Raw genomic sequence first — 41,911 nt, forward strand, 5'->3', positions numbered from 1 at the left:
CGCTGGCATCCGAACCCGGACTTTTATTACCAGCCCGGAGGCGGACCACTGCTGGATATGGGACCCTACTACGTATCAGCCCTCGTGACCCTGCTGGGGCCGGTGGTTTCGGTGGTGGGCGCAGCGAGCCACACCCGGAATGAACGGACCATCGGTTCCGGCCCCCGCGAGGGCCAAAAAGTTCCGGTGGACATCGACTCCCACGTCACCGGCGTGCTGGTGCATGCCTCGGGTGCGCTGTCCACGCTGTTCATGAGCTTCGATGCGGTCCAGACCAAGAGCCCCAACATCGAAATCCATGGTGAGAAGGGCTCACTGGTGGTGCCGGATCCCAACCACTTCGACGGGAACGTGCAGCTGTTTGCCCTGGGAGCAGCCGATTGGGAGACACTGCCCGTCTCAGCCGGCTACGTGGATTCAGGCCGTGGATTCGGAATTGCCGACCTTGCCGCCACACCCCCAGGGCAGGAGCCGAGGGCCGGTGGGGAACTTGCCTTCCACGCCTTGGAGGTCATGGAATCCGTTCTGGAAAGCGCCAAGACCGGACAGGCCGTGGCCATCACGAGCACCGCCCCGCGCCCTGCCGCGGTTCCTCTCACGGAACTTGCGGCGCCCGTGCGCGCCTAGCACCCCAAAAACCCCGCCGAGATGGCATTTGATGACAATGTTTGCTCAAAGCATTGGCATCAAATGCCATCTCGCGGGTGGTTAACGGGCGCGGCGGAGGACTGACTGGGCGTGCTTGAGAATGGGGCCGTCGATCATTTTCCCCTTGTACTGGAAGACTCCGGTGCCGGCAGTTGATGCGGCCTCCAACAACTCCGTCGCCGCGGTAACGGCCTGTGGGGTGGGTGCGTAGGCTTCCCGTACGGCAGCCACCTGCGAAGGATGGATGCAGGCCTTTGCTCCGAATCCGCTGGCCACGGCGTCCCGGGACTCTGCACCGAGCCCCTCAAGATCCGGGATGTTTACGTACACTGCGTCAATGGCTTCCTTGCCTGCGGCCTTCGCGGCAAGCAGCACAGCGGACCGCGAGTGGAGCGCCACGGCACGGTAGCCGCCGTCGTCGTTCCTGCTGGAAAGGCCGCCCAAGGACGCGAGCAAGTCCTCCGCTCCCCACATCAACGCCACGACGTTCGGCTCGGCGGCGATGGACACCGCGTTGACGACGCCGACGGCCGTTTCGCAGAGAGCGATCACGCGATAGCCATCCAGGGCCTTCAGCTGCGCAGCACCCTCCGCCTTGGCCAGCATGACGGTCCGGTAGGGAGTTTCCGCCAGGCACTCAAGGTCCAGCCGGAAATCCTCCGTGCCCACCGGGTTCACGCGGACGATGGTGGTGTCCGGATCCAAGTGGGCGCCGGCATCCGCCAGTTGCTCAACGATCGCCCGGCGTGCCAGCTCCTTCCCAGCCGGGGCCACGGCGTCTTCGAGATCCAGGATGACGGCGTCGGCACGGTCAGCGGCCTTGCCGAAGCGCTCGGGACGGTCTGCCGGGCAAAACAGGAGGGCAGGGCCCATGGTGAAGGGAAAGACGTCGGGAGAGGGCATGGACTTCCTTGCTGCTGCGCGTTCTACTGTGCGGTATCGGACGATTGGGCGTTGTGCGCTTCCTTGGTCCACATCAGGCAGGTCCTGGTGGCCAGTGCCACCACCTCGCCGTTCTGGTTGCGTCCCGTGTGCTGCATGGTCACCAGCCCCTGCCCGGGACGCGAGGACGATAGCCGCTTGCCGGTGATCACCGTTTCCGTGTACAGCGTATCGCCGTGAAAGAGCGGATGCGGGAACGTGACATCCGTGAGCCCCAACTGAGCCACGATGGTGCCCTGGGTCAGCTGGGTCACTGACTGGCCCACCATGGTGGAGAGAGTGAACATCGAGTTCATGAGCCGCTGGCCAAAAGGCTGCCCCGCGCTCCAGGCCGCATCCAGATGCAGCGCCTGCGAATTCATGGTGAGGGTGGTGAACAGGACGTTGTCAGTCTCAGTCACCGTCCTGCCCGGCTTGTGGGCGTACACCACGCCTTCTTCCAGTTCGTCGTAATACAGCCCCCGTTGCTCCACAACCCGGCTCATACAGTCAGTTCCTGGTCTTCTTCGAACAACTCAGCACCCGTGGCAGCCAAGACATCCTCCAGGGTCACGTTCGGCGCCAACTCACGGAGCACCAACCGCGGTTCGCCCTGGTCCTTGACGACGTCGATCACCGCGAGGTCCGTAATGATGCGGTCCACGCATCCCTTCCCGGTCAAGGGCAGTGAACACTCCCTGACAATCTTGGGCCGTCCGTTGCGGTCCACGTGCTCCATCATGACGATCACCTTCTTGGCACCGAACACCAGATCCATGGCCCCGCCCATACCCTTGACCATCTTGCCCGGGACCATCCAGTTGGCCAGGTCTCCATTGGCCGCTACTTCCATGGCGCCCAAGACAGCGACATCCACATGGCCGCCGCGGATCATTCCGAAAGATGTCGCGGAGTCGAAAAAAGCAGCACCGGCGTTGGTGGTGACAGTCTCCTTCCCGGCGTTAATGAGGTCAGGATCCACCTTGTCCTCGGCCGGATATGGGCCGACACCCAGGATCCCGTTCTCCGAGTGCAGGATCACCTCCACACCGTCCGGGATGTAATTGGGGATGAGCGTGGGCATTCCGATACCGAGGTTCACATACTGGCCGTTGACCAGTTCCCTGGCTACGCGGGCGGCCAGTTCGTTGCGGGTCCAGCCCTTGGCTTCGTGATGTTCGACGTCGGCACGCCGGTATTCGTGCCGCACGGCTTCCGGACGGGGCGGCACGTCATGATAGGTGTTCGATTCCATGGCTAGGCTCCTCCCGCCTGTTGCTCCCCCGCACCCGGGAGTGACACCGTCCGTTTCTCGATCCGTTTCTCCGCGGACGGCGCCAGCACCACCCGGTGGACGAAGATGCCCGGCGTATGGATGTGCTCCGGGTCAAGCTCACCCGGTTCCACCAGCTCCTCGACTTCGGCGATGGTGGTTCTGGCTGCAGCGGCGCACAACGGGTTGAAATTCATGGCCGCCGCATGGAAAACGAGGTTCCCATGCCGGTCCCCCTTCCAGGCGTGGACCAGGCCAAAGTCGGGAGTGAGCGCCTCCTCAAGCACATAGTCCGCCTCATTGAACGTGCGTACCTCCTTCGGCGCAGAGGCCAGCGCAACGTTCCCGTCGGCGTCGTACTTTTGCGGAAGTCCGCCTTCGGAGACCTGGGTCCCCACGCCGGCTTTGGTGTAAAAGGCGGGAATTCCAGCGCCGCCGGCGCGCAGCTTTTCGGCAAGTGTTCCTTGCGGGGTGAGGACCACTTCAAGTTCCCCGGCGAGGTACTGACGGGCGAATTCCTTGTTCTCGCCCACGTAGGAGCTGATGGTGCGGCGGATGCGGCCATCCTTGAGGAGAATCCCGAGGCCCCAGTCGTCCACGCCGCAGTTGTTGCTCACGGTTTCCAGGTCCGTGGTGCCTTGGCTGTGAAGGGCATTTATCAGGGAGACCGGTATGCCGCATAAGCCGAACCCACCCACGGCGAGCGAGGCACCGTCCGGGATGTCCTTCACCGCTTCCGCGGCGCTGGCAACAACCTTGTCAATCATCGGTGATCCTTCCCCTGCGGTTACAGACCCAACTCGCGGGCGATGAGCATCAGCTGGACCTCCGTGGTGCCCTCCCCGACCTCAAGGATCTTGGAGTCCCGGTAATGCCGGGCCACGGTGAATTCGTTGATGAAGCCATAGCCGCCAAATACCTGGGTGGCATCCCGCGCGTTGTCCATGGCTGCCTCGCCTGCGACCATCTTAGCGATGGCCGCTTCGGTCTTGAACGGCTTGCCCGCCAGCATCCGGGCGGCAGCGTCGTAGTAGGCAAGGCGTGCGGTGTGGGCCCGGGCCTGCATGCGCGCGATCTTGAACTGGATGGCCTGGTACTTGGCGATGTTCTGCCCGAACGCGCTGCGTTCCTTGGCATACTTCACCGAGAGGTCCACGCAGCCCTGGGCTGCCCCGGTAGCAAGCGCGGCAATGGCGATGCGGCCCTCGTCCAAAATGGAGAGGAAGTTGGCGTAGCCGCGGCCGCGCTCACCCAGCAGGTTGGCTTCCGGGACGCGGACGTTGTCCAGTGTCAGCGGATGGGTGTCGGAGGCGTTCCAGCCCACCTTGTTGTACGGCTTCTCCGCCTTGAAACCGGCGGTGTCCGTGGGAACCAGGATGGTGGAGATCTCCTTCTTAACGGTCCCGTCCGGGCGTTCTTCCTTTCCGGTGACCGCCGTGACCGTTACCAGCCTGGTGATGTCCGTGCCGGAGTTGGTGATGAACTCCTTGTTGCCGTTGATGACCCATTCGCCATCTTCCACATGGGCGTGGGTCTTGGTACCACCGGCGTCCGAGCCTGCTTCCCTCTCGGTCAGTCCGAAGCCTGCGAGCGCCTGGCCTGACGCCAACTGCGGAAGCCACTGTTGTTTCTGCTCGTCAGTGCCGAAGCGGTAGACAGGCATGGCCCCCAGCGATACACCGGCTTCGAGGGTGATGGCGACGGACTGGTCCACCCGGCCCAGTTGTTCCAGGGCCAGGGCGAGGGCGAAGTAGTCCCCGCCCATGCCTCCGTACTCCTCGGGGAAGGGCAATCCGAACAGGCCCATCTCCCCCATCTGCTTCACTACCTCGTACGGGAAGCTGTGCTCTTCGTCGTGCTTGGCTGATACGGGAGCCACAACGTCGTCCGCGAATTCGCGGACGGAGTCGCTAAGGTCCTGGTATTCATCCGAAAGGTCGAACGTGCTCATGGCTGGACTTCCTTGTCTGTGGTGGCGTCTGCAACGTGAATGGTGGCCAGGACCTGGTCGGCTTTGACGAGGTCGCCGGTTTTGATGGTCAGGCGAACGGTTCCCGCAACGGTCGCCGCCAACTGGTGTTCCATCTTCATGGCTTCGACGGCCAGCAGTACCTGGCCCTCTTCCACGGGGTCCCCGTCCGCCACGGAGACGGAGACCACCGTTCCCGGCATCGGCGAGCGCACTTCGGGATCGGCTGCGCCTTCCTGGCGTGCGATCCCGGCCAGTATCCGCTTGAGGCGTTCGGCGCGATCCAGGATCCCGAGGCGGCAGGACCACCCGTCGTTGCCCAGGTGCAGGACGCCGGTTTCCTGGCCCACGGCAAAGGTGGCGGGAACGCCGTCGATCTCCAGGACCAGCCGCCCTCCGTCCACGGAGGTCACCGCAACGGGTGCGGCCTCCTGCCTGACGTCCGGTCCGCCGTCGACGACTACCCTCAAACCGTCCTGCTGGTCAGTCACCGCGACGGTCGCCATGCTGCCGTCGGGAAGGCCAAACGTCGTTGTCCATGCAGCCGGCGCCCCTACGCGCCAAGAGTCGGGCGCAGCCCACGCGTCTCCGGCATGCCTGAAACCTTGCCGCTGCAACCACAGGAATACCGCCGCCGCCGTCAGTTCGTTAGCTCCGACGTGCCTGAACGCCATGCCCTGCAGCTTGCGCTCGATCAGCCCCGTGTCCAGATGACCGGCCCGGACGTCGGGGTCGTTGACCAGCAGGCGCAGGTACTCCACGTTGGTATCGAGCCCGAGCAGGGTGTAGTCCGCCAGGGCGGCATCCAGTGTGTCCAGGGCCGTTCGCCGGTCCGGGCCCCAGGCGATGACCTTGGCGAGCATGGGGTCGTAGTCCCCGGTAACCTGCAGGCCTGGCAGAAGCGCTGAATCGATCCGGACGTTGTCGCCGCCGCCGCCTGCTTCGTCGAGGGCGACAACCCGTCCCATGGAGGGCATGAAATTCCGTTCGGGCACCTCCGCGTAAACGCGCGCCTCCACCGCGTGGCCATTAAGCACGACGTCGGACTGCGCCAGCGTGAGCACCTCACCGGCCGCGATGCGCACCTGCCATTCCACGAGGTCGACGCCTGTCACCATTTCGGTGACAGGGTGTTCCACTTGCAGGCGGGTGTTCATCTCCATGAAGAAGAACTCGTCGGGGTGTTCATCGGAGACCAGGAATTCCACAGTTCCGGCGCCACTGTAGTTCACCGATCGTGCGGCGTTGCAGGCCGCCTGCCCAATTTCGGCCCGCCGTGCTTCTCCGTCAGGAAGCGAGGCGAAGAGCGCTGATGGTGCTTCCTCGATGACTTTTTGGTGGCGGCGCTGGAGTGAGCACTCACGCTCGCCGAGATGGATGACGTTTCCATGGTTGTCGGCCAGGATCTGGACCTCGATGTGCCGGGGTGAGCGCACCAGCCGTTCCAGGAAGAGCGTGTCATCGCCGAAAGCGGCGGCGGCAACGCGACGGGCCGTTTTCACCGTGGCGGGGAGGTCTTCCGGGTTCTCCACGACGTGCATGCCCTTGCCCCCGCCTCCTGCTGAGGGCTTGATGAGGAGCGGGAATCCGACGCCCGGGGCTGCTTCGATCAGGTCCTCGTCAGTCAGGCCGGGCTTCGCGATTCCGGGGGTACAGGGCACGCCGTAGCCCATCACGTGGTTCTTGGAGCGGATCTTGTCGCCCATGATGTCCAGCGCTTCAATACCCGGACCGATGAACGTGATCCCTGCCTTGTCCAGGGCCCTGGCGAAGTCAGCGTTTTCGGACAGGAAACCATATCCGGGATGGACGGCCTCGGCACCTGTCCGGCGGCAGGCGTCGATGATCGCCTCGATTTTGAGGTAGCTGTCGCCGGGCGCTGTTCCGCCGATCGCTACTGCGGTGTCCGCGAGCGCCACGTGCTTGGCGTGCTTGTCCGCGTCTGAATAGACGGCGACGGAACGGATGCCGAGGTCTTTCAGCGTAGCGATGACCCTGCAGGCTATCTCACCGCGGTTGGCCACGAGGACAGTCGCGAAAGGCCGCCTGGTGGATTGCTGCAAAGGGATTGTTGTGGTTGCCGGCACGGTCATGGTCACATCCTGAAGAGGCCGAAGGAGGTCGCGGGCAGTTGCCGGCGGGAAACGACATCGAGGGCCATGCCCAGGACGCGGCGGGTGTCCGCGGGATCGATGATTCCGTCGTCCCACAACCGTGCTGTTGAGTAGTAGGGGCTCCCCTGGTCCTCGTATTGCTGCCGGATCGGTGCTTTGAAGGCTTCCTCGTCTTCGGCGGACCAGTCCTCCCCTGCCGCGGCCAGCTGGTCCCGTTTCACAGTTGCCAGGACACTCGATGCCTGGTTGCCGCCCATGACCGAGATGCGGGCCGCCGGCCACATCCACAGGAACCGCGGCGAGTAGGCGCGGCCGCACATGGAGTAGTTCCCCGCACCAAAACTGCCGCCAATGACCACCGTGAGTTTGGGGACCCGCGCGGTCGCCACGGCAGTGACCATCTTGGCGCCGTTCTTGGCGATGCCGCCCTGTTCATAGTCCTTGCCGACCATGAAGCCGGACAGGTTCTGCAGGAAGACCAGCGGGATGCCGCGCTGGTCGCAGAGCTCGATGAAGTGGGCCCCTTTGAGGGAGGATTCGCTGAAGAGCACGCCGTTGTTGGCCACGATGCCCACCGGGTGTCCATGCAGGTGCGCGAAGCCGGTGACCAGTGTGGTGCCGTATTCCTTCTTGAACTCGTGGAACTGCGATCCGTCAACGATCCGTGCGATGACCTCCCGGACGTCGTACTGGGCATTGACGTCCGTGGGAACCACACCGTACATGCCCGCGGGATCGACGACGGGCGGCAGGACGACGTCGAGCACGTCCCAGGCCGGCGGGGCCGGCTTGGGTAACGTCGCCACAATGTCGCGGACGATCTCCAGCGCATGCTGGTCGTTCTCCGCAAGGTGGTCCGCCACGCCGGAGATCTTCGCGTGGACATCGCCGCCACCCAGCTCCTCTGCCGTGACAATCTCGCCAATGGCGGCTTTCACCAGGGGCGGTCCACCCAGGAAGATGGTGCCCTGGTTGCGGACGATCACGGTCTCATCACTCATGGCAGGGACGTATGCACCGCCCGCCGTGCAGGAGCCCATGACGGAGGCAATCTGGGGGATCTTCGCCGCAGACATCCTGGCCTGGTTGTAGAAGATGCGGCCGAAGTGCTCCTTGTCCGGAAACACCTCGTCCTGCTTCGGCAGGAACGCTCCACCGGAGTCCACAAGGTAGATGCACGGAAGATTGTTCTCCAAGGCGATTTCCTGGGCCCGGAGGTGCTTTTTGACGGTCATGGGATAGTAGGTCCCGCCCTTGACCGTGGCATCGTTCGATATGACCAGGACGTGACGGCCGTGGACGAGCCCGATGCCGGCAATTACCCCAGCGCCGGGCGAGTCATCGTTGTACATTCCGTAGGCTGCCAGGGGTGCGATCTCCAGGAAGGGGCTGCCTTCGTCCAGCAGGTAATCGATGCGTTCACGGGGTAGAAGCTTGCCGCGGGCGATGTGCCGCTCCCTCGATTTTTCCGGACCGCCCAGCGCCGCCTTGCCGAGCCGCTCCTTCAATTCCTGGACGAGCGCAAGCTGCTTTTCCATGGTGGCCTCAAAGGAACCGGTGTTGGCTCCTGCCACGCTGGCGATTGTCTCCATCGACCACTGATCCATTCCCGGCCCTGCCGATACCCGCCAAACCATTTCGGTTAGTGCCCCATAACTGAAATTTAGGTTAGTCTGGATTAACTGTGATGTCCAGCACAGTGCGGGTGTGCCAAGGAGGAAGAATGACCGGAGCTCCCCCCACAGATGTGAACGGAACCCGCGCCGATATCCAGGGCGGTCGCAGTGCCACGACCCAGCGCAGCCAGGCCAAGGAGGAACGGCGTGCCGCGCTGTTGTCCGCGGCGGCCGGTCTTTTTGCCGAATACGGCTACAGCCAGGTCTCCCTGGAGGACCTTGGCGCTGCCGCAGGAGTCAGCGGCCCTGCCGTGTACCGGCATTTTTCCGGCAAGCGGGCAGTGTTGGGCGAGCTCCTGTTGAGCGTCAGCCGCGATTTGCTTAGCGGCGGGCGGACCGTCGCAGCTGAGGCGGGAGATTCGTCAAAGGCACTGCGGGACCTCGTTTCCTTCCACGTGGACTTCGCGCTGAGGAATCCTGAGGTCATTCGCGTCCAGGACCGCGACTTTGGGAGCCTCAGCGACCAGGACCAGGCGGAGGTCAGGTCCCTTCAGCGCGCCTATGTGGAAGTGTGGGTGGAGGTCCTGGGCCACATCCATGCCGGGACGGAGGCTGCCGACCTCCGCGTCCGCGCCCACGCAGCTTTTGGCCTGATCAATTCCACTCCGCATTCCGTCCGGCAGCACGGCCGCAGAATCGCTGCAAGCTCCGCCCGCCCGATCCTGGAACACATGGCCGTGGCAGCGTTGCTGGCCAAGCACCCCGGGGGGACTGACATGCCTGGGACTCACAGGGCCAGGTTCAAGGGCTGAAACCCGGTACCGGCGCCCATAGGCTGGATCACACTGCAGTTTTGCAACGGAAAAGCCATGGGTCAGAGCCACATCAAGGAGCGCATCATGAAGATTGCCGTGACGGGCGGAAGCGGGAAACTGGGCAGGAGCGTGGTCCGGCGGTTGACGCAGGATGGCCATCACGTTTTCAACTTGGACCGGGACGGCCGGCGGGGCGCGGGCTTTGTCACCGTAGACCTTCGCGACTATGGGCAGGCAGCAGATGTGATCCTCGGCCTGGACGACCGGCACAGCGGCCTCGACGCGGTGGTCCACTTGGCGGCAATACCCGCACCGGGCCTTGCGCCGGACGCCGCGATCTTCCACAACAACATGCTCTCCACCTACAACGTGTTCCAGGCGGCCCGCCGGGCCGGGATCAAGAAGGTGGTATACGCCTCCAGCGAGACGGTGCTCGGGCTTCCTTTCGACATCGATCCGCCGTACATTCCGGTCGATGAGGAGTATGCCGCCCGGCCGGAAAGCACATATTCCCTGGTCAAGCACCTTGAAGAGCAGATGGCTGTCCAGCTCACCCGCTGGGACCCGGACCTCAGTATCACGGCGTTGCGGTTCTCCAACGTCATGGATCCCGAGGACTACGATGCGTTCCCCTCTTTCGACGCCGACCCGGCCCTCCGCAAGTGGAACCTGTGGGGCTACATCGATGCCAGGGACGGCGCCCAGGCCGTTGCCTTGGCCCTCCAGCACGGCCTGCCAGGGTTCGAGGCCTTCATCATCGCGGCCGCCGACACCGTCATGACCCGAAGCAGCGCCGGGCTGGCGGCGGAAGTGTTTCCCGGCGTCGAGGTTTCGAAGGAACTGGGCCGGCACGAAACCATGCTGTCCATCGACAAGGCCCGAAGGCTCCTGGGTTTCGAGCCGGAACATACGTGGCGGACAGTGCACAGCAACAGGACGACCCCCACCGAGGACTAAAGCCGGGCCTGGGCTGCCACCGCGGTGGGCAGCCCAGGCCCAACCGCTCAGACCATGGTCATGACCATGCCGGGATCGGAGAGAATGGCGCCCACATCGGCGAGGAAGCGGGACCCTTGCTCGCCATCCACCAGGCGGTGGTCAAAGGACAGGCTCAGGGACATGACCTGCCGGACCGCCAGTTCGTCATCCACCACCCAGGGGGCTTTCCTGACCGAACCGAGGGCCAGGATCGCGGCCTCGCCCGGGTTCAGGATCGGTGTCCCGGCATCGATGCCAAAAACACCGATGTTGGTGATGGAGATGGTGCCACCGGAAAGCTCCGCCGGCGTTGTCTTTCCGGCGCGGGCAGTGTCGGTCAGTTCAGCAATGGCCGAGGCCAGTTCCCGCAGCGGCAACTGTTCGGCGTCCTTGATGTTCGGCACCGTCAGTCCCCGCGGCGTGGCCGCCGCAATGCCGAGGTTGACGTAGTTGAATTGAACGATCTCCTGCCGTTCCCCGTCCCAGCGGGAGTTCAGGGTGGGGTTGTTCCGCAGCGCGATCAGGACAGCCTTCGCGGCAAGGGTCAGCGGCGTGAGCTTTAAGCCCTCGAAGGTCTTGCTTCCCTTGAGCCGGGCCAGCAAGTCCATGCCGGCGGTGACGTCGATCGTGAGGAACTCCGTGACGTGTGGTGCCGTGAAGGCACTCTCCACCATGGCGGCCGCGGTGAATTTCCGAACCCCCTTGATGGGGATGCGGGTTTCCCGTCCTTCTGACAGAGCCGGCCCTGCACCAGCGGTTTCCGGCGCGTCGGCGGTGAAACTCCTGACGTCTTCCCTCGTGATGAGGCCTCCGGGCCCGGTGCCGGGTACCGAGGCAAGGTCGATGCCCAGGTCCCGGGCAAGTTTGCGTACCGGCGGGGTGGAGCGCGGCCGTTCGGCCGGCGTTCCGGCCACCCCGGCCTCCTGCGCTTCGGGGCCGGGAAGCGTTGCCCCGGCCTTTCCCAGGACGCGCGCCCGGCGGGTCGGCCGCCCGCCCTGTTCGATCACTGCGCCATAGCCCACCAGGTTCGGCTCGCGCTGCGCGGGGGCACCCACGGGCCGGGTTACCGGGGCCGGGGCTGCTTCAGCTTCCTGGTCCACGACGGCGGATTGGTCGCCGGTGTCTGCCGCCCCGCTGACCGCTGCTGGTGCTGCTCCGCCGGCAGGGCTGCCGCCGTTGGAGGACCCGGCGTCGTCCACTTCAAAAGAGACGATGGGCTTGCCGACTTCCACCACTGTCCCCGGCTGTTCGTGCAACGCCGCGACCTTGCCCGCAAAAGGAGACGGCAGTTCCACCACTGCCTTGGCCGTTTCCACCTCGGCGATCACCTGGTTCAGGGTCACGGTATCCCCCACCGCCACCTTCCAACTCAGGATCTCCGACTCGGTCAGGCCTTCACCAAGGTCCGGCAGCCTGAATTCCTTGATCATGGCGGCGGTCATCCTTCCAGTCCACTCAGCGAGTTGGGGCGGCCAAGGGTGCGGTCCACACCATCCAGGATCCTGTCCAGGTCAGGAAGATGGTGCATTTCCAGCTTGGAGTACGGGTAGGGCACGTCGAAGCCCGTGATCCTGACGGGTGCAGCTTCCAGATAGTTGAAGCAGCGCTCGGTGATGCTGGCGGCGATTTCAGCGCCCAACCCGCCGGACTGGCCGGCTTCATGGGTGATCACCAAACGGCCCGTCTTGCGGACTGATGCCTCCACCGCGGGGTAGTCCACGGGGGCCAGCGAGCGGAGGTCGATGACCTCCACCGACACACCTTCGTCGGCCGCCGCCTGGGCCGCGTCCCGGGCGGTCTTGACCAACGGACCGTATGCCACCAGCGTGACATCGGTCCCCTGGTTCACCACCGCCGCCTTGTCCATCGGCAGGGCAGCGGACAACTCCAGGGACTCGTCCACATCTCCCTTGTCGTGGTAGCGGCGCTTGGGTTCGAAATACAGCACCGGGTCGTCACTGGCGATGGCCTGCTGGATCATGGTGTAGGCATCCTGGGGATTGGAGACCGCCACAACGCGGAGCCCCGAGGTGTGCGTGAAGTACGCCTCCGGGGACTCGGAGTGGTGTTCGGGTGAGCCGATGCCGCCGCCGAACGGGATGCGGATGGTTATGGGCATCTTTACCCGCCCCTGGGTCCTGTAGTGCATCTTGGCGACCTGGCTGACGATCTGGTCGAAAGCGGGATACACGAACCCGTCGAACTGGATCTCGCAGACCGGCCGGTAGCCGCGATAGGCAAGACCCACGGCAGTTCCGACAATTCCCGATTCTGCCAGCGGGGAATCAATGACCCGGTGCTTGCCGAAATCCTTCTGCAGACCGTCGGTGATGCGGAAGACACCGCCCAAAGCGCCGATGTCCTCACCGATCAGGACCACTTTGGGATCGTTCTCCAGCGACTTGCGGAGGCCTGCATTGATGGCCCGGGCAAACGTGAGCTTGGACATCAGCGTGCACCTTCCTCGGCGGTTTCATTGAAGCTGTTCAGGTAACGCGCGTAGTGGTCCTTTTGGCGTTCGATCCAGGAATTGGGCGTGCTGTACACGTGGTTGAAGACGTCCAGGGGCTCCGGGTCCGGCATGTTGATGCAGCCTGACCGCAACTGGGCTGCCACGGCATCGGCGGAAGCCTTGACCTTTGCTTCCAGGTCTTCGGTCAGCAACCCCTTGGCTTCCAGGAGCTTGCGGATCCTGAGAATCGGATCCTTCGCAGCCCAGTCTTCGAGTTCGTTCGCATCCCGGTACCGGGTGGGATCGTCTGCCGTGGTGTGCGGCCCCATCCTGTACGTGACGGCTTCTATGAAGGTCGGGCCGCCGCCGTTGCGTGCCCGGTCAAGCGCCAGGCGGGTCGCGGCCATGACGGCCAGGACGTCGTTGCCGTCAACGCGCATGCTGGGGATGCCGAACCCGTTGGGCCGGTCGGCCAGCTGGACCTGGGACTGCACCCGCACGGGTTCCGAGATGGCCCAATGGTTGTTCTGGCAAAAGAAGACCACGGGTGCCTGGAAGCTGGCGGCGAAGACCATGGCCTCGTTCACGTCACCTTCGCTGGTGGCGCCGTCGCCAAAGTACGCCAGGACAGCGGTGTTTGCACCGTCCAACTGGATGCCCATGCCGTAGCCCGTGGCGTGGAGGCTCTGGGATCCGATGATGATCTGGGGCGTGGCCATGTTGATGCGCTGGGGGTCCCAACTGTAGGACGCGTTGCCGCGCCATACTTTGACAATTTCCTCGACCCGGGCACCCCGGATGTAGGCAACCCCGCTCTCCCGGTAGCTGGGGAACACGAAGTCGTCGTCCCGCAGGGAGCGGCTGGAGCCGATCTGTGCGGCTTCCTGGCCCAGGAGCGGCGGCCACAAAGCCAGTTCTCCTTGCCGCTGCAGGGCGGTGGCCTCCGTGTCAATGCGACGGATAACCACCATGTCCTCGAACAGGGAGGCAAGGTGCTCATCGCCGATGTCTTTGACCCAGAGATCGAATTCGGGGTGGCTGATCCGTTCCCCTTCCGGTGAAACCAGCTGGAGCAGATCGCCTCCAGTCCTGAGTGGACTGTGTGCACTTTGCCCAGGGCCCCGGGCGGCGCTTTGCGCTCCCTTGCCCGCCTTATCCGTCAACACAGGTGATCGCACCCTTCCGGCTCGTTTGTGTCGGCTTCGCTGCACTTGTGGTGCAGCCGCAGACCGACGCCCCGGCTCCTTCGCCGGGGTTATTTGTGACCCTACTCACAAGATGCAGGCGGTACAACTGTCAGGGCTGGAATTGAGCATCGTGCCATGTCACGGACGGCTAGGCCGTGCTAATCTTGCGCATTATGCAACCCTTGGATGGCACTGATACCCGGCTGCTCTCCGCCATGGCCAAGGACCCCCGGGGTACTGTGGTGGCCCTCGCGCAGAAGCTGGGCCTGTCCCGGAACACCGTTCAGGCCCGCATGGCGCAACTGGAAAAGAAGCACGCCTTCCTGTCCTTTGAACGGCGGATCAACCCTGTTGCCCTCGGCTACCCGTTGACAGCGTTCATTACAGTGCATGTGCAACAGCAGAAGCTTGCCTCGCTGGCCCGGGAACTGGCCGACATCCCCGAGATCCTGGAGGGCTTCGGACTGACGGGATCTGCCGACCTGCTCCTCCGCGTCGTCGCGCTGGACGCCGAGGATCTCTTCCGGATCAACGGAAAGATCCTGGCCTGTGACGGCGTGGACCGGACGGATACTGCCCTGGCCATGCGGGAAATGATTCCCTACCGGGTCCAGCCCTTGCTGGGCCGGCACTCAGAGGCCTGAAGAGCGGTGGGTCGTGTTGCCTCCGTGACTCTCCATGCGATTTGATTCAAGGGACGCATCGGGGGCCGGCCAGAGGACCCCGGCTAGGGTGGCGCTGCCGCAGGCCGCCGAAAGGGGCACACAGTGAGCAACCCGCAGGAACCCAACGCGCACCAGGGGCAGCCCGGCCAGAACCCGCCACCCGTTCCACCGGCGCCTGGGTACCCGCCGCACAACGCAGGGGCCCCGCAGTGGCAACAGCCGCCGTCGTCCGCTGCTCCCGGGCAAGGCCCTGCCTACGGCGAGCCGAACGCCGCGCCCTACGCCCAGGGCCAATACCAGCCCGGCCAGTACGGGCAAGCTGGCCAGTACCAGCCCGGGCAGTACGGGCAGCCGCATTATGCGCAGCAACCCCCGTCCGGAAAGAGCCGGAAAGTGCTCTGGATCGTGCTGGGGATCGTGGCCGGCGTTATTGTGCTGGCGGTCGTGGGCGTGCTCCTGCTGGTCAACGTGGTAGGCAACTCGACATCCAAGGCCCGCTCCCTGGCCGATGAGTTCACCACGCTCGTGGTCTCCGGCCAGACCGAAGAAGCCTACGATACCTACCTCCACCAGGCCTTGAAGGACGAGTTGGACAAGCAGTCCTTCATCGACGGCATTGCCAGCCTTGAACTTGATGACTCCTGCAAACCCAATTACAACTCGGTCAGCGTGAACTCCGAGAACGGCAGCAACAAGGCAGACATTGCCGGAACCCTGCAGTGCACGGGCAAGACGATCGATTTGAGGTACGTCTTCGAAGGCACCGACGACCTCAAGATGAGCAGCATCCGCCTGCGCCCGTAGCGTCGTCGCACCACACGACCGGCTAGTGCCGGAAAATAATGAGTAAACTGACCCATCCACGGCAACGCATGATCCGAACCACTGGCTGAGAGCCCCGCCCGGGGCTTTGTTCAAAGGCCGGTCAGACCCCGGCCAGCACCGAAAGGTTCGGACCATGCGCACTTCGCCCAATCGCTTGATCGCCACCATCTTCGGAGCCGTGTACCTCCTGGTAGGCGTGCTCGGATTCTTCGTTACGTCGGGAACCGGGTTCTTCGCCACCGAGGGGGCAACCCTGATCATCTTCGCGGTCAACCCGCTGCACAACATCATCCACCTGGCCATCGGCGCAGCGCTCCTGTACGCCGGACTGAACAGTGTCACGCTGGCCAAGGGAGTCAACACCACGGTTGGCGGTGTCTACCTGCTGGTTGGCGTCCTGGGCCTCTTCCTGGTGGGAAGCCCGCTGAACATCATCGCCCTCAACGGAGCGGACAACGTCCTGCACCTCGCCAGCGCCGTGGTTCTCCTGGGTGTTGCCCTGTCCCAGGACAAGGCCGTCGTCGCTTCTGCCCGCGCCTAGGCAGGACGCAGGTCTGGTGACAGTCGACTCGGGGACCACCACGCGGGAGGACAGGCAGATGACGGAACCACACCATCCAACATTGAAGGCATCGGCGCTGTTGTTCGCCTGTTTCGCTGCCATGGCTGCAGGGATGGTGGAGCTGTCGCTCGCTGCCGGCTACCTGGCCGGCAGCGGCACGTTCCCAGGTGGCGCAGCCAGGCCGGCAGCAGGCGTAGCCACCTTGGCTGCCGGCCTGGGCCTGATGGCCTGGGCCTTGATGGCGCTCCATCGAAACTCCCTCGTTCTTCCCAGGGTGGTCAAGCCCGCCCTGGCAGTGGCCGCGGCAGGACACCTTCTGGTGCTGGCCGTCGGGCCGGAAGCGGGCAGTTCGACAGGAATCAGCCACCTCACCGCGCTCTGCCTGGTTCTCATGGCACTCGCCGGAGCCGGCTGGCTGGACCGGCAGAAAAAGACCAACGACGGCGGCGCCCACGGCCAGCCGAGGACCGGGCGGCTTTTGGCGGCCGCTTTCGGAGCCGCCGTCGTTGTTGCCTCGGTTGCCACCCCGGGCCTGGCCGCGTCGATGGCGGGCCAGTACGCCGTTCCCCACGGGGAACACGGCCAGGCACCGCAACCGGGCAACCAGATACAAATCCCCAGCCACCACCACTAGGTGGTCCGGCCAGGACCGGCGCGCCGTCGGCATTGCCCACTGTTTGATGGCGCGCCGCGTTCGTGGATCATGGAGCCATGGATCCCGTAGAGGCGCTCGATGAGATTTCCTTTTGGCTCGAACGCAGTCTGGCCCCCACGTTCAAAGTCCAGGCTTTTCGAAAAGCGGCCGACGCCGTGCGGCAGCTTTCGCCCGGACAGCTGGCTTCGCTGGTGGCTTCGGGACGGATCACGAGCGTCAAGGGAGTCGGCAACCGCAGCGCAGAGGTCATCACCCAGGCTATGGAAGACCGGGTCCCCGATTACCTTGCCGATCTTCGCCAGCGCGGAGCCGAGCCGTTGGCATCGGGTGGACATGGCCTCCGGGAAAAGCTCCGCGGCGACCTCCACAGCCACAGCAACTGGTCTGACGGCGGATCGCCGATCGAAACCATGGTGGCCGCGGCCAAGACCTTGGGCCGCGAGTACCTGGCCCTCACCGACCACTCCCCCAACCTGACGATCGCCAATGGCCTGAGCGTCGAACGGCTCGAATCCCAGCTTGCCGTGGTGGAAGAGATCAACCAGCAGCATGAGGGTTTCCGTCTGCTCAAAGGCATAGAAGTGGACATCCTGGAAGACGGCACGCTGGACCAGACACCGGAAATGCTGGACCAGCTCGACGTCGTGGTGGCCAGCGTCCATTCGAAGCTCCGCTCGGACCGGAAGACCATGACCGGGCGGATGCTGGGCGGCATCCGGGATCCCCACACCAACGTCCTCGGCCACTGCACCGGCCGCCTCGTGCAGGGCTCCCGCGGGACCCGGCCTGAATCCGAGTTCGACGCCGCCAAGGTGTTTAAGGAATGTGCCGAGTGGGGCGTCGCCGTCGAAATCAACTCACGGCCCGAGCGGCAGGATCCGCCCGATCATCTGATCGCCATGGCCCTTGATGCGGGCTGCCTCTTCAGCATCGACAGTGATGCGCACGCCCCGGGACAGCTCGACTTCCTCCAATACGGGGCCGAACGCGCTGAGGCAGCGGGCGTTCCCCGGGAGAGGATTGTCACCACGTGGCCGCTGGCGCAACTGCGGGAATGGCTCAGCTTGAAGAAGTAGCCGGTCCATGCAGAGGGGCTCCTCCTGCCGTGCGGCAGGAGGAGCCCCTCTGGTGCAGGCTAGTGGTCCACCGCCTTTTCGGCTCCCACACCTGTCAGCGAGCGCACTTCCATCTCGGCCTGTTTGGCCTGGTCCTCGCGCCGCTTGTCCAGGACGGTGCCCAGCCAGCCAAGGAAGAAGGCCAACGGGATGGACACGATGCCGGGGTTGCTGAGCGGGAAGAAGGCGAAGTTGGCGCCCTGGATCATGGACGTCTTGGCGCCGGACACCACGGGCGAGAACGTGATCAGCAGGATCGCCGAGGCCAGGCCGCCGTACATGCTCCAGACCGCTCCCTGCGTGGTGAACTTCCGCCAGAACAGCGAGTAGACGATCGTGGGCAGGTTGGCCGAGGCTGCTACAGCGAAGGCGAGCGCCACCAGGAATGCCACATTTTGTCCGTTGGCGAAAATGCCGCCCAGGATGGCCAGGACGCCGATGACTACCACCGTGCGCCGGGCGACCTTCACTTCCGTGGTGGCGTCGGCCTTGTCCTTGGCGATGACGTTCGCGTAGATGTCGTGGGCAAATGATGCAGCGGCGGTGATGGTCAAGCCGGCTACCACTGCGAGGATGGTGGCAAAGGCTACTGCGGAGATGAAGCCGAGCAGGAGCGGTCCGCCGAGGTGGAAGGCCAGCAGCGGTGCTGCGGAGTTCACACCGCCCGGGGCCGTCCGGATGGTTTCGGCACCAACCAGGGCCGCGGCGCCGTAGCCAAGCACCAGGGTGAACAGGTAGAACAAGCCGATGAGCCAGATGGACCACACCACGGATTTGCGGGCTTCCTTGGCGGTAGGCACGGTGTAGAAGCGCATCAGTACGTGTGGGAGGGCTGCCGTTCCAAGGACCAACGCAAGTCCCAGGGACATGAAGTCCAGCTTGGAAGTCTCGGTCTTTCCGTACTGGAGTCCGGGGTTCAGGACTGCAGGGTTGTTTGCTGCCTCGGCCGCCGACCCCAGGAGACTCGAGAGGTTGAAGCCGTAGATGGCCAGGACCCACGCGGTCATCACCGCAGCGCCAGCGATCAGCAGGATGGCTTTGATGATCTGCACCCAGGTGGTGCCTTTCATGCCGCCGATAAGGACGTACATGATCATGAGGGCGCCGACGACGATGATCACCAGGGCCTGTCCGCCCCAGTCGCTGATGCCCAGCAGGAGTGAAATAAGGCTGCCGGCACCGGCCATCTGGGCGAGAAGGTAGAAGAAGCACACGGCCAGGGTGGACAGTGCGGCCGCGATCCGGACGGGACGCTGGCGAAGGCGGAAGGACAAAACGTCGGCCATGGTGAACTTGCCGGTGTTCCGCAGGAGCTCGGCTACCAGGAGCAGGGCCACCAGCCAGGCCACCAGGAAGCCGATCGAGTAGAGGAAGCCGTCATATCCATTGATGGCGATCGCGCCCGTGATGCCCAGGAATGAGGCTGCTGAAAGGTAGTCGCCGGCGATCGCGGTGCCGTTCTGGGACCCTGTGAAGGAACGGCCTGCTGCGTAGTAGTCCGCCGCCGTCTTGTTGTTCCGGCTGGCCCTGAACACAATAACCATCGTGACCAGGACAAACAGGGCGAAGATGCCCATGTTGAGCAGGGTGGTGTCCTGCATTGCCGCAACGTTCACGGCAGGGACGAGTGTCTTCATTTCCTGGCTCCCTTGATGGCGTTGCCGTCCTTGTCGAATTCGTGGCCCTCGATCTCGTGCCGGATCTCGGCCGCGATCGGATCAAGCTTCCTGTTGGAGTAGCTCACGTACCATGCCGTGATGCCGAACGTGCTGACGAACTGCAGCAGGCCCAAAATCAGCCCGATGTTGATGTTGCCCCACACTTTGATGGACATGAACTCCACCGCATAGTCGGCCAACAGGACGTAGGCGAAGTACCACAGCAGGAATGCCGCTGCCATGGGGAAGACGAAACTCCGATGCCTCTTGCGCAGTGTCTTGAACCGCTCCGTTTGCTGGACTTCCTGAAAGTCCACCGACGCCGTGGCGTCCTGGGGTTGGGCCTCATTACCCATGGTTCCTCCTGGTTGTGATCTCTCCACATCGGCTCACGCGCCTTGCCAATGTGACTGCAATCACTATCGAACGTGCCCTGCGGAGTGTTCCAGCATCCGGGGCACCACGGTCGCTCAACGGTCGCGATGCTGCGGCAAACGGCAGGGCCGGCGCCCGTTCGCTTGTTGTCCGCGGCTTTTGGCTACTCTGTGTCTATGCCTGACTCCCCGCTTTTCACCGCCGCCGCCATCTCGGTCATCGTGCTGGCCGTGGCCGTCGTCGTCGGGGTCGGCCTCAAGGTGATCCGTTCCTTCCGGGACCTGGGCACCGACGCCGAGCGGGCCACGTACAACACCCTCCATGCCGCCTCGCGCGCAGGCCAGCACCTTCGGAGCGGACTGCAGCCTGCCGGTGCGGCCAAGGCCAGCAAACAGTTGCGGTCGCTCCTGGCATGCGATGCCCTGGCCATAACGGACACCACTTCGGTCCTGGCATGGGATGGAGCGGCGGAAGAACTGCGGCCGGACCTGATGCGCCTGGCCGCAGACGTCCTGGCGACCGGGCGGACCGCAGTCGTCCCCCACGCCGGGGCGCCGGCGGCACCGGGAAGCGGCCATCACGATTTCAGCGCTGTCATTGCACCGATCCGGGCCGGATCCCGGGTGGTGGGCTCGGTCGCCGCCTTGGCCCCTTCCGCGGGCGCCGGGCTCGTCCGGGCCACCAGCGAGGTGGCCGACTGGATCGCTGCCCAGGTGGAACTCGCCGAGCTCGAAGCGTCCCGGACCCTGCTGATGGAGGCGGAAGTCAGGGCACTCCGGGCGCAGATCAGCCCGCACTTCATCTACAACTCATTGAACGCGATCGCCTCCTTCATCAACACCGATCCCGCACGGGCCCGGGAACTTGTGGTGGAGTTCGCTGACTTCACCCGCTATTCGTTCCGCAGGCACGGGGACTTCACCACGCTGGCTGAGGAACTGCGCTGCATTGACCGCTACCTGCTCCTGGAACGGGCACGCTTCGGCGAACGCGTCCAGGTCAGCCTCCGGATCGCCCCGGAAGTCCTGAGTACCGTCATTCCGTTCCTCAGCCTGCAGCCACTGGTGGAGAACGCCGTCCGGCACGGCCTTGAAGCCAAGGAAGGCCCCGGCCATATCACCATTTGCGCCAACGATTCCGGGGCGTTCGCTGAAGTCACCATCGAGGACGACGGCGTGGGCATGGACCCGGAGCATCTGCGCTCGGTGCTCGCCGGACATATGGACGGCGACCATGTTGGCCTGCGCAACGTCGACGCACGCCTCCGCCAGGTGTACGGCGACGACCACGGCCTCGTGATAGAAACCGCACCGGACGAAGGAACGCTGATCACCATGCGGGTCCCCAAGTCCCAGCCCGGCCATGACGCCTGAAGCGCGGGGCTAATCTATAACCATGATCAACGTGCTCGTTGCCGACGACGAACTTCCAGCCGTGGAGGAGCTTGCCTTCCTGCTGGGCAGGGATGAGCGCATCGGCGCCATCCACCGTGCGTCTTCAGGTGCCGAGGCCCTGCGAACGCTGGAATCGGAAACAGTGGACGCCGTGTTCCTGGACATCCACATGCCGGCACTGTCCGGGCTGGACATCGCCCGGGCCATTGCGCGCAGCAGCAACCCGCCCGCCGTCGTGTTCGTCACCGCAGACGAAGACTGTGCCCTGGAAGCTTTCGACCTCGCGGCCATTGACTACCTGCTCAAACCGCTGCGGGCGGAGCGGCTTGCCCGCTCGGTGGACCGGATCAGCGACCTCATCAAGGATGGTACGCCCGCCCCTGAGATGATCACCGTGGATCTGGGAGGAACAACCAGGATGATCCGGCGGGACGATGTCCTTTACGTCCAGGCACAGGGAGACTACGCACGGCTCCATACAGCCGAAGCCAGCTACCTGATCCGAGTTCCCCTCAGCGACCTCGAACAGAAATGGGCCGGGGCGGGCTTCCTCCGCATCCACCGCAGCTACCTCGTGGCGCTGGGCCACGTGGGCCACCTCAAGCTGGCGGCATCGGGCCCGAGCGTGACCGTGGCAGGAGCCGAGCTTCCCATCAGCCGGCGCCACCTGCCATTGGTCCGGGACAAGTTGCAATCCACCCGGATCCGGCCCCAAGGATGACCCGGGTCAGGGTTACTGCCCCGCGGCAGGCGGCCCCGGCGGTTCCCGTCCGTCTCCCGCACGGGAGCGACGTCAGCGAAGATTCGGACGCCGGCCAGGTGTTCATCCGTTCCCTGATCAGGTCGCAGTTGCGGCTCGCCTTGGTGGTCGGGTGCGGCTTCCTGGTCATCCTGGGGGCCTTTGCCCTCATGCTCGTCTACGGTCCGGGCGTCGCGGAGACACGCATCCTGGGCGTACCGCTGGACTGGCTTTTGCTGGGTGCCGGGGTCTATCCCGTGATCGGGATCAGTGCGTGGTTCTTCAACCGCGCCGCCGCGCGGAATGAAGCACGCTACCGCGACCTGGTGGAGGACAAGTGAATCCGGCGGTCGGGTTGACAGCGTTCCTCGCCGTGTCCATCACGACGGCGGTCATCGGCTTTTACGGTCTGCGCATCTCCCGGACAACGGGCGATTTCTATGTTGCCTCGCGGACCGTGCCGCCCTGGTGGAACGCCTCGGCCATCGGCGGTGAGTACTTGTCGGCTGCCAGCTTCCTGGGTGTTGCCGGACTGATCCTGCTGTCCGGGACAGACGCTCTGTGGTTCCCTGTCGGGTACACGGCCGGGTACCTGATGCTGCTCCTCTTCGTCGCTGCCCCCTTGAGACGGTCGGGGGCCTACACGATCCCCGACTTCACAGAGGCCCGTCTCGACTCCCGCGCGGTCCGCCGCATCACCAGCCTGGTCGTGGTGGCCGTCGGTTGGTTGTACATCGTCCCGCAACTCCACGGCGCAGCCTTGACCATCCGGATCACCACGGGTCTGCCCTCCTGGGCAGGTTCGACGGCGGTCGTAGCAGTCGTGTGCCTCACGGTGGTGGCAGGTGGCATGCGCTCGATTACCTTTGTCCAGGCCTTCCAGTATTGGCTGAAGCTCACCGCCTTGGCCGTACCGGTGGTGTTCGTGCTCCTGGTCCTCGCAGGAAACGGCGCACTCCCCCAAGCCGGGCTGCCCGTCAATCCCACCGGCCAACCGGCGGCCAGCGCCTACCAGAACATCTCGCTGATGGTGGCCCTGCTCTTCGGAACGCTGGGCCTGCCCCACGTCCTGGTGCGGTTTTACACAAACCCCGATGGCCAGTCCGCACGGCGCACCACGCTGATCGTCCTGGGACTGTTGTCCGTGTTCTACCTCTTTCCCACCGTGTCGGGGGCTGTTGGCAGGATGTTCGCGCCGGACCTGGCGCAGGCGGGCCAGGCGGATGCCCTGGTCCTGCTGCTGCCCGGGAGGATCGTCGGTGGCGTGGCCGGCGACCTGCTCTCCGCCCTCGTCGTAGCCGGGGCATTCGCAGCCTTCCTGTCCACGACGTCCGGACTCGTCGTCTCACTCTCCGGCGTCATCAGCCAGGACCTCTTTGGAGGAAGCGTCAAAGGTTTCCGGCTCGCGGCGGTGCTTGCCGCCGTCGTGCCTCTGGGCTTTGCGTTCATGACCGACTCGCTGGCCCTGGCCGGAAGCGTGGGCCTGGTCTTTGCCTTCACCGCCTCCACCATCTGCCCGGTCCTCCTGCTGGGAATCTGGTGGCGGGGCCTGACCGACGTGGGGGCAATCAGCGGCATGGTCACGGGCGCCTTGCTCTGCGGCGGCGCCATGGTGGTCGGTACCGTGCTGGGTTCGGTGGCCGCGCCTGCCTGGCTGGCCCAGCCCGCCGCCTGGACCGTACCCGCTGCGTTCGCCGTGACCGTAGCTGTTTCCCTCGCGACCAAGGACAGGATCCCGGGTTCCGTCAACAGGGTCATGTCGAGGCTGCACGTACCGGAGCGGCCGGTCGCCACCGAGAGGTAGCGGGTTAACCGCTTGAACGCCGCCGTGCCTGAACATGTTGTCCGGGCCGGTTGTTTGGCCAGTTGTTTAGGCAGTGCGCAGGGTGGACAATGACGCCATGTCCGAGGAACCGGGAACTACCAGTCCCGAACCACCGGCAATCTCCCCCGGCGTGCGGGCGCAATTGCTGGCCACCGAGCACTGGAGCCTGCTCGCCTCGCGAAGTACCACCCAGGGCGAGGTCCTCACCCGGATCAGCATGTTCCTGACGTTCACCTCGGCGAGCCTTCTGAGCGTGGCTTTGGTAGGCAATGCCACCCAGTTTTCCGAGGCATTCCGGGCCTTTGCGCTGACCATCCTCGGCATCGACGTGGCCGTGGGACTCCTGACCCAGATCAGGGTGATCAATGTGGGCATGGAGGACCTCATGTATGTCCTGGCCATGAACAGGCTGCGGGCGGCCTACGTTGAGCTGGACCCTGGAATGGCCCGGTATATGATGGCCGGTTACCACGACGACGAAGCCGGTTCCAACCGAACCTACTACTTCCTGGGAGGACGGACGGCCTTCAGCCAGGTGGCAGGCAGCAGCATGATGTTCATGATGACGGCTAACGCGGCCCTGCTGGCATTGCTGCTCGGTTCGGTACTGACCGTGCTGGGCCTGCCTGCCGCTGCCGCGGTGACCGCCGCGATCCTCGTGGCACTGGGCTTTTTCATGGTGTCGCTGCTGAGAGGCAAGCGCCTGTATGACGGCGTCTGGAAAGCCAACCCGCCAATATCGCCGACTCCGTCCACGCCGACGGAGCGCTCCTAGTCGATCGCGGCCATCAGTTCGACGACCCGGTCCAGGAAGGCGTCCACCTGGGCTTCTTCGTAACCTTCATCGCCCTTGGCCGCACGGAAGACAGCGCGCCTGACGGCGTCGACGCTCAATTGCTGGTCATGCTCAAGGTAGCCGATGAGCTGGCGGCACAGGGCGTCGACCTCTTCAACGTTGTAGCTGCGGGCGCGCTTCCTGGCCGGGCGGCGGAACCGTTCGCCGTCGGGCCGGTGAAGCCGGCCCCGCAGGATGCCCGAAAGCTTGCCGATCTGGCGCAGCCACGCTTCCTCTCCCTGGCTGCTGATGAGGTCGTCCCTCTCACGCCGGGCGAAGGCGTCCTCCAGGCGGTCGAGGGCGGCGTCCACGCTGTGCGCGTCATAGCCGCCTTTGACGGGGTCGAAGGCTACGTCACGGACATCAGTGCTGGCCACAGGGTCCGCCGCACCGGCAGGGTTTTCGAACGATGCCCTGGCACGGCCCAGGAAGGCATCAACCTGCTTGGCGTTGTAGCCGTACTTGCTGCGCTCCACGCGCTCGAACGTTGCCGGAATCTGGCGTCGAATATCCAAAGCCACTACTTATCCTTCATCAGTGTTGTCAGACGCCGCTCAGCAGCGCGAACAGAACATAGGCTACCGGGGCGGCGAACACGATCGAGTCAAGCCGGTCCATGACCCCGCCGTGCCCGGGGAGGATGCTGCTCATGTCCTTCACACCGAGCTCGCGTTTGACCATTGACTCGGCGAGGTCGCCCGCAGTAGCTGCGGCCACCATACCGGTGGCGAGGATCAGGCCCACCCACCACGGTTTGTCCAGGAGGAAGATGCACGCCAGCACCCCGATCACCATGGCCCCGCCCACAGAACCGGCAAACCCTTCCCATGATTTTTTCGGGCTGATTTTCGGTGCCATGGGGTGCTTGCCGAACGACGCACCCACGATGTAGCCGAACGTGTCGTTGGAAACCACCAACAAGAGCATGGCAGCGATCTGCCAGGCACCTTGCGGAATGCCGTCCGGCCAGAAGCCAATCGGTGTAGGACCGGCGCTGGCGTGCAGCGGCAGGGCGGCAAAGCTGATGAGGAACGGCACCCACGCCAAGGTGAATACGCCGGCAAAAACGCTCCGTGGTGCACCGGCGGCGCTCTCGATGGACCGCCACAGCAGGACCGCCACACTGCTGGCCACCATGGTGAACAGCAGTCCTTCCAGCCCGCCGAAGTACGCAGAAACCGGCATCGCCAGGCTGCCGACCATTACAGGAATGATCGGCATCCTGGTGCCCTGGGCCTCGAGTGCGCGGTACACCTCCCAGACGCCGAGAACCGTAAAACACGTGGTGAGCAGGACGAACCCCAGCGGAAGGAACAACAGCCCTCCGAGGACCGCCAGCAGCATGGCCAATCCGACGCCGATTGCTGCGGGAAGATTTCGTCCCGCCCTCGGCGTCGGATTCTCACGGAGTCTTTTGGCGCCCTTGCGGGTTTCCTGCGTCGGTGTGGGTCCCGCAGGCACCGGCTCTGCCTGGCTCATCAGACCTCGAGCAGCTCGGCTTCCTTGCGCTTGAGGAGGTCGTCAATGCTGTCCACGTGCTGCTTGGTGATGGCGTCCAGTTCCTTTTCCGCACGGGCGCCTTCGTCCTCGCCGGCTTCGCCGTCCTTGACGAGCTTGTCCAGCGCATCCTTGGCCTTGCGGCGGATGCTCCTGACGGAAACCTTGGCGTCTTCGCCCTTGCCCTTGACGATCTTCACGTACTCCTTGCGGCGCTCCTTGGTGAGCTCAGGAATCGTGACCCGGATGACGTTGCCGTCGTTGGACGGGTTGGCGCCGACCTCGGAATCGCTCAGGGCCTTTTCAATGTCGCGGAGTGCGCTCTTGTCGTAAGGGGTGATCAGGATCGTGCGGGCATCCGGCACTGCGAAGGAGGCCAGCTGCTGCAGGGGCGTGGGGGTGCCGTAGTATTCCACGATCACCTTGTTGTAGAGCCCGGGGTTGGCACGGCCCGTACGGATCGAGGCGAAGTCCTCCTTGGCTACCTCAACCGCCTTGTCCATCTTCTCGCCGGCTTCGAGCAAGGTCTCTTCGATCACGGGTATCTCCTCAGAAAATAGTCGCTGCCCACGTGCGGGGCCGCACTGCACAGTAAAGATCCGCCCCCAGGGGCGGACGTCCTGCAAATATCCTAGCCGCTGCTACGGCGTGACCAGAGTTCCCAGCGTTTCGCCAAGGATGGCCCGGGTGACGTTGCCCTCGCCCTCCATGCCGAAAACCACCATGGACAGCTTGTTGTCCTTGCACATGGTCATGGCCGTCTGGTCCATGACGCGGATGTCCCGGCGCAGGGCGTCGTCATAGCTGAGGACATCGAGCTTCTCGGCTGCAGCGTCCTTCTTGGGGTCCGCGGTGTAGACACCGTCCACGCCGCTCTTGGCCATCAGTACCACGTCTGCGTGGACTTCGAGGGCGCGTTGGGCAGCCACGGTATCGGTGGAGAAGTACGGCAGGCCGGCACCGGCACCGAAAATGACCACGCGGCCCTTTTCCATGTGGCGGATGGCACGGCGCGGAATGTATGCCTCCGCAACCTGGCCCATGGTGATGGCGCTCTGGACGCGGGTTTCCACGCCGGCCTGCTCCAGGAAGTCCTGCAGGGCCAGGCAGTTCATGACCGTTCCGAGCATGCCCATGTAGTCCGCGCGGGAACGGTCCATGCCGCTCTGGGACAGTTCGGCGCCGCGGAAGAAGTTGCCGCCACCGACCACAATGGCGATTTCGACGTCGGGCACGGCGGCCGCGACCTGCTTGGCGATGGCACGGACGGTCTCAGGATCGACGCCGAGCTTGCCTCCGCCGATGACCTCGCCGGAGAGCTTCAGAAGTACACGGCGGCGGGTCTTCTCGGGCTGGATTGCAGTGTTGTCGGTTTCCATGGTGCCTTCCCATTGATGGACTCTGGCTAGAGTATCGTGCTTGGGTCAGGGCAGGTAACGCCCTGACGAGTGCATGAAAAAGGGGCGGCCACCGAAGTGACCACCCCTCTTCATGAATTGCTAGTTTCCGACGCGGAAACGGGTTACTGCGGTTGCCTTGACGCCGGCTTCCTCAAGGACCTGTGCAACGGTCTTCTTGGAATCCTTGGCAAATGCCTGGTCAACCAGGACCTCACCCTTGTAGAAGCCCGTCACGCGGCCTTCAACGATCTTGGCGAGTGCAGCTTCCGGCTTGCCTTCAGCCTTGGCGGTCTCTTCGGCAATGCGGCGCTCCGACTCAACCAGTTCCGCGGGGACGTCTTCGCGGGTCAGGTAGTTCGGAGCCATGGCTGCAACGTGGACCGCGATGTCGTGCGCGGCGGTGGCAGCGGCTTCGCCTTCACCGTCGACAGCGAACAGAACGCCGACCTGGGCCGGAAGGTCCTTGGACGTCTTGTGCAGGTAAGCGTCGACCGTGGTGCCTTCAACGCGGGAGATACGGCGGACAACAACCTTCTCGCCGAGGACAGCGCCCTCTTCGATGACGACGTCGGCAAGCTTCTTGCCGTCGACCTCGGTGGCCAGCAGGGTGTCGAGGTCGGCAGCGCCGGACTCGACTGCAACGTTGAGGACCTTGTCAGCCAGCTGAATGAACTTGTCAGCCTTGGCAACGAAGTCGGTCTCGCAGTTGACCTCGATCATTACGCCCACGCCGCCGTTGACCTTGGCAGCAACCAGGCCTTCTGCGGTGGAGCGGCCTTCGCGCTTGGTAGCACCCTTGAGGCCCTTGATACGGATGATCTCGATGGCCTTCTCGGCGTCACCGTTGGCCTCGTCGAGAGCCTTCTTGACGTCCATCATGCCGGCGCCCGTGCGCTCGCGCAGGGCCTTGATGTCAGCAGCAGTGTAGTTCGCCATGTGAACCCCTCTGTCTAGAAATTTATGTGTTTACGTAACTGAAGGACGGCAGCCCACCTTGTGAGCCGCCATCCCGTCAGTTGCCCCCGACGGTTTTGGCGTCAGGGAAGGTCCAGATTTACTTGGCTGCTTCGGCTTCTGCAGCTGCAGCTTCCGGTGCGGCTTCTGCGGCCGGAGCTTCTTCAGCCTTGCTGCCTTCGAGGAGCTCGCGCTCCCACTCAGCCAGGGGCTCTTCCGGAGCTTCGGTGGTGCCGGTGGAGCGCTGGTTGCGGGCGATCAGGCCCTCAGCAACGGCGTCGGCAACAACGCGGGTGAGCAGGTTGACGGAGCGGATGGCGTCGTCGTTGCCCGGGATCGGGAAGTCGACTTCGTCGGGGTCGCAGTTGGTGTCCAGGATGGCAACAACCGGGATGTTCAGCTTCTTGGCTTCGTCAACAGCAAGGTGTTCCTTCTTGGTGTCAACAACCCACAGAACGGAGGGTGCCTTGGTCAGGTTGCGGATACCACCGAGGTTGGACTCGAGCTTGGTGAGTTCGCGCTTGAGGAGCAGGAGCTCCTTCTTGGTGTAGCCGGAGCCGGCGACGTCCTCGAAGTTGATTTCTTCGAGTTCCTTCATGCGCTGGATACGCTTGGCAACCGTGGAGAAGTTGGTGAGCATACCGCCCAGCCAACGCTGGTTGACGTAGGGCTGGCCAACACGGGTAGCCTGCTCAGCAATTGCTTCCTGGGCCTGCTTCTTGGTGCCGACGAACAGGACGGTGCCGCCGTGGGCGACAGTGGCCTTGACGAACTCGTAGGCGCGGTCGATGTAGGACAGCGACTGCTGGAGGTCAATGATGTAGATGCCGTTGCGCTCGGTGAAGATGAAGCGCTTCATCTTCGGGTTCCAACGACGGGTCTGGTGTCCAAAGTGGACGCCGCTGTCAAGCAGCTGGCGCATGGTTACGACGGGCATGCCGACGCTCCTTCCGGCAGGTCATTCATGAGAGACCCTTGAGGGCCTCTTACCCTGCCAATAGTTGACGGTTATTCAGCCGCGGCCCGGACGGGCTCGGCTCCTGGCATCCATTGCGCTCCCGCCGGAACCGCAGGGGCTCCGGACCGCAGGAGGCACAATCCTCCGCAGCCATAAGCCACGAGGCCTGGCTGGTGGAGGGCTGGATACGCGTAGTCAGTCTGAGCCCCTCACATATCTGAATGAGACATGCTCCTGAACAAGCTTGAGGGCACAGCAAACTGCTCCATCAAGTGTACTACAGCCAGCCCAGGTGTTTGACCGGCCTTCGGGGTGATTTGTCCACATACCGAACCTTGGGCATGGTTCCCGCGCCCGGCCCCACGGAAGGCTGGAGCCATGGTCTTCGCAAAGCTCATTCCCATTCTCGTTGCCGCGCTGCTGGCCGGCCCTGCCGGCAGCACCGCTCCCCCGCCGGGCCAGGGCCGTTGGTCATGGCCGCTCTCCCCCAAGCCGCACGTCCTCCGGACGTTCGACCCTCCGGACAAACCATGGCTCAGCGGGCATCGCGGGGTGGACTTGGGAGCAGCCCACGACGCCGGCCCGGTCACCGCAGCGCCGGCCGTCGCCTCCCCCGCGGACGGCGTGGTGTCATTTGCCGGCACAGTGGTTGACCGCACCGTCCTGACCATCGACCACGGCGGCGGTTTGCGCAGCAGCTTTGAGCCGGTGGACACCGGACTTAAGCCCGGAGACCACGTCACCAAAGGGCAAGTCATTGGAAACCTTGCGGCGGCCCCGGCGCACTGTCAGGGTACCTGCCTGCACTGGGGCGTCCGCCGCGGGGACGACTACGTCAATCCTCTGGCCTTCGTCCTCGATCTGCGTCCCTCAATCCTGCTGCCCATCCACTGAGAGACCGGGCGCCAAAGGGAACTAGACGATTGCAGACACCCCGGTGATGGCACGGCCGGCCACCAAGGTGTTGATCTCGTACGTTCCTTCGTACGAGTAAATGGCTTCTGCATCGGCGAAGATCTTGGCCATCCCATAGTCCGTCACGATCCCGTTGCCACCCAGGATGTTCCGGCCCAGAGCGACACTTTCGCGCATGCGGGCGGTCGTGAAGGCCTTGGCCAGCGCGGACTGTTCATCTTTGGCCACGCCGGCGTCCTCCAGTTGGGCCAACCGGACCATCATTCCCATGGAGGCCACGGCGTTGCCCAGGATCTGCACCAACTGGTCCTGGACAAGCTGGAAGCGGGCCAAGGGCCGGCCGAACTGCTGACGCTCCACGGCGTAGCTCCGGGCAACATCGAAGGCAGCCAGCTGGAGCCCAACAGCCTGCCACGCAACAGCAAGGCGCGTCACTTTGAGGACTTTGTTGGTATCACGGAAACTGTTCGCGTTGGCAAGCTTGAAGAATTCGGGCACCACCACGTTGTCCAAGGTGATGTCCGCGTTCTGCACCGTACGCAGCGAGATCTTGTTTTCAATCTTCTGCGCCGAGTACCCCGGCAGGGACGTATCCACCAGGAAGGCTTTCACCTGGTTGTCGGCCAGATCCCGGGCATAGATGACCACCCAGTCGGAAAACGTGGCGTTGCCGATCCAGCGCTTGGCGCCGTTAAGGATCCACTTGTCGCCGTCGCGCTGGGCCGTGGTCCGGGTCCCCCCGGCAACATCGGATCCACCCAGCGGCTCAGTCAGCCCAAAGGCGCCGATTTTCTTCAGGGAGTAGATCTCGGGCAGCCAGGCGTCCTTCTGCTCCTGCGAGGCCAGCGCTTCAATGGAGCCTGTGAACAGACCATCGTGCACGCCCATGAAGGTGGCAATGGAGGCATCAGCCCGGGTGACCTCGGCATGCAGGATGCCGGCGAACAAGTTGGAGTAGCCCTGCCTGCGGACAGGGCTCACCAGGTCCAGCTCACCCAGCTTGGGAATGAGCTCCATGGGAAATTCCGCCCGGTTCCACGAGTCCACGGCCACGGGCTTGACTTCGCGGTCCAGGAATTCCCGGACTTCGGCCAGGCGGTCCTGTTCCTTGCCCGTCAGCAGTTGTTCGAAGGCGTAGAAGTCACCGTCTGCATAAGGAAGGCCGGCGGGGTCGAATGCGGCGTTGGACATAGTGTCTCCTTCATGGGTGGTCCTCAACGACCACGGCAGGCAAGTTACCGTCGGGTATGTTACTGGTCAGTAACATACCCGAGGATGGTCCTGCAGCGCAACGCGCGGGATGCCCTCAAGGACGCTGTATGCCGGGCCTACGGCATACCCTTGCTCCGGCTGGCCACGACAGGCAGCGCAGAGTCCGACCGCCTCCGGCGCGCGCTGTCGCTGGCCATGGGCGCCACCGCCTGATCCTGGTAACGACGAAGAGCCGTGGTGGATGCATCCAGCGTCCACCACGGCTCCCATGAAGGTAGGGCTACTCGGACTTGAACCGAGGACCTTAGGATTATGAGTCCCGCGCTCTAACCAGCTGAGCTATAGCCCCGTGAAACCTGCAGGAGCCCTGGTCACAGGACTCCTGCAGGAAAGCACTCTAGCAATACTAATGGTTGCCGGAGGGTGCTCCGGTCACACCACCTTGTCTTCGTAAGCGGCACCCCGGTAAAGGTCTTCGAACGTCTGCAGGGTCCCATTGATGCTGTGGGGTTCCACCATCTCGCGGCTGACTTTACCCATGGCCCGCAGTTGGTCTTCGGGAAGCTGCACGAGCTTGGTGATCTTGGCGGCAAGCTCACCGCTGTCATTGGGCGTGAAGAGGTATCCGTTGTCGCCGTCGCGGACCAGGTGCGGCAGTGCCATGGCGTCGGCCAGCAGCACCGGCGTTGAAGCGGACATGGCTTCCAGCGTGACCAGGGATTGAAGTTCCGCGGTGCCGGGCATGCAGAAGATATCAGCCTTGATGTAGGCCTCGCGGAGCTCCTCATCGGAGGCGAGGCCGAGGAACTTCACGCGGCCACCCAACCCCAGGCGCTCCACCTGGGCTTCCAAAGCTGCGCGGACTTCACCTCCGCCAACAATCTCCAAGTGGATATTCAGTTCCTGCCGCGTCTTGGCGATGGCGTCAATCAGGACGTCAACGTGTTTCTCCTCGGCCAGGCGGCCGGCGAAGAGAACGGTCGGGTGGGCATGGGGCTCAATCGTCTCGCCCGGCTGGAGTTCGTAGGCAGCAGAATCTATGCCGTTGGACAGCGGCAGCACTTTACGCAGGAAGGCGTGCTGGTGCATGGCCTTGGCAGCCAGAGGAGTCGGCGTCGTGACGACGTCGGCCTGGCCCATCACCTTGCCCATGTCCTTCCAGGAGATCTTGCCGATGATGTTCTTGAACCACTGCGGGAAGGGCAGGAACGGGTTCAGGTTCTCAGGCATGAAGTGGTTGGTGGCCACGATCCTGATTCCGCGCTTCACGGCCTCGTACAGGACGTGCTCGCCGATCATGTAGTGGCTTTGGATGTGGACGACATCCGGCTGCACCATGTCGAACAACAGGCTGATTTCCTTCTTGATCTCCCAGGGAAAGCAGATGCGGAAGTAGTCGTGGGTGGGCACGCTGTGCGAACGCAGGCGGTGCACGGTGGCTTCACTGCGGAATTCCGTGAAGCTCTTTCCCTTGTCCTGGCGGCATGCCAAAACGTGGACGTTGTGGCCACGGCCCGTCATCCCCTTGGCCAGGCGGTAGCCGAATTGGGCTGCGCCGTTGACGTGCGGCGGGTAGGTATCCGCAGCAATCAGGATGGTGAGGGGTGTGGTGGTGTCGGGAATGGTCACGTGGAGAACTCCTGATGGTCACGGTGCGGACAGCGTTGGCATGCAATGCTGCGGTGTCGCCGGTTTGCCTGTCCGCTGTGGAGCGGACGGCGCAAGGTGCTGCGTCGACCTAAGCCTTCCGGTGCGGAGCCGCCTTGGCATCCTTCTTGCGTTTGGTGACTTCCGGGTGGTGCCGGCTCAGGGCGATTACTCCCACGATAGCAAGGAGAGCCGCCGCAGCCATGGCGATGGCCGTTACGGCGTGGACATCGGGACGCAGCTCACCAAGAATCACGATGCCGATCGCAATACCAACGATGGGATCGATAACGGTCAGGCCGGCGATGACGAGGTCCGGCGGTCCGCCGGAGTACGCGCTCTGCACGAACCAGGATCCCAGTCCGCCGGCCGCAGCGATGGCGATGATGGTGTACCACTGGACGTTAAGCAGGAACAACCCGTTGGGATCCAGCAGGTGCTTGCCGATGATGCGTGTCAGCACGGCGACGAAGCCGAACAGGACTCCGGCACCCAGAATGTAGATGAACGCGCTCATGCGGTGTTTGAAAAGAACGGCGAGCGTGCCGAACAGTCCCACGGCCAAAGCCAGGAGAAGCACGATCGTGAGCTCGTCCTCCGCGTTCACATGATGGTTTTCCTGGGTGACGTTGACGGCCAGGAGCACGAAGAGTGCCGAGCCGGTGACACACGCGGTGATAGCCACCACGGTGGCACGGTTGATGCTGAGGCCTTGATCCTTTGCGTTGACCACAGTGGTGATGACGAGCGCAATCGCCCCGATGGGTTGGACCACTGTGAGCGGCGCGGAGACCAGGGCGACGGCGTTCATGGCCATGCCTACTGCCAGCAACAGCAAGCCGAACATCCACCGGGGGTTGCGCAGGAGCCGCAGGAAGCCGTTCGAACTGAGTGCGAGCCCACCCGTGTCGGCCTTCACGGCGCTGCCCTGCCGTTGCGCACCAATGGCCAGGCAGAAGGCACCCATGACAGCAAGGAAAACCGCCAACCACACCATCAGCCGCGCCCACCGTCGCCGTCGCGTAGTTCCTGGCCCTTGCGGACGATCGCCCGGAAGTAGTTGACGGCCGCAACCCAGTGGCCCACCAAACCAAGTCCCAGGAAAACCCAGGCGGAAACGAAGTACACATCGGTGAAAGGCACAGGCAGTTTGGACAGCACAAGCAGCGGTGTCCCGGCCAGGAGGAACGCGGTGCGGATTTTTCCAACGACGCTCACGGGCAGGTCCGGGTGGCCGCGGAAATACACCAGGGAAGCAGTTGCCAGGATCGCATCCGGAACCACCAGCGCGGCCAGGTACCACCATTGGACGACGCCGGCGATCGCCAGGGTGAAAGCGACTGCTATCAGGGCGGCCCGGTCGGCCATCGGATCCAGGATGCGGCCGAGTTTGGAGGTTTGGTCGAAGCGCCGGGCTATATATCCGTCCACCCAGTCGGTGCTCCCCATGATGACCAGCACCAGGACCGCAAAGCCGTATTCTTTCTGGGAAAGAACCAGCCAGACGAACAACGGAACGCCCATGAACCTCAGGACAGTGAGGATATTGGGGATGGTGAAGACGAGGTCGTGGTCCACCTGGGGTCGACCGGGGCGCGAACCAGCACCGATCAGCCTCATGGTGTCCCCCTTCCCTGTTTCTTGAGTGCCCGGGCGGTCAACGTTCCGGAACCGCGGCGGCCTGCTATTTTTTCAGCAGTTTCCGCAGCGCCACCACGAAGACGACCGTGGCAGCGGCAAACGCAGCGAGGTCCTTCCACCGTGCAGCGATGCGCCCGGCAAGATCCTCCGGAACCGAGTCCGACAGTCCGGCAACGCGGCTTGCCGCAAAATCCTTGCCATCCTGGAACCGGGCGGTGGCCTCCCCGAGCAGAATCCTGCCCTGCTTTTTGACGTCCAGCTGTTCCCCGAGTTCGTCACGGACTCCGGTGAGGTGTTCACGGCGCTTGTCCAGCCGGCGGCGGAGTTCGGCTTCCGTAGGTGCCTTGACCGCGTCGGCTTCCTTTGCAGCTTCCTTGGCGGCCTTTTCTGCCTTGGCTTTTTCGGCTTCGGCTTCCTTGCGGGCCTTGGCGGCCTTGGCGGCAGGTGAGTTCGGATCGAGGATCGATTCGTCGAAGGCCGAACCTTCCTTGGCGATGCCGATATCGTGCTTGATGCCCCTGATGGTGTCTTCGGGAACCAGCGGCATGGCCTTCTTGAATTTGGCGGTTCCGATCAGCGCGCCGATCGCGACGATCAGGAGGAAGACCGCGGCAACAACCAGCGCCGCGAGCCAGCCGGGCATGACTGTGGCAAGCCCAAGGATCGCTGCCACAACAAGCGCGATGACCAGCAACGACATGAAAACCAGGGCTATGCCAAAGAATGCGCCGGCAACACCCACCTGCTTGGCCTTGCGTTGGACTTCGACCTTGGCAAGGGCGATTTCATCGTTGAGTTGCCGGGGGGCCAAACGGGCAACGAGCTTGAGGGTCTTCGGCAAGGCACGGATGGCCGGTCCCTTGCTTGTCCTGCCGGTATGACGTCCGCTCATGGGTTCCGCCTAACTGCTTCCTCTGGGCTGCGTAGTGGGCTTCCACGGCCGAAAAATGACGTCCGCAGGCGCTTGTCCTCAAAACTATCATTCAGGTTCCCGCCCAACTTCCGCCTGCGCCCACCACGGCGCGCCCGAACACGCTGCATAAATATGATGTGACGGCCATAGGATAGATGATCGTGACCACCCACACTGCTCCGGGCGATTCCCTGAGCCGACGCGAAAAACTTGTCTACATCATCCTTCTGGGTGCCCTGACCGCACTTGGCCCCTTCACAGTGGACCTTTACCTCCCCGCGTTCCCGGCGCTGGAGGAGAGCTTCAACGTGTCCGCTGCAGCCATCCAGCTGACACTGACGGGAACCACGGTGGGCTTCGGTCTGGGGCAACTGGTGGTGGGCCCCTTCAGCGACAAGTTCGGCCGACGGCTGCCGCTGATCCTGGCCACTGCCCTCCATATTGGTTCGTCCCTCGGCGCTGCGCTGTCCACGGACATCGGGTTGTTGTCCCTGTTCCGTGTCCTGATGGGCATCGGCGCAGCAGGCGGTGGTGTGGTGGCGATGGCCATGGTCCGCGACCTTTTCCACGGCTACTCCATGGTCCGGATGTTTTCGCGCATGTCCTTGGTCAACGGCCTGGCCCCCATCCTGGCGCCCATTATCGGCTCCCAGTTGCTGTTGGTCTTTCCATGGCCCGGCATTTTCTACTTCCTGGCCGCCTACGGACTCCTGGTGATCCTCGCGTCCATCTTCTTCATTAAGGAGACGCTTCCGGCGGAGCAGCGCGGCACTTCCGATGTCACTGTCCGGCAGCGATACAAGACCGTGCTGACGGACCGGATCTTCGTGGGCATGCTGATGGTGGGAAGCCTGAACTTCGGTGGACTGTTCGCTTACCTGTCCGCCTCGACCTTCCTCTTCCAGAACGTCTACAATTTCTCCCCGCAGGAGTACGGCATTCTTTTCGGAGTGAACTCCCTGGGCATCGTGGCCGGCGTCCAGATCAGTTCGCGCTTGATCAGGCGGGTGGCGCCACAGTGGATCGTCGCCTGGGCCACGCTCTTCCTGCTGCTGATGGCGGCACTGATCATCGTCATGGATCTCCTCCACGTGGGCCTGTGGGGCATCCTGGTTCCGCTGTGGTTCTACATTTGCGCCACCGGGTTCATGTTCCCCTGCGTCCAGGTCCTGGCCTTGGCCAACCACGGCGCCCAGGCCGGCACGGCGGCGTCCTTGCTGGGCGCTTCCCAGTTCACCATGGCAGGCATCGTTCCCCCGGTGGTTGGCTGGTTGGGCGTCAGCTCCGCTGTCCCCATGGGCATTGTCCAGGTGGTGTGCATCGCCGGTGCCGTGGCGGCCCTGTGGCTGGTGGTACGGCCCCGCACAGTCCCGTCGATCCACTAGCGCACCACCCACCGCGTAGGCTGTGACCATGACCAGGAAACCGCACCGCAACGGCCGGGGACTTTTCCTCGGCGCCGTGCTTGGCGCCGTCGTCGGGGCTTTGCTGGGCAGGGCCGCAGGCAGTGCGCTGTTCGGCGCGATCCTTGGTGCGGTGATCGGCGCCGCTGTCCTGTACCGGGTGAATCCCGGGCCCTGGAACCGCGAATAACGGGTGTCCGGAGAACCCTGCCCCGACCCTACCGCCGCTACGGCCCATAGGCCCTCCCTTTCCAGCGGCCGGCAGGGCAGAATGGTGGCCAGCCGGGACTAACCCGTGCTCCACCGGTGAAGGGGACAGCACATGAGTGCGGCTGTGGGCTTGAGGGGCAAGATCGGCGGGCTGGCGGGCGTGCGACGCCTCCCGGTCACGCTTGGACTACTGGCGGTGGTGTGGATTTCCGGCCTGGCCACCGGAAGCATCCTCAACGGCCCACGCCAGGACCTGCTGGAGCAGGTAGGGCTGGGACTCGCCGTCGAACCTGGACCCTGGTGGTCGGTCCTCAGCTCATCATTCTTCGCCTCGTCCCTGCTCGACTACCTCGCTTGTTCCGCCGCCATACTGGTGGGCGTGGGCATCGCCGAACGCACCATGGGCGCATTGCCGGCGCTTGCGGCCTTCATTGGCGGCGCCGCCCTCAGCGCCCTGGTCCTGGTGGCCCTGGTGACGTTCGGTACCGACGCCAGCGACCAGTGGCTCAGCTTCCTTGGCGGCGAATACGCGGTGGGCGCCTACGGTGGCGCCGCAGCCGCCCTGGGATGCTCGACGGCGACACTTGAGGCACTTTGGCGCCGGCGCCTCAGGACGTGGCTGCTGGCCGCCACGTTGATGTTTGCCCTGTTCGTTGGGGTGGCCCAGACGCTCCAGGCCCTTGCCGGAGCTGTGATCGGCATCCTGGCGGGCTGGGCATTCAGGGTCTGGGTGCTTCGCCGCCGTGCCGCCTCCCTGCATTCCTCCAGCCTGCGGGAAACCCGGTTCCTGGTGGGAACCGTGGTGGGCGTCTTTGCCCTTGGTCCACTGCTTACGCAACTTACGGGGACCCTGGACATCGGTCCGCTGTCCGTGGTCTCGGAGGTCATGCTCCAAGCCAGTCCCGGGGCTGACGAAGTCAGAGAAGCCTGCGACAACGATTCCAGCTGCGTCACGCTGCAAAGCGTGGTGGGCGTCCAGAGCTTTGGCGCTGCCATCCTGACACTGATTCCCGTGCTGTTGCTGCTGGTCTGCGCCGAAGGACTCCGCCGCGGGCGCCGTCTCGCCTACCGGCTGACACTGGTCATTCAGCTTTACCTGGCCGTGGTCACTGTGCTGTCGATCCTGCAATACACCACCGATCCGGGGGTCGAGTTGGGCAGTGACGATCTGGGATACCTGCTGCTGTATGCAGTGCCGGCCCTCCTGGCACCGGTGATTATTGCGGCGCTGCTGGCCGGCAACCGCCACAAGTTTCAGGTCGAGTCCAGCGATGCCGGCTACCGGCTGCTGGGCAGGACGTCCCTGGTCCTGGCCGTCGCAGCGATATTGCTGTATGTCCTCTTCTGGTTCCTGGAGGGGAACCCCGGCCGCTCGTCGCTGTTGGCCCTTGCCGGGCAGCTCACGCACATCCTGGTTCCCTTTCCCGTACCGTTCGTTGTGGAACTGCCGCAGGGCCTGGTGAGTACGGTCATCTACGGCCTGGGCGGGGACGTCATCTGGTTGTGCATCCTGATCCTGGTCCTCAACAACTTCCGCCGGTACCGCTCCAGTGCCACGGATCCCGCCGCCGACCTTGGCCACGCCCGGGAACTGCTCCACGAAGGCGGCGGAACGTTGTCCTGGATGGCCCTCTGGGACAACAACCAGTACTGGTTCACACCGGACCGCTCTGCGGGGGTGGCCTATCAGGTGCACAACGGCGTGGCACTTACGGTGGCCGGCCCATTCGGCGCCCGGGAGCACCACGCAGCCGCGGCCACGGGCTTTCTGGCGCACTGCGCCGCCCTCGGCCTCATTCCCTGCTTCTACTCGGCAACCGCTGACCTGGACGGACCGCTGCTGCCCCGCGGATTCCGCAAACTGGAGGTTGCCGAAGAAACACTGCTGAACGTCCAGTCCATGACCTTCCAGGGCAAGGAATGGCAAAACGTTCGCACGGCCCTGAACCGGGCCGGGAAGTTGTCCATCAGGGACCACTGGTACCGCTACCCCGAGATGCCGCCCGGTACCAGGGCCCAACTGGCGGAAATTTCCGAGGAGTGGGTGGCTGACAAGGCGCTCCCCGAGATGGGATTTACTCTCGGCGGACTCAACGAACTCAAGGACCCGGAAGTACTGTGCTGCGTCGCGGTTGACGACGACGGACTGGTCCACGGGGTCACCAGCTGGCTCCCTGTCTTCACGAACGGCACGGTCACCGGGTGGACTTTGGACTTCATGCGACGGCGCACAACGGGCTTCAAGGGCGTCATGGAGTTTCTGATTGCCTCCGCCGTGAACCGCTTCAAGGAAGAGGTTACCCAAATTTCGCTGTCAGGCTCGCCCTTGGCGGGCTCCGGCCCGGACAGCGGCGACGGTGACCACTCCACCCTGGACAAGGTCCTGGCGCTGCTCGGCAATGCACTGGAGCCCATGTACGGTTTCAAGTCGCTGGCGGCCTTCAAGTCGCGGTTCCAACCCCAGCACCGGACCCTGTTCATGTACTACCAGGACCCGTTGGCGCTTCCCTCCATCGGCCTGGCGGTTGGTTCGGCGTACCTGCCCGGTTTGTCTCCCGCCCAAAGCGCAGGGCTGCTGAGGCAGATGGTGGCCCGGGAGCAGGCCGTGTGAGAACCGGACACTGTGGATTCACCGGCGGGAAACGACCGTGAACGACCTCCTGAAGATCGAGATCAGCGGTCCCGTCGTCATGGGCATCGCCATCGCCGTCGGCGCCGGCCTCTTCCTGGTGTTGTTCCTTAGGCCGTCGGCGCGCTGGGTGGTGACAGGCGTCGTCGGAATTACCGTGGCCGCGCTCGTGGGCTGGCTGACCGTCTGGCTCGTGGAAGACGTCTGGGATGTCTTCCACGTAGGGCTGACGCCGAGGGTCTGGTTCTGGGCGATCACGGGGTTTGCGGCCGTCGGCCTCTGCGTGGTCAGCTTCCGCCACAGCCCGCGTTGGCGAAAGCTTGTTGCCGCCATCTCCATCCCGGTGTTCCTGCTGGTGGCCGCCCTGGGGATCAATACGGAATTCGGGCTCAACAAGACCCTGGGTTCGGCGCTTGGAATTTCCACTGAGGATGCCATCCAGTTGAGCAAGCCGAACCCGGATGCCACGATACCTTCCGGCCCCCTCTGGCAGAACTGGCAGCCGCCGGCCAACATGCCCGCCAAAGGTGAAGCAGGCACGCAAGTCATCCCCGCCACGGAGTCTGGTTTCACGGCACGACCGGCCGGCATCTACCTGCCGCCGGCAGCGCTGACCGCCAATCCCCCGCGGCTGCCGCTGTACGTGCTCCTGATGGGCCAACCTGGCCTGCCTGATCCCCAGTATGTTTCGGCGGCGCTGGACGACTTCGCCGCCAGGAACAACGGCCTGGCGCCCATTGCGATCGTGGCAGACCAGATCGGGCCGGACGAAAACGATACGCTCTGCCTGGACACTGCCAAGTACGGAAACGTGGAGAAGTACATCAACGTGGATGTGGTCAACTGGGCCAAGGCCAACCTGAACATCCTCCCCGACCGGGATCACTGGACCATTGCCGGCTACTCAAACGGCGGCCAGTGCGCCATCTCCTTCGCCGTGAAGTATCCGCAGATGTGGGGCAATGTGGTGGACATCTCAGGCGAAGAGTACCCGGGAGCCGAGGACCCGGCAGGGAACCTCCGTGACATCTTCAACGGAAACCAGGCGGCGTACGACGCCCAAAAGCCAATCAACATCATGAAGGGCCGGCAGTTTCCGGACACCACGGCAGTCTTCACCGTGGGATCGGACGACGTCACCTACGTGGCCGCGGCAAAGGCAGTCTCCGCTGCGGCCAGGGAATCCGGGATGAGCGTGACCTACTACGAGGTACCCAACGGGGGTCATGTGGGCATCGCTTTGAACGCCGGGTTGACCAAGGGATTCGAGGTGCTTTACCCGCGGCTTGGCTTGTCCCGGTAGCGTACTTCCCCTGTCCGGCAACGCCGCCGGGCGATAAAGTTGAGGTGTGCCACATTGGCAAGACCTGCAGCCGCTTCCGGCACCGTGGCAGCGTCGGGATGACCGCATCCTTCCGCTGTGGTGGGACAGGCTGTGCTCGGTGACCAGCCCCCAGTCGGCGGCCCTCTATGCTGCAGGACTCTTCACGGACGACCGGCGCCGGCCCATCGCCCAGTGGTACAACCAGGAGACCGACGCCGCCCTGCTGGTGGCCCCCGAGACGTCACCTGAATGGCCGGTCCAGCGCTTCGGCATTTTCTACGCTCCGCCCGGCGGTGGCTTCACCCGCGTCTATTCGGCGCCCCACGAATGGCATCCCCGGGAACCCCGAACCCCGCCAACCGAACAGGAAGCCTTTGTGGCCGCGGTAGGCGAGGCCGCCAGGTTCCTCCAGGTTGAGATGGATTTCGTCTGAGCCGGCAGCCGTATGCGGGACGGAGGCGTCCACCAAAAAGTGAACCCCGCACCGGGCAGTGCCGGTACGGGGTTCGATGCGCTCCTCCGACTGGACTTGAACCAGTAACCCTTCGATTAACAGTCGAATGCTCTGCCAATTGAGCTACGGAGGA

The 41,911-nt window shown here is 64.1% G+C and carries 43 protein-coding genes and 2 tRNA genes (1 of these 45 running past the window's edge); 20 read left to right on the forward strand and 25 right to left on the reverse strand.

The window, feature by feature from the left end; all coding sequences use genetic code 11:
- Positions 1–627, forward strand: the 3' portion of a protein-coding gene (locus tag ACSVIE_RS13660; RefSeq protein WP_442424185.1) for a Gfo/Idh/MocA family protein. It extends 465 nt beyond the left edge of the window; 627 of the gene's 1,092 nt are visible here — the last part of the coding sequence; the start codon falls outside the window, past its left edge; it ends in the stop codon at positions 625–627.
- 81 nt (positions 628–708) lie between these two features.
- On the opposite strand, the gene ACSVIE_RS13665 is transcribed toward ACSVIE_RS13660, so the two are convergent.
- From ACSVIE_RS13665 to ACSVIE_RS13695, 7 genes are read right to left on the reverse strand one after another with little or no spacing between them, the layout of a single operon-like run.
- Positions 709–1,551, reverse strand: coding sequence for an HpcH/HpaI aldolase/citrate lyase family protein (locus tag ACSVIE_RS13665; protein ID WP_442424186.1), 843 nt, complete (start codon positions 1,549–1,551; stop codon positions 709–711).
- Between the two features lie 23 nt (positions 1,552–1,574).
- Positions 1,575–2,075, reverse strand: coding sequence for a MaoC family dehydratase (locus ACSVIE_RS13670; protein WP_426006771.1), 501 nt, complete (start codon positions 2,073–2,075; stop codon positions 1,575–1,577).
- Positions 2,072–2,824, reverse strand: a complete 753-nt coding sequence (locus ACSVIE_RS13675) for a CoA transferase subunit B (protein ID WP_426006769.1) — start codon at positions 2,822–2,824, stop codon at positions 2,072–2,074. The genes ACSVIE_RS13670 and ACSVIE_RS13675 overlap by 4 nt, the downstream gene beginning before the upstream one ends.
- A gap of 2 nt (positions 2,825–2,826) precedes the next feature.
- A complete protein-coding gene (locus ACSVIE_RS13680) occupies positions 2,827–3,609 on the reverse strand; it encodes a CoA transferase subunit A (protein ID WP_442424187.1) in 783 nt (260 codons plus the stop codon).
- 20 nt (positions 3,610–3,629) lie between these two features.
- Positions 3,630–4,793, reverse strand: coding sequence for an acyl-CoA dehydrogenase family protein (locus ACSVIE_RS13685; RefSeq protein ID WP_442424188.1), 1,164 nt, complete (start codon positions 4,791–4,793; stop codon positions 3,630–3,632).
- Positions 4,790–6,904: an ATP-binding protein gene (locus ACSVIE_RS13690; protein ID WP_426006764.1), complete on the reverse strand. Its 2,115-nt coding sequence runs from the start codon at positions 6,902–6,904 to the stop codon at positions 4,790–4,792. Before ACSVIE_RS13690 ends, ACSVIE_RS13685 begins: the two co-directional genes overlap by 4 nt.
- A gap of 2 nt (positions 6,905–6,906) precedes the next feature.
- A complete protein-coding gene (locus ACSVIE_RS13695) occupies positions 6,907–8,517 on the reverse strand; it encodes a carboxyl transferase domain-containing protein (RefSeq protein WP_442424189.1) in 1,611 nt (536 codons plus the stop codon).
- Between the two features lie 131 nt (positions 8,518–8,648).
- On the opposite strand from ACSVIE_RS13695, the gene ACSVIE_RS13700 reads away from it, so the two are divergent.
- Together ACSVIE_RS13700 and ACSVIE_RS13705 are read left to right on the forward strand one after the other, a co-directional pair.
- Positions 8,649–9,353 carry an SACE_7040 family transcriptional regulator gene (locus ACSVIE_RS13700; protein ID WP_426006760.1) on the forward strand — a complete coding sequence of 235 codons (705 nt, stop codon included), beginning with the start codon at positions 8,649–8,651 and terminating at the stop codon, positions 9,351–9,353.
- An 87-nt stretch (positions 9,354–9,440) separates the two neighbouring features.
- Positions 9,441–10,313: an NAD-dependent epimerase/dehydratase family protein gene (locus tag ACSVIE_RS13705; protein ID WP_426006758.1), complete on the forward strand. Its 873-nt coding sequence runs from the start codon at positions 9,441–9,443 to the stop codon at positions 10,311–10,313.
- Between the two features lie 47 nt (positions 10,314–10,360).
- Here the strand turns inward: ACSVIE_RS13705 and ACSVIE_RS13710 are convergent, their stop codons facing one another.
- The 3 genes from ACSVIE_RS13710 to pdhA are packed head-to-tail and all read right to left on the reverse strand — an operon-like array spanning position 10,361 to position 13,952.
- Complete coding sequence (locus ACSVIE_RS13710) at positions 10,361–11,776, reverse strand: dihydrolipoamide acetyltransferase family protein (protein WP_426006757.1); 1,416 nt, start codon at positions 11,774–11,776, stop codon at positions 10,361–10,363.
- A complete protein-coding gene (locus tag ACSVIE_RS13715) occupies positions 11,773–12,783 on the reverse strand; it encodes an alpha-ketoacid dehydrogenase subunit beta (RefSeq protein WP_426006756.1) in 1,011 nt (336 codons plus the stop codon). Before ACSVIE_RS13715 ends, ACSVIE_RS13710 begins: the two co-directional genes overlap by 4 nt.
- Positions 12,783–13,952, reverse strand: coding sequence for a pyruvate dehydrogenase (acetyl-transferring) E1 component subunit alpha (gene pdhA / locus ACSVIE_RS13720; protein ID WP_426006755.1), 1,170 nt, complete (start codon positions 13,950–13,952; stop codon positions 12,783–12,785). Before pdhA ends, ACSVIE_RS13715 begins: the two co-directional genes overlap by 1 nt.
- Positions 13,953–14,146: 194 nt before the next feature.
- On the opposite strand from pdhA, the gene ACSVIE_RS13725 reads away from it, so the two are divergent.
- The 5 genes from ACSVIE_RS13725 (at position 14,147) to ACSVIE_RS13745 (ending at position 17,756) form a co-directional block, all read left to right on the forward strand.
- A complete protein-coding gene (locus ACSVIE_RS13725) occupies positions 14,147–14,617 on the forward strand; it encodes an Lrp/AsnC family transcriptional regulator (protein WP_426006754.1) in 471 nt (156 codons plus the stop codon).
- A gap of 123 nt (positions 14,618–14,740) precedes the next feature.
- Entirely contained in the window at positions 14,741–15,442 is a 702-nt protein-coding gene (locus tag ACSVIE_RS13730) for a hypothetical protein (protein WP_426006753.1), read from the forward strand.
- A 154-nt stretch (positions 15,443–15,596) separates the two neighbouring features.
- On the forward strand, positions 15,597–16,004 hold the full coding sequence (locus ACSVIE_RS13735) for a DUF4383 domain-containing protein (RefSeq protein WP_426006752.1): 408 nt from the start codon (positions 15,597–15,599) through the stop codon (positions 16,002–16,004).
- Between the two features lie 16 nt (positions 16,005–16,020).
- Positions 16,021–16,659: a hypothetical protein gene (locus ACSVIE_RS13740; RefSeq protein ID WP_442424190.1), complete on the forward strand. Its 639-nt coding sequence runs from the start codon at positions 16,021–16,023 to the stop codon at positions 16,657–16,659.
- A gap of 77 nt (positions 16,660–16,736) precedes the next feature.
- Positions 16,737–17,756 (forward strand): PHP domain-containing protein, encoded by a 1,020-nt coding sequence (locus tag ACSVIE_RS13745; RefSeq protein ID WP_426006750.1) that lies wholly within the window; start codon positions 16,737–16,739, stop codon positions 17,754–17,756.
- A gap of 59 nt (positions 17,757–17,815) precedes the next feature.
- Here the strand turns inward: ACSVIE_RS13745 and ACSVIE_RS13750 are convergent, their stop codons facing one another.
- Together ACSVIE_RS13750 and ACSVIE_RS13755 are read right to left on the reverse strand one after the other, a co-directional pair.
- Positions 17,816–19,432, reverse strand: a complete 1,617-nt coding sequence (locus tag ACSVIE_RS13750) for a solute symporter family protein (protein WP_442424191.1) — start codon at positions 19,430–19,432, stop codon at positions 17,816–17,818.
- Complete coding sequence (locus ACSVIE_RS13755) at positions 19,429–19,809, reverse strand: DUF485 domain-containing protein (protein WP_426006747.1); 381 nt, start codon at positions 19,807–19,809, stop codon at positions 19,429–19,431. Before ACSVIE_RS13755 ends, ACSVIE_RS13750 begins: the two co-directional genes overlap by 4 nt.
- A gap of 195 nt (positions 19,810–20,004) precedes the next feature.
- Between ACSVIE_RS13755 and ACSVIE_RS13760 the strand changes: the two genes are divergently transcribed.
- The 5 genes from ACSVIE_RS13760 to ACSVIE_RS13780 all read left to right on the forward strand — a co-directional run bounded on the left by ACSVIE_RS13760 (position 20,005) and on the right by ACSVIE_RS13780 (position 24,561).
- Positions 20,005–21,201 (forward strand): sensor histidine kinase, encoded by a 1,197-nt coding sequence (locus tag ACSVIE_RS13760; RefSeq protein WP_426006745.1) that lies wholly within the window; start codon positions 20,005–20,007, stop codon positions 21,199–21,201.
- 22 nt (positions 21,202–21,223) lie between these two features.
- Entirely contained in the window at positions 21,224–21,943 is a 720-nt protein-coding gene (locus ACSVIE_RS13765) for a LytR/AlgR family response regulator transcription factor (RefSeq protein WP_442424192.1), read from the forward strand.
- Positions 21,940–22,302 carry a hypothetical protein gene (locus ACSVIE_RS13770; RefSeq protein ID WP_426006743.1) on the forward strand — a complete coding sequence of 121 codons (363 nt, stop codon included), beginning with the start codon at positions 21,940–21,942 and terminating at the stop codon, positions 22,300–22,302. Before ACSVIE_RS13765 ends, ACSVIE_RS13770 begins: the two co-directional genes overlap by 4 nt.
- Entirely contained in the window at positions 22,299–23,765 is a 1,467-nt protein-coding gene (locus ACSVIE_RS13775) for a cation acetate symporter (RefSeq protein WP_426006742.1), read from the forward strand. Before ACSVIE_RS13770 ends, ACSVIE_RS13775 begins: the two co-directional genes overlap by 4 nt.
- Before the next feature lie 97 nt (positions 23,766–23,862).
- Positions 23,863–24,561: a hypothetical protein gene (locus tag ACSVIE_RS13780; RefSeq protein WP_426006740.1), complete on the forward strand. Its 699-nt coding sequence runs from the start codon at positions 23,863–23,865 to the stop codon at positions 24,559–24,561.
- On the opposite strand, the gene ACSVIE_RS13785 is transcribed toward ACSVIE_RS13780, so the two are convergent.
- The 6 genes from ACSVIE_RS13785 to rpsB all read right to left on the reverse strand — a co-directional run bounded on the left by ACSVIE_RS13785 (position 24,558) and on the right by rpsB (position 29,409).
- Entirely contained in the window at positions 24,558–25,142 is a 585-nt protein-coding gene (locus ACSVIE_RS13785; RefSeq protein WP_426006739.1) for a DivIVA domain-containing protein, read from the reverse strand. The genes ACSVIE_RS13780 and ACSVIE_RS13785 overlap by 4 nt on opposite strands.
- A 22-nt stretch (positions 25,143–25,164) precedes the next feature.
- The gene (locus ACSVIE_RS13790) at positions 25,165–26,100 is read right to left on the reverse strand and encodes a phosphatidate cytidylyltransferase (RefSeq protein WP_426006738.1); all 936 of its coding nucleotides are present in this window, start codon (positions 26,098–26,100) and stop codon (positions 25,165–25,167) included.
- Complete coding sequence (frr, locus tag ACSVIE_RS13795; RefSeq protein WP_021472577.1) at positions 26,100–26,657, reverse strand: ribosome recycling factor; 558 nt, start codon at positions 26,655–26,657, stop codon at positions 26,100–26,102. Before frr ends, ACSVIE_RS13790 begins: the two co-directional genes overlap by 1 nt.
- Before the next feature lie 102 nt (positions 26,658–26,759).
- Positions 26,760–27,497 carry a UMP kinase gene (gene pyrH / locus ACSVIE_RS13800; protein WP_442424193.1) on the reverse strand — a complete coding sequence of 246 codons (738 nt, stop codon included), beginning with the start codon at positions 27,495–27,497 and terminating at the stop codon, positions 26,760–26,762.
- 120 nt (positions 27,498–27,617) lie between these two features.
- The gene (gene tsf, locus ACSVIE_RS13805; RefSeq protein WP_364160114.1) at positions 27,618–28,454 is read right to left on the reverse strand and encodes a translation elongation factor Ts; all 837 of its coding nucleotides are present in this window, start codon (positions 28,452–28,454) and stop codon (positions 27,618–27,620) included.
- Between the two features lie 118 nt (positions 28,455–28,572).
- Positions 28,573–29,409 carry a 30S ribosomal protein S2 gene (rpsB, locus tag ACSVIE_RS13810; protein WP_426006735.1) on the reverse strand — a complete coding sequence of 279 codons (837 nt, stop codon included), beginning with the start codon at positions 29,407–29,409 and terminating at the stop codon, positions 28,573–28,575.
- Between the two features lie 399 nt (positions 29,410–29,808).
- Here rpsB and ACSVIE_RS13815 point away from each other — a divergent pair, with 399 nt between their 5' ends.
- Positions 29,809–30,324, forward strand: a complete 516-nt coding sequence (locus ACSVIE_RS13815) for a murein hydrolase activator EnvC family protein (protein ID WP_442424194.1) — start codon at positions 29,809–29,811, stop codon at positions 30,322–30,324.
- Positions 30,325–30,345: 21 nt separating this feature from the next.
- On the opposite strand, the gene ACSVIE_RS13820 is transcribed toward ACSVIE_RS13815, so the two are convergent.
- Positions 30,346–31,536, reverse strand: coding sequence for an acyl-CoA dehydrogenase family protein (locus ACSVIE_RS13820; RefSeq protein WP_426006733.1), 1,191 nt, complete (start codon positions 31,534–31,536; stop codon positions 30,346–30,348).
- An 84-nt stretch (positions 31,537–31,620) separates the two neighbouring features.
- On the opposite strand from ACSVIE_RS13820, the gene ACSVIE_RS13825 reads away from it, so the two are divergent.
- Positions 31,621–31,770 carry a DUF2726 domain-containing protein gene (locus tag ACSVIE_RS13825; protein WP_442424195.1) on the forward strand — a complete coding sequence of 50 codons (150 nt, stop codon included), beginning with the start codon at positions 31,621–31,623 and terminating at the stop codon, positions 31,768–31,770.
- A 62-nt stretch (positions 31,771–31,832) separates the two neighbouring features.
- On the opposite strand, the gene ACSVIE_RS13830 is transcribed toward ACSVIE_RS13825, so the two are convergent.
- From ACSVIE_RS13830 to ACSVIE_RS13850, 5 genes are all read right to left on the reverse strand, one after another.
- Positions 31,833–31,906 (reverse strand) — tRNA-Ile (locus tag ACSVIE_RS13830).
- Between the two features lie 83 nt (positions 31,907–31,989).
- Positions 31,990–33,186: a glycosyltransferase gene (locus ACSVIE_RS13835; RefSeq protein ID WP_442424196.1), complete on the reverse strand. Its 1,197-nt coding sequence runs from the start codon at positions 33,184–33,186 to the stop codon at positions 31,990–31,992.
- A gap of 109 nt (positions 33,187–33,295) precedes the next feature.
- A complete protein-coding gene (locus ACSVIE_RS13840; RefSeq protein WP_442424197.1) occupies positions 33,296–34,201 on the reverse strand; it encodes a DMT family transporter in 906 nt (301 codons plus the stop codon).
- Complete coding sequence (locus ACSVIE_RS13845; RefSeq protein WP_426006729.1) at positions 34,201–34,824, reverse strand: CDP-alcohol phosphatidyltransferase family protein; 624 nt, start codon at positions 34,822–34,824, stop codon at positions 34,201–34,203. Before ACSVIE_RS13845 ends, ACSVIE_RS13840 begins: the two co-directional genes overlap by 1 nt.
- 64 nt (positions 34,825–34,888) lie before the next feature.
- Positions 34,889–35,737, reverse strand: a complete 849-nt coding sequence (locus ACSVIE_RS13850) for a phage holin family protein (RefSeq protein ID WP_426006728.1) — start codon at positions 35,735–35,737, stop codon at positions 34,889–34,891.
- Between the two features lie 176 nt (positions 35,738–35,913).
- Here ACSVIE_RS13850 and ACSVIE_RS13855 point away from each other — a divergent pair, with 176 nt between their 5' ends.
- The 5 genes from ACSVIE_RS13855 (at position 35,914) to ACSVIE_RS13875 (ending at position 41,757) form a co-directional block, all read left to right on the forward strand.
- Positions 35,914–37,143 carry a multidrug effflux MFS transporter gene (locus tag ACSVIE_RS13855; protein ID WP_442424198.1) on the forward strand — a complete coding sequence of 410 codons (1,230 nt, stop codon included), beginning with the start codon at positions 35,914–35,916 and terminating at the stop codon, positions 37,141–37,143.
- A gap of 28 nt (positions 37,144–37,171) precedes the next feature.
- Positions 37,172–37,351 carry a hypothetical protein gene (locus ACSVIE_RS13860; protein ID WP_426006726.1) on the forward strand — a complete coding sequence of 60 codons (180 nt, stop codon included), beginning with the start codon at positions 37,172–37,174 and terminating at the stop codon, positions 37,349–37,351.
- Between the two features lie 132 nt (positions 37,352–37,483).
- Positions 37,484–39,982 (forward strand): bifunctional lysylphosphatidylglycerol flippase/synthetase MprF, encoded by a 2,499-nt coding sequence (locus ACSVIE_RS13865; protein WP_442424199.1) that lies wholly within the window; start codon positions 37,484–37,486, stop codon positions 39,980–39,982.
- A 37-nt stretch (positions 39,983–40,019) separates the two neighbouring features.
- A complete protein-coding gene (locus ACSVIE_RS13870; protein WP_442424200.1) occupies positions 40,020–41,303 on the forward strand; it encodes an alpha/beta hydrolase in 1,284 nt (427 codons plus the stop codon).
- 46 nt (positions 41,304–41,349) lie between these two features.
- Positions 41,350–41,757, forward strand: a complete 408-nt coding sequence (locus ACSVIE_RS13875) for a hypothetical protein (RefSeq protein WP_426006722.1) — start codon at positions 41,350–41,352, stop codon at positions 41,755–41,757.
- An 81-nt stretch (positions 41,758–41,838) separates the two neighbouring features.
- On the opposite strand, the gene ACSVIE_RS13880 is transcribed toward ACSVIE_RS13875, so the two are convergent.
- A tRNA-Asn gene (locus ACSVIE_RS13880) sits at positions 41,839–41,911 on the reverse strand.

It is taken from the genome of Paenarthrobacter sp. NCHU4564 (assembly GCF_052156435.1).
In the GTDB taxonomy this organism is placed as follows: domain Bacteria; phylum Actinomycetota; class Actinomycetes; order Actinomycetales; family Micrococcaceae; genus Arthrobacter.

Excerpts from the sequence above, each read along its gene's own strand:
- ACSVIE_RS13665 (WP_442424186.1), bottom strand. The coding sequence starts at position 1,551 with ATGCCCTCTCCCGACGTCTTTCCCTTCACCATGGGCCCTGCCCTCCTG.
- ACSVIE_RS13670 (WP_426006771.1), bottom strand. The coding sequence starts at position 2,075 with ATGAGCCGGGTTGTGGAGCAACGGGGGCTGTATTACGACGAACTGGAA.
- ACSVIE_RS13675 (WP_426006769.1), bottom strand. The coding sequence starts at position 2,824 with ATGGAATCGAACACCTATCATGACGTGCCGCCCCGTCCGGAAGCCGTG.
- ACSVIE_RS13680 (WP_442424187.1), bottom strand. The coding sequence starts at position 3,609 with ATGATTGACAAGGTTGTTGCCAGCGCCGCGGAAGCGGTGAAGGACATC.
- ACSVIE_RS13685 (WP_442424188.1), bottom strand. The coding sequence starts at position 4,793 with ATGAGCACGTTCGACCTTTCGGATGAATACCAGGACCTTAGCGACTCC.
- ACSVIE_RS13690 (WP_426006764.1), bottom strand. The coding sequence starts at position 6,904 with ATGACCGTGCCGGCAACCACAACAATCCCTTTGCAGCAATCCACCAGG.
- ACSVIE_RS13695 (WP_442424189.1), bottom strand. The coding sequence starts at position 8,517 with ATGGAGACAATCGCCAGCGTGGCAGGAGCCAACACCGGTTCCTTTGAG.
- ACSVIE_RS13700 (WP_426006760.1), top strand. The coding sequence starts at position 8,649 with ATGACCGGAGCTCCCCCCACAGATGTGAACGGAACCCGCGCCGATATC.
- ACSVIE_RS13705 (WP_426006758.1), top strand. The coding sequence starts at position 9,441 with ATGAAGATTGCCGTGACGGGCGGAAGCGGGAAACTGGGCAGGAGCGTG.
- ACSVIE_RS13710 (WP_426006757.1), bottom strand. The coding sequence starts at position 11,776 with ATGACCGCCGCCATGATCAAGGAATTCAGGCTGCCGGACCTTGGTGAA.
- ACSVIE_RS13715 (WP_426006756.1), bottom strand. The coding sequence starts at position 12,783 with ATGTCCAAGCTCACGTTTGCCCGGGCCATCAATGCAGGCCTCCGCAAG.
- ACSVIE_RS13725 (WP_426006754.1), top strand. The coding sequence starts at position 14,147 with ATGCAACCCTTGGATGGCACTGATACCCGGCTGCTCTCCGCCATGGCC.
- ACSVIE_RS13735 (WP_426006752.1), top strand. The coding sequence starts at position 15,597 with ATGCGCACTTCGCCCAATCGCTTGATCGCCACCATCTTCGGAGCCGTG.
- ACSVIE_RS13745 (WP_426006750.1), top strand. The coding sequence starts at position 16,737 with ATGGATCCCGTAGAGGCGCTCGATGAGATTTCCTTTTGGCTCGAACGC.
- ACSVIE_RS13750 (WP_442424191.1), bottom strand. The coding sequence starts at position 19,432 with ATGAAGACACTCGTCCCTGCCGTGAACGTTGCGGCAATGCAGGACACC.
- ACSVIE_RS13755 (WP_426006747.1), bottom strand. The coding sequence starts at position 19,809 with ATGGGTAATGAGGCCCAACCCCAGGACGCCACGGCGTCGGTGGACTTT.
- ACSVIE_RS13760 (WP_426006745.1), top strand. The coding sequence starts at position 20,005 with ATGCCTGACTCCCCGCTTTTCACCGCCGCCGCCATCTCGGTCATCGTG.
- ACSVIE_RS13765 (WP_442424192.1), top strand. The coding sequence starts at position 21,224 with ATGATCAACGTGCTCGTTGCCGACGACGAACTTCCAGCCGTGGAGGAG.
- ACSVIE_RS13770 (WP_426006743.1), top strand. The coding sequence starts at position 21,940 with ATGACCCGGGTCAGGGTTACTGCCCCGCGGCAGGCGGCCCCGGCGGTT.
- ACSVIE_RS13780 (WP_426006740.1), top strand. The coding sequence starts at position 23,863 with ATGTCCGAGGAACCGGGAACTACCAGTCCCGAACCACCGGCAATCTCC.
- ACSVIE_RS13790 (WP_426006738.1), bottom strand. The coding sequence starts at position 26,100 with ATGAGCCAGGCAGAGCCGGTGCCTGCGGGACCCACACCGACGCAGGAA.
- pyrH (WP_442424193.1), bottom strand. The coding sequence starts at position 27,497 with ATGGAAACCGACAACACTGCAATCCAGCCCGAGAAGACCCGCCGCCGT.
- tsf (WP_364160114.1), bottom strand. The coding sequence starts at position 28,454 with ATGGCGAACTACACTGCTGCTGACATCAAGGCCCTGCGCGAGCGCACG.
- rpsB (WP_426006735.1), bottom strand. The coding sequence starts at position 29,409 with ATGCCCGTCGTAACCATGCGCCAGCTGCTTGACAGCGGCGTCCACTTT.
- ACSVIE_RS13815 (WP_442424194.1), top strand. The coding sequence starts at position 29,809 with ATGGTCTTCGCAAAGCTCATTCCCATTCTCGTTGCCGCGCTGCTGGCC.
- ACSVIE_RS13820 (WP_426006733.1), bottom strand. The coding sequence starts at position 31,536 with ATGTCCAACGCCGCATTCGACCCCGCCGGCCTTCCTTATGCAGACGGT.
- ACSVIE_RS13825 (WP_442424195.1), top strand. The coding sequence starts at position 31,621 with ATGGTCCTGCAGCGCAACGCGCGGGATGCCCTCAAGGACGCTGTATGC.
- ACSVIE_RS13840 (WP_442424197.1), bottom strand. The coding sequence starts at position 34,201 with ATGGTGTGGTTGGCGGTTTTCCTTGCTGTCATGGGTGCCTTCTGCCTG.
- ACSVIE_RS13845 (WP_426006729.1), bottom strand. The coding sequence starts at position 34,824 with ATGAGGCTGATCGGTGCTGGTTCGCGCCCCGGTCGACCCCAGGTGGAC.
- ACSVIE_RS13850 (WP_426006728.1), bottom strand. The coding sequence starts at position 35,737 with ATGAGCGGACGTCATACCGGCAGGACAAGCAAGGGACCGGCCATCCGT.
- ACSVIE_RS13855 (WP_442424198.1), top strand. The coding sequence starts at position 35,914 with ATGATCGTGACCACCCACACTGCTCCGGGCGATTCCCTGAGCCGACGC.
- ACSVIE_RS13860 (WP_426006726.1), top strand. The coding sequence starts at position 37,172 with ATGACCAGGAAACCGCACCGCAACGGCCGGGGACTTTTCCTCGGCGCC.
- ACSVIE_RS13865 (WP_442424199.1), top strand. The coding sequence starts at position 37,484 with ATGAGTGCGGCTGTGGGCTTGAGGGGCAAGATCGGCGGGCTGGCGGGC.